The 55932-nt window shown below is 61.5% G+C and carries 51 protein-coding genes (1 of these 51 only partly in view); 23 read left to right on the forward strand and 28 right to left on the reverse strand.

The annotated features are described in order from the left end of the window. Positions 1 to 42 precede the first annotated feature (42 nt). Positions 43 to 660 (forward strand): HD domain-containing protein, encoded by a 618-nt coding sequence (locus CTATCC11996_RS15255; RefSeq protein ID WP_003077751.1) that lies wholly within the window; start codon positions 43 to 45, stop codon positions 658 to 660. A 6-nt stretch (positions 661 to 666) separates the two neighbouring features. Here CTATCC11996_RS15255 and CTATCC11996_RS15260 read toward each other — a convergent pair whose 3' ends face one another. Continuing rightward, a complete protein-coding gene (locus tag CTATCC11996_RS15260) occupies positions 667 to 1320 on the reverse strand; it encodes a flavin reductase family protein (protein ID WP_003077754.1) in 654 nt (217 codons plus the stop codon). Between the two features lie 321 nt (positions 1321 to 1641). Here CTATCC11996_RS15260 and CTATCC11996_RS15265 point away from each other — a divergent pair, with 321 nt between their 5' ends. Continuing rightward, positions 1642 to 2664, forward strand: coding sequence for an ABC transporter substrate-binding protein (locus CTATCC11996_RS15265; RefSeq protein WP_003077755.1), 1023 nt, complete (start codon positions 1642 to 1644; stop codon positions 2662 to 2664). A gap of 36 nt (positions 2665 to 2700) precedes the next feature. Here the strand turns inward: CTATCC11996_RS15265 and sbcB are convergent, their stop codons facing one another. Together sbcB and rtcR are read right to left on the reverse strand one after the other, a co-directional pair. Beyond that, positions 2701 to 4140, reverse strand: a complete 1440-nt coding sequence (gene sbcB, locus CTATCC11996_RS15270) for an exodeoxyribonuclease I (RefSeq protein WP_003077757.1) — start codon at positions 4138 to 4140, stop codon at positions 2701 to 2703. Positions 4141 to 4242: 102 nt separating this feature from the next. After that, positions 4243 to 5853 carry an RNA repair transcriptional activator RtcR gene (rtcR, locus tag CTATCC11996_RS15275; RefSeq protein WP_003077759.1) on the reverse strand — a complete coding sequence of 537 codons (1611 nt, stop codon included), beginning with the start codon at positions 5851 to 5853 and terminating at the stop codon, positions 4243 to 4245. Between the two features lie 202 nt (positions 5854 to 6055). On the opposite strand from rtcR, the gene CTATCC11996_RS15280 reads away from it, so the two are divergent. From CTATCC11996_RS15280 to CTATCC11996_RS15295, 5 genes are all read left to right on the forward strand, one after another. After that, the gene (locus CTATCC11996_RS15280; RefSeq protein ID WP_003077761.1) at positions 6056 to 7633 is read left to right on the forward strand and encodes a vWA domain-containing protein; all 1578 of its coding nucleotides are present in this window, start codon (positions 6056 to 6058) and stop codon (positions 7631 to 7633) included. A 699-nt stretch (positions 7634 to 8332) separates the two neighbouring features. Then, positions 8333 to 9559, forward strand: a complete 1227-nt coding sequence (locus CTATCC11996_RS15285) for an RtcB family protein (RefSeq protein ID WP_003077763.1) — start codon at positions 8333 to 8335, stop codon at positions 9557 to 9559. 50 nt (positions 9560 to 9609) lie between these two features. Continuing rightward, complete coding sequence (locus CTATCC11996_RS25720) at positions 9610 to 9780, forward strand: DNA polymerase beta superfamily protein (RefSeq protein ID WP_003077765.1); 171 nt, start codon at positions 9610 to 9612, stop codon at positions 9778 to 9780. A gap of 138 nt (positions 9781 to 9918) precedes the next feature. Beyond that, positions 9919 to 10875, forward strand: coding sequence for an AEC family transporter (locus tag CTATCC11996_RS15290; RefSeq protein WP_034349311.1), 957 nt, complete (start codon positions 9919 to 9921; stop codon positions 10873 to 10875). Between the two features lie 419 nt (positions 10876 to 11294). Then, positions 11295 to 13028 carry a methyl-accepting chemotaxis protein gene (locus tag CTATCC11996_RS15295; RefSeq protein ID WP_003077774.1) on the forward strand — a complete coding sequence of 578 codons (1734 nt, stop codon included), beginning with the start codon at positions 11295 to 11297 and terminating at the stop codon, positions 13026 to 13028. A gap of 422 nt (positions 13029 to 13450) precedes the next feature. Here CTATCC11996_RS15295 and CTATCC11996_RS15300 read toward each other — a convergent pair whose 3' ends face one another. Beyond that, positions 13451 to 14395 (reverse strand): GlxA family transcriptional regulator, encoded by a 945-nt coding sequence (locus tag CTATCC11996_RS15300; protein WP_003077776.1) that lies wholly within the window; start codon positions 14393 to 14395, stop codon positions 13451 to 13453. 116 nt (positions 14396 to 14511) lie between these two features. Between CTATCC11996_RS15300 and CTATCC11996_RS15305 the strand changes: the two genes are divergently transcribed. From CTATCC11996_RS15305 to CTATCC11996_RS15315, 3 genes are read left to right on the forward strand one after another with little or no spacing between them, the layout of a single operon-like run. Then, on the forward strand, positions 14512 to 15312 hold the full coding sequence (locus CTATCC11996_RS15305; RefSeq protein ID WP_003077779.1) for an SDR family NAD(P)-dependent oxidoreductase: 801 nt from the start codon (positions 14512 to 14514) through the stop codon (positions 15310 to 15312). A 21-nt stretch (positions 15313 to 15333) separates the two neighbouring features. Then, positions 15334 to 16467 (forward strand): thiolase family protein, encoded by a 1134-nt coding sequence (locus CTATCC11996_RS15310; RefSeq protein WP_003077783.1) that lies wholly within the window; start codon positions 15334 to 15336, stop codon positions 16465 to 16467. Positions 16468 to 16513: 46 nt separating this feature from the next. Then, on the forward strand, positions 16514 to 16930 hold the full coding sequence (locus CTATCC11996_RS15315; protein WP_003077786.1) for a PaaI family thioesterase: 417 nt from the start codon (positions 16514 to 16516) through the stop codon (positions 16928 to 16930). A gap of 399 nt (positions 16931 to 17329) precedes the next feature. On the opposite strand, the gene CTATCC11996_RS15320 is transcribed toward CTATCC11996_RS15315, so the two are convergent. Beyond that, on the reverse strand, positions 17330 to 18181 hold the full coding sequence (locus CTATCC11996_RS15320; protein ID WP_003077790.1) for an NAD-dependent protein deacetylase: 852 nt from the start codon (positions 18179 to 18181) through the stop codon (positions 17330 to 17332). After that, entirely contained in the window at positions 18181 to 19620 is a 1440-nt protein-coding gene (gene cls, locus CTATCC11996_RS15325) for a cardiolipin synthase (protein ID WP_034349315.1), read from the reverse strand. Before cls ends, CTATCC11996_RS15320 begins: the two co-directional genes overlap by 1 nt. A 167-nt stretch (positions 19621 to 19787) precedes the next feature. On the opposite strand from cls, the gene CTATCC11996_RS15330 reads away from it, so the two are divergent. The 4 genes from CTATCC11996_RS15330 (at position 19788) to CTATCC11996_RS15350 (ending at position 22382) form a co-directional block, all read left to right on the forward strand. Beyond that, complete coding sequence (locus tag CTATCC11996_RS15330; protein ID WP_003077796.1) at positions 19788 to 20084, forward strand: helix-turn-helix transcriptional regulator; 297 nt, start codon at positions 19788 to 19790, stop codon at positions 20082 to 20084. A gap of 87 nt (positions 20085 to 20171) precedes the next feature. After that, the gene (locus CTATCC11996_RS15335; protein ID WP_003077798.1) at positions 20172 to 20759 is read left to right on the forward strand and encodes a GAF domain-containing protein; all 588 of its coding nucleotides are present in this window, start codon (positions 20172 to 20174) and stop codon (positions 20757 to 20759) included. A 439-nt stretch (positions 20760 to 21198) separates the two neighbouring features. After that, positions 21199 to 21786 carry a chromate transporter gene (locus CTATCC11996_RS15345; protein WP_003077805.1) on the forward strand — a complete coding sequence of 196 codons (588 nt, stop codon included), beginning with the start codon at positions 21199 to 21201 and terminating at the stop codon, positions 21784 to 21786. Then, positions 21783 to 22382 carry a chromate transporter gene (locus CTATCC11996_RS15350; protein ID WP_003077807.1) on the forward strand — a complete coding sequence of 200 codons (600 nt, stop codon included), beginning with the start codon at positions 21783 to 21785 and terminating at the stop codon, positions 22380 to 22382. The genes CTATCC11996_RS15345 and CTATCC11996_RS15350 overlap by 4 nt, the downstream gene beginning before the upstream one ends. A 91-nt stretch (positions 22383 to 22473) precedes the next feature. Here the strand turns inward: CTATCC11996_RS15350 and CTATCC11996_RS15355 are convergent, their stop codons facing one another. Then, entirely contained in the window at positions 22474 to 23247 is a 774-nt protein-coding gene (locus tag CTATCC11996_RS15355) for an SIR2 family NAD-dependent protein deacylase (RefSeq protein WP_042437540.1), read from the reverse strand. A gap of 91 nt (positions 23248 to 23338) precedes the next feature. Here CTATCC11996_RS15355 and CTATCC11996_RS15360 point away from each other — a divergent pair, with 91 nt between their 5' ends. Beyond that, positions 23339 to 25279 (forward strand): hybrid sensor histidine kinase/response regulator, encoded by a 1941-nt coding sequence (locus CTATCC11996_RS15360; RefSeq protein ID WP_003077811.1) that lies wholly within the window; start codon positions 23339 to 23341, stop codon positions 25277 to 25279. An 85-nt stretch (positions 25280 to 25364) separates the two neighbouring features. Here CTATCC11996_RS15360 and rlmB read toward each other — a convergent pair whose 3' ends face one another. Continuing rightward, on the reverse strand, positions 25365 to 26135 hold the full coding sequence (gene rlmB / locus CTATCC11996_RS15365; protein ID WP_003077813.1) for a 23S rRNA (guanosine(2251)-2'-O)-methyltransferase RlmB: 771 nt from the start codon (positions 26133 to 26135) through the stop codon (positions 25365 to 25367). Between the two features lie 306 nt (positions 26136 to 26441). Between rlmB and sstT the strand changes: the two genes are divergently transcribed. Next, on the forward strand, positions 26442 to 27674 hold the full coding sequence (gene sstT / locus CTATCC11996_RS15370; protein WP_003077814.1) for a serine/threonine transporter SstT: 1233 nt from the start codon (positions 26442 to 26444) through the stop codon (positions 27672 to 27674). Between the two features lie 98 nt (positions 27675 to 27772). Here sstT and CTATCC11996_RS15375 read toward each other — a convergent pair whose 3' ends face one another. Next, entirely contained in the window at positions 27773 to 28453 is a 681-nt protein-coding gene (locus tag CTATCC11996_RS15375; protein WP_003077816.1) for an ABC transporter ATP-binding protein, read from the reverse strand. Between CTATCC11996_RS15375 and CTATCC11996_RS15380 the strand changes: the two genes are divergently transcribed. After that, the gene (locus CTATCC11996_RS15380) at positions 28452 to 29183 is read left to right on the forward strand and encodes an arylesterase (protein WP_003077818.1); all 732 of its coding nucleotides are present in this window, start codon (positions 28452 to 28454) and stop codon (positions 29181 to 29183) included. The genes CTATCC11996_RS15375 and CTATCC11996_RS15380 overlap by 2 nt on opposite strands. A 32-nt stretch (positions 29184 to 29215) precedes the next feature. Here the strand turns inward: CTATCC11996_RS15380 and CTATCC11996_RS15385 are convergent, their stop codons facing one another. From CTATCC11996_RS15385 to CTATCC11996_RS15405, 5 genes are all read right to left on the reverse strand, one after another. After that, positions 29216 to 29443, reverse strand: coding sequence for a hypothetical protein (locus CTATCC11996_RS15385; RefSeq protein WP_003077820.1), 228 nt, complete (start codon positions 29441 to 29443; stop codon positions 29216 to 29218). After that, positions 29440 to 30237 (reverse strand): DUF2189 domain-containing protein, encoded by a 798-nt coding sequence (locus CTATCC11996_RS15390; protein ID WP_003077822.1) that lies wholly within the window; start codon positions 30235 to 30237, stop codon positions 29440 to 29442. Before CTATCC11996_RS15390 ends, CTATCC11996_RS15385 begins: the two co-directional genes overlap by 4 nt. Before the next feature lie 223 nt (positions 30238 to 30460). After that, positions 30461 to 31684: a PLP-dependent transferase gene (locus CTATCC11996_RS15395; RefSeq protein ID WP_003077824.1), complete on the reverse strand. Its 1224-nt coding sequence runs from the start codon at positions 31682 to 31684 to the stop codon at positions 30461 to 30463. Between the two features lie 84 nt (positions 31685 to 31768). Continuing rightward, complete coding sequence (locus CTATCC11996_RS15400; protein ID WP_003077826.1) at positions 31769 to 32278, reverse strand: BON domain-containing protein; 510 nt, start codon at positions 32276 to 32278, stop codon at positions 31769 to 31771. A gap of 176 nt (positions 32279 to 32454) precedes the next feature. Further along, positions 32455 to 33720 (reverse strand): MFS transporter, encoded by a 1266-nt coding sequence (locus tag CTATCC11996_RS15405; RefSeq protein ID WP_003077828.1) that lies wholly within the window; start codon positions 33718 to 33720, stop codon positions 32455 to 32457. Between the two features lie 275 nt (positions 33721 to 33995). Between CTATCC11996_RS15405 and CTATCC11996_RS15410 the strand changes: the two genes are divergently transcribed. Beyond that, positions 33996 to 35027 (forward strand): patatin-like phospholipase family protein, encoded by a 1032-nt coding sequence (locus tag CTATCC11996_RS15410; RefSeq protein ID WP_003077831.1) that lies wholly within the window; start codon positions 33996 to 33998, stop codon positions 35025 to 35027. A 60-nt stretch (positions 35028 to 35087) separates the two neighbouring features. On the opposite strand, the gene CTATCC11996_RS15415 is transcribed toward CTATCC11996_RS15410, so the two are convergent. The 12 genes from CTATCC11996_RS15415 to CTATCC11996_RS15465 form a co-directional block, all read right to left on the reverse strand. Beyond that, a complete protein-coding gene (locus tag CTATCC11996_RS15415; protein WP_003077833.1) occupies positions 35088 to 36947 on the reverse strand; it encodes an acyl-CoA dehydrogenase in 1860 nt (619 codons plus the stop codon). Positions 36948 to 37085: 138 nt separating this feature from the next. Continuing rightward, positions 37086 to 38261: an acetyl-CoA C-acyltransferase gene (locus tag CTATCC11996_RS15420; protein ID WP_003069486.1), complete on the reverse strand. Its 1176-nt coding sequence runs from the start codon at positions 38259 to 38261 to the stop codon at positions 37086 to 37088. Positions 38262 to 38306: 45 nt separating this feature from the next. Beyond that, positions 38307 to 40406: a 3-hydroxyacyl-CoA dehydrogenase NAD-binding domain-containing protein gene (locus CTATCC11996_RS15425; RefSeq protein ID WP_003077835.1), complete on the reverse strand. Its 2100-nt coding sequence runs from the start codon at positions 40404 to 40406 to the stop codon at positions 38307 to 38309. Between the two features lie 241 nt (positions 40407 to 40647). After that, the gene (locus CTATCC11996_RS15430) at positions 40648 to 41343 is read right to left on the reverse strand and encodes an ABC transporter ATP-binding protein (RefSeq protein ID WP_003069489.1); all 696 of its coding nucleotides are present in this window, start codon (positions 41341 to 41343) and stop codon (positions 40648 to 40650) included. A gap of 1 nt (position 41344) precedes the next feature. Continuing rightward, positions 41345 to 42163, reverse strand: a complete 819-nt coding sequence (locus tag CTATCC11996_RS15435) for an ABC transporter ATP-binding protein (RefSeq protein ID WP_003077838.1) — start codon at positions 42161 to 42163, stop codon at positions 41345 to 41347. Positions 42164 to 42166: 3 nt separating this feature from the next. After that, entirely contained in the window at positions 42167 to 43507 is a 1341-nt protein-coding gene (locus CTATCC11996_RS15440; RefSeq protein WP_034349323.1) for a branched-chain amino acid ABC transporter permease, read from the reverse strand. Positions 43508 to 43510: 3 nt separating this feature from the next. Further along, complete coding sequence (locus CTATCC11996_RS15445; protein ID WP_003069495.1) at positions 43511 to 44464, reverse strand: branched-chain amino acid ABC transporter permease; 954 nt, start codon at positions 44462 to 44464, stop codon at positions 43511 to 43513. 113 nt (positions 44465 to 44577) lie between these two features. Next, positions 44578 to 45813 carry a branched-chain amino acid ABC transporter substrate-binding protein gene (locus CTATCC11996_RS15450; protein ID WP_034349325.1) on the reverse strand — a complete coding sequence of 412 codons (1236 nt, stop codon included), beginning with the start codon at positions 45811 to 45813 and terminating at the stop codon, positions 44578 to 44580. Positions 45814 to 46043: 230 nt separating this feature from the next. Continuing rightward, positions 46044 to 47279, reverse strand: a complete 1236-nt coding sequence (locus tag CTATCC11996_RS15455) for a branched-chain amino acid ABC transporter substrate-binding protein (protein ID WP_003053735.1) — start codon at positions 47277 to 47279, stop codon at positions 46044 to 46046. Positions 47280 to 47466: 187 nt separating this feature from the next. After that, positions 47467 to 48489, reverse strand: a complete 1023-nt coding sequence (locus CTATCC11996_RS15460; protein ID WP_003077845.1) for a DUF4123 domain-containing protein — start codon at positions 48487 to 48489, stop codon at positions 47467 to 47469. Further along, positions 48486 to 48734 (reverse strand): hypothetical protein, encoded by a 249-nt coding sequence (locus CTATCC11996_RS26330; protein ID WP_238532419.1) that lies wholly within the window; start codon positions 48732 to 48734, stop codon positions 48486 to 48488. Before CTATCC11996_RS26330 ends, CTATCC11996_RS15460 begins: the two co-directional genes overlap by 4 nt. Positions 48735 to 48824: 90 nt before the next feature. After that, positions 48825 to 50468: a 3-(methylthio)propionyl-CoA ligase gene (locus CTATCC11996_RS15465; protein WP_003077848.1), complete on the reverse strand. Its 1644-nt coding sequence runs from the start codon at positions 50466 to 50468 to the stop codon at positions 48825 to 48827. 228 nt (positions 50469 to 50696) lie between these two features. Here CTATCC11996_RS15465 and CTATCC11996_RS15470 point away from each other — a divergent pair, with 228 nt between their 5' ends. The 5 genes from CTATCC11996_RS15470 (at position 50697) to CTATCC11996_RS15490 (ending at position 54549) form a co-directional block, all read left to right on the forward strand. Then, entirely contained in the window at positions 50697 to 52208 is a 1512-nt protein-coding gene (locus CTATCC11996_RS15470; RefSeq protein WP_003077852.1) for a protein adenylyltransferase SelO, read from the forward strand. After that, on the forward strand, positions 52205 to 52621 hold the full coding sequence (gene msrB / locus CTATCC11996_RS15475) for a peptide-methionine (R)-S-oxide reductase MsrB (protein ID WP_003077854.1): 417 nt from the start codon (positions 52205 to 52207) through the stop codon (positions 52619 to 52621). The genes CTATCC11996_RS15470 and msrB overlap by 4 nt, the downstream gene beginning before the upstream one ends. A 216-nt stretch (positions 52622 to 52837) precedes the next feature. Further along, the gene (locus CTATCC11996_RS15480) at positions 52838 to 53407 is read left to right on the forward strand and encodes a septation protein A (RefSeq protein WP_034349351.1); all 570 of its coding nucleotides are present in this window, start codon (positions 52838 to 52840) and stop codon (positions 53405 to 53407) included. Further along, positions 53404 to 53670: a BolA family protein gene (locus tag CTATCC11996_RS15485; protein ID WP_003061279.1), complete on the forward strand. Its 267-nt coding sequence runs from the start codon at positions 53404 to 53406 to the stop codon at positions 53668 to 53670. Before CTATCC11996_RS15480 ends, CTATCC11996_RS15485 begins: the two co-directional genes overlap by 4 nt. Positions 53671 to 53757: 87 nt before the next feature. Beyond that, positions 53758 to 54549, forward strand: coding sequence for a peptidylprolyl isomerase (locus tag CTATCC11996_RS15490; RefSeq protein ID WP_003077856.1), 792 nt, complete (start codon positions 53758 to 53760; stop codon positions 54547 to 54549). A gap of 75 nt (positions 54550 to 54624) precedes the next feature. Here the strand turns inward: CTATCC11996_RS15490 and CTATCC11996_RS15495 are convergent, their stop codons facing one another. Next, positions 54625 to 55500 carry a hypothetical protein gene (locus CTATCC11996_RS15495; protein ID WP_003077857.1) on the reverse strand — a complete coding sequence of 292 codons (876 nt, stop codon included), beginning with the start codon at positions 55498 to 55500 and terminating at the stop codon, positions 54625 to 54627. Continuing rightward, positions 55497 to 55932 carry the 3' portion of a sigma-70 family RNA polymerase sigma factor gene (locus CTATCC11996_RS15500; protein ID WP_003077858.1) on the reverse strand. It continues 152 nt past the right edge of the window, so only the last 436 of its 588 coding nucleotides appear in the window; its start codon lies off the right edge, out of view — the gene reads right to left on this strand; its stop codon occupies positions 55497 to 55499. Before CTATCC11996_RS15500 ends, CTATCC11996_RS15495 begins: the two co-directional genes overlap by 4 nt.

Consider the following 55932-nt stretch of genomic DNA (forward strand, 5'->3'; position numbering starts at 1 on the left):
GAGAGAGAGAGAGAGAGAGAGAGAGAGAGAGAGAGCAAGGCCATGGACACTGCAGCTTCCCTGTTCCAAGCCTCCTGGCAACGCACATGGCAGGCCCTGGGCCTGAGCCCCCCCGCAGATCTGCTGCAATGCCTGCTCGCAGCCTGGGCCGAACCCCAGCGCCACTATCACACCCAACAGCATCTGGCCGAATGCCTGGGCCAACTCGACTGCGTCTGGGCACAGGCGCAGCGGCCCGGCGAAGTGGCTGTAGCACTCTGGTTTCACGATGCCGTCTACGACATCAAGGCCAGCGATAACGAGCTGCGCAGCGCCGACTGGGCGGCACAGGCACTGCAGGACAGTGGCGCGTCCGAGGCCTGCTGGCGCCGGGTGCATGAGCTGATCATGGCAACCTGCCACACCGCCACGCCCACGCAGGCCGATGCCAGGTTGCTGGTCGATATCGATCTGGCAATTCTGGGCGCCGACCCCGTACGCTTTGCCGAATACGACCGCCAGGTCGCCGCCGAATATGCCTGGGTGCCGCGTCTGGTCTATGGCTTCAAGCGCAAGCAGGTGCTGCGCGGCTTTCTGGACCAGGCCTTCATCTATGCCACGCCGCACTTTCGGCAAATGCTGGAGGCCAAGGCCCGCAGCAATCTGCAGCGGGTCACCTGAGCAGGCCTACATCTCGTCAATGATCGTGCTGGCCGTGGCGCTCAACGCGGGTGCCCGGCCCTCATCGGCTTCGACGGCAAAGCGGTCGCGGCAGTTGACGTAGAAGCTTGCCCCGAAACGCCCCACGGGGAAGAACTCCTGAAGACGCACCCGCCATTTCTCGGTGTCCACCAGCCCTTCGCGCACGGCCAGCCATTGGACGCGGCCGATAAAGACATAGCGGCCCTCGGTCTCCAGCGTCTCGTGCAACACGCATTCAAAGGCCACCGGCGCCTGGGCAATGCGCGGCGGCTGCACGCTCTGCGACGGGGTCGCTATCAAGCCTGTGTGCTGCAACTCGCTGTGCTCGGGCGGCAGGCTGTCGCCGCAGCGGTGCATGGCGGCGGCCATGGCCTCGTCGGTGATGTGCACCACGAACTCGCCCGTGCGCAGGATATTGGTGGCCGTGTCCTTCTGCGCCATATCCTGGCGCTTGTTGATGCTGAGCATGACCACCGGCGGGTCCTCGCCCATCATGTTGAACATGCTGAAAGGCGCCGCGTTCACCGTGCCATCGACTCCCAGCGTGGTCACGAGTGCGATCGGGCGCGGCACGATCAGGCTGGCCATCAGCTTGTAGCGGGCATAGGTGTCCAGTTGCGCAAAATCAATTTCGGTCATTGCAGTCTCTCCCGGCCCTTGCGGCCGCTCTCGCCCTGGCGGCGGATCTGTTATGGATTCGATAGCAGGCTGCGCAATCAGCAGCAGCCCTGAAGCTGCACAGGACTGCAATATTCATGCCGGACGCCTGCCAGTTGACCCGCGCTTGATCTGCGCACGGCCACGCACCATCGCTGGCGCCCCATGCACCAGAGCCGGACATGCAGGTCCGGCACGCACCGTCGCAGTGCCCTCTCCAGCGGTTCACGCTTTGTATACACATTGGCATCGATCTTGCGCACAGGCAGCAGTCCCTTCGCCATCGATAAACCAAGGAGTCATATGCGCAAACGAACCTTTCTTCAGGCCGCCACGGCCGCTGCTGCCCTGAGCTGGGGCGCTGCCCAGGCGGCAGACACGCCGCTCAAGTTCCAGCTGGACTGGCGCTTCGAAGGACCTGCAGCCCTGTTCGTCCACCCCGAGCAAAAAGGCTATTTCAAACAGGCCGGTCTGGATGTGAATGTGGAGGCTGCCAGCGGCGCAGGCGCCATCCAGCGCGTGGCCTCAGGCACCCATGATCTGGGCTTTGCCGACCTCGCCGCGCTGATGGAATTTCACGCCAACAACCCCGACGCGCCCATCAAGCCCGTGGCGATCATGGTGATCTACAACACCACACCGGCCTCGGTGATGGCACTCAGGAAGTCAGGCATCACCAAGGCCGCCGACCTGACGGGCAAGAAAATGGGAGCCCCCATCTTTGATGCCGGCCGCCGCACCTTCCCCATCTTCGCCCAGGCCAATGGCGTGGGCGAGGTGCAATGGAGCACCATGGAGCCGCAGCTGCGCGAAACCATGCTGGCGCGTGGCGACCTGGATGCCGTCACCGGCTATACCTTCACCAGCCTGCTCAATCTGGAGGCCCGCGGCATCAAGCGCGAGGATGTGGTGGTGCTGCCCTACGCCACGCACGGCGTTCAGCTCTACGGCAATGTGATCATCGCCAGCCCCAGGCTGATTGCGGAAAAGCCGGAAGCCGTGCGCGCCTTCCTCAAGGCCTTCGCGCGGGGTGCCAGGGAAGGCATTGCCAATCCCGAAGCCGCCATTGCGTCCATGAAAGCCAAGGATGGGCTGGTCAACGTGGCGCAGGAGGTCAAACGCCTGAAGCTGACGATCGAGACCGCAATCGACAGCAAGGGGGCGCGTGAAGAAGGCTTTGGCCAGCTGCGCACCGAGCGTCTGGCCAGAATGGCCGAGCAGGTCGCCAAGGCCTATGCCACCAAGAACCCGGTGCCGGCCAACGCCGTATGGAACGGCAGCTTCCTGCCCAGCGCAGCAGAGCTGGACATCCTGCCCAAACGCTAGACCTGCATTGAGTCAGCAAGCGCCACTGCCAAGGCCTCAGGCCTCGGGCACCATGGCGTCGGCATAGTCGTAGAGCTCGCCCAGAATCTCCTCGGCGCGCTCGTCGGCGGTTTCGGACAGGGTGTCGATCATGGCGAACATCTGCTCGGCCGTGCGTGCCCCACCCTGTCCTTCGATCAGGCAGGCAGCGCGGTGCTGCTCCCAGCGCTGCTGCTCGCCGGCATCTAGGGTCTGCGGGAAATTGCGCGCACGGTAGCGCCAGACCAGCTCGGTCAGGCGTGCGTCATCAAAGCCGGTCTTGTCCAGCGCCAGCTCCTGGGGCGAGAGGCGCTTGATGCGCTCCAGGCGGCGGCGGTCCTCGTTGCCTACAAAGCCGCCATACAGATCCTGGTCCGCGTCCAGCGGCTCACCCGCCTCGCGCGTGAAGACGGCCTTCCATTGCGCGCTCATGTCGGGCAGGTCGCGGGCAATCGCCGCATGCTGCATCGCCAGTTCCATGTCCACGCCCCATTTTTCGGCCATGGCCGGGCTCAGGGTCTTGAGGCTGCCCACCACCATGGGCGACTTGTTGACGTGGATGCTCTTGATGGGCAGACGGCTCACGCCTTCGGGCAGCTCTGCCTGACGCGTGAACAGACGCAGACGCAGGTCCTCGATGCTGATGCCCGAAAGCTCGCTCGGGTCGGCCGCCAGATCCCAGCAGATGACTTCGTTCTTGTTGGTGGGGTGGGTGGCCAACGGCCACATCACGGCCAGGCAGCCACGCGCGGGGCTGATCATGCCAGTCACATGCAGAAAGGGCCGCGCGTGCTCCTGCGTGGCTGGCAGGCCCATCTCACGAAGGGCGCCGTCCTTTTTATGCAGGCCAAAGGCAAAGTCAAAGAGGCGCGGCTGCTTTTCGCGGATCAGCCGGGCCAGGGCAATCGTGGCGCGCACATCGCTCAGCGCATCGTGGGCCTGCTCGTGCAGCAGGCCATTAGCGCGGGCCAGGTCCTCGAGTTTGAAGCTGGGCGTGCCGTCTTCCTTGGTCGGCCAGTGAATGCCATCGGGACGCAGCGCATAGACCATGCGCACCACGTCGAGCAAATCCCAGCGGCCGCAGCCGTTTTGCCACTCGCGCGCATAGGGGTCGGTGAGATTGCGCCAGAACATGAAGCGCGTGATCTCGTCGTCGAATCGAATCGTGTTGTAGCCCACGCCCACGGTACCGGCCTGGGCCAGCTCGGCCTCGATCAGCGCTGCAAACTCATGCTCGGCAACGCCTTGCTGCAGTGCACGCTGGGGCGTGATACCCGTGATCAGACAGGATTGCGGATCAGGCAGATAGTCATTGGCCGGCTGGCAGTACCACATCACGGGCTCGCCGATTTCGTTGAGCTGGTCATCCGTGCGTATGCCCGCAAACTGCGCGGGACGGTCATAGCGCGGCTGGGCGCCAAAGGTTTCGTAGTCGTGCCAGAAGAAGGTATGAGCCATGGGCCCGAAGTATGCCTGCGAACCGGCACAGCTTACGGCTCAGCCCCATCAACTTCAAGCCTTTTTGGCCCTTATCCTTTATGAATAAAGCGCAAGCAGCTATCAATATGATTGTTTGAGCTGCTCCCAATTCAAACCAAATTTGTGCAGAAATTTGCGCAGCCGGTCTGCATCGTTGACCACGGCTTTTTGCTGGCGCGACTGGTCAAACAGTTTGCGACCCGCATCGGACAGCGTGGTCGATGCGCGGCAGACTGCGATGACGGACTGCAGTTGCAAGCGGTCAAACAGATCGATCTGGGCGATGGCGTCTTCGGACAGATAGTCGCCCAGATCCACCTCAGCCTTGGGCAGGACATGGTTCTGCGCATGCTGCCACAACCAGTCCAGGCGCTTGATCTCGGCCTCCACCTGCCTGGTCGTAATGCGACCGCTGTCGGCCAGCGTGGCCAGCCGCGTGATGCTGGCCGCAAGGTCGCGGAAGTTGCCGCTCCAGGGAGCCTGGGCAGACTTGGCGAACTGCAGATACAGCGCCCTGGCCTCGGCGTTGAAGCGCACGGAGTTGCCGGTCTCGGCCACGGCGCGCAGCAGCAGGTGGTCGATATTGGGCTCCAGATCTTCGGGGCGCTGTGCCAGACCCGGCAAGGTATAGGACCAGAGATTGATACGCGCAAACAGGTCTTCGCGAAAGCGCCCCTCGGCCACATCGACGCGCAGGTCACGGTGAGTGCCAGCTATGAGCTGAAAGTCGCTGCTGACCTCCTTGTCGCTGCCCATGGGGAAAAAGCGCTTTTCCTCCACGGCCTTGAGCAGCATGGCCTGCTCGTCCAGACCGAGCTCGCCGATCTCGTCGAGAAACAGCACGCCTTCATGCGCCGTGCGCAGCAGGCCGGCACGGTCTGCCGCCGCCCCGGTGAACGCTCCCTTTCTGTGGCCGAACAAGGTGGAAGCCGCGCCGTCACCACGCAAGGTGGCGCAGTTGACCTCGACAAAATCGCCGGCCACCTGGTGGCGCGATTTCTTGAGCTCGAAGATGCGCCGCGCCAGATGCGACTTGCCCGCACCCGTGGGCCCTGTGAAAAGAATCGGTGCACGCGAGCGAATCGCCACGCGCTCTATCTCTTCAATCAGCTGGTTGAACTGCGGGTTGCGCGTGGCAATGCCGTTCTTGAGGAAGTCCAGCGCCTCGGTCTGGGCCAGATGGAAGCGCTGCGCCAGGGCTTCGTAGCGCGTGAGGTCCAGATCGATCAGGATCATGTTGCCCGGCGAGCCAGCCTGCTGCTTGCGCGGTGGCGAGGTCTGCAGCAGCACACCCGGTATCTGGCGCGACTCCACCATAAGGAACATGCAAATCTGCGCCACATGGGTGCCCGTGGTGATGTGTACCCAGTAATTCTCGCGCTCGGTATCAAAGCGGTAATTGCGCGCCCAGTCGTAAAGCGAGGCATACATCTCGCCAAAGTCCCAGGGGTCCTGGACATCGGATTCCACCAGATTGACCCGGGTTTCGGGCGAGACATTGGCAATGTCCTGCACCAGGGTCTGCGCCAGCTTGTCGTAGCGGCTGGAGTACAGCAGCTCCAGCCGGTCTATCACCTGGTCTTCGTGCTGCATCAGCGACACCGTAGGCCGCCACTTGCTCCAGCGCCCTGCTCCCTTCCCTGAATCGAGCTGCGTGCCCATGAAGCCAATCACCACATTCTTTTTTGACATATCTTTTTGGATAAATATCTATCTTTAATTCTAATAATCTTTCAATTCATTTTCCACCGCATCTGCCACCCAAAGCAATTGAAATGAAATTTATCCAATTAATTCAATAACTTGAAAATCAACCACTCCACCTTCGAGAAGTTGGCACACCACTTGCAATAACCAAAGCATCTGCAAGTTGAATGCAAACAGGAGAAGAAGAATGGTCAACACGCAATTGTTTCAAACCAGCCGCGGCGCACTGACTGCTGCCGCCAACACGGTCAATCAGGAAGGCGCCGCAGCCTATGCCTTCAGCCCCCGCCACCAGCTGGCCCAGATGGCCGTGACCGGCTGCCTGAGCCAGACTTTCTATGCCAGCGGTCAGGATCAGCTGGAGCAGCTGGGCAATCTGGTGCTGGAGGTGGACACGCGCTTTACCGCCCAGACGGCCGTCTATGCCCGCCAACGCGGCTATATGAAGGACATGCCAGCCACCCTGGCTGCCGCGCTGGCTGTCTGGGATACCGCGCTGCTGAACCAGGTGTTTGGCCGCGTGATCGACAACGGCAAGATGCTGCGCAACTTTGTGCAGATCGTGCGCAGCGGCGCCATGGGTCGCAAGTCCCTGGGCTCGGCACCCAAGAAGCTGGTGCAGAACTGGCTGCTCAATGCGAGCGAGAAGCAGTTGCTCAGCGCTGCCGTGGGCAAACAGCCATCGCTCGCCGACGTAGTGAAGATGGTGCACCCCAAGCCTCAGGAGGCCTGGCGTTCCGCATGGTTTGCCTGGTTGATCGGCAAGCCTTTTGATGAAGCGGAGCTGCCTCCCATCACCCAGGCCTTCGAGCGTTTCAAGCGCGATGCGGCCCAGGGCCTGGTGAGTGCCGAGCTGCCTGATGTTCCGTTTCAGATGCTGACCGCACTCGAGCTGAAAGCCCAGCAATGGGCGCAGATCGCCTGCAGCGGCTCATGGCAGATGGTGCGCCAGAACCTCAACACCTTTGCACGCCATGGCGTGTTCGAGATCAAGGGAATGGCGGCACTGATCGCCCGCAAGCTGGGAGATGCCGACGCCGTGGCCAAGGCCCGTGCCATGCCCTACCAACTGCTGTCGGCCTACCAGGCTGCCGGTGAGCAGGTACCGGCCCAGGTGCGCGATGCGCTGCAGGATGCCATGGTGCATGCCATTGCCAATGTGCCCTGCTTTGCAGGAGCGGTAGTGGTCTGCCCCGATGTATCGGGCTCCATGCACAGCCCTGTGACGGGTTATCGCACCGGAGCCACCACGGCGGTGCGCTGCATCGATGTGGCCGGCCTGATGGCCGCCGCCGTGCTGCGCAAGAACAGGACGGCCCGTGTGCTGCCCTTCGAGCAGAAGGTGGTGAAGCTGGAACTCAACGGCCGCGACTCGGTGATGACCAATGCGACCAAGCTGGCAAAGATCGGCGGCGGCGGTACCAACTGCAGTGCACCACTGAAGCAGCTGGCCGATGAAAAGGCAAGAGTGGATATGGTGATCATGGTCTCGGACAACGAGTCCTGGGTCGATGGTGTGCGCCGCGGTGCCACCGAAACCATGTTGCAGTGGGAGCGCATCAAGCAGCGCAACCCCGACGCCCGGCTGGTCTGCATAGACATCCAGCCCTATGGCACAACGCAGGCCATGGAGCGTGACGACATTCTGAATGTCGGCGGCTTCAGCGATGCGGTGTTCGATGTGGTGGCAAGTTTTGCCGAAGGCAGGCTTGGCGCCGAGCACTGGGTGGGCGAGATCGAGAAGATCGCTCTCCAGCCTCAGTGAGTTGAAGTGATCATCTGTTGCTGGCGAATGCTGGTGGGACTACATATCCAAACTGTCCCGTCTCACCAACCCCTTGTCGCCCGCAGCAGATGTCCTGAATGAAGTTGAACGGTTTGAATGACTGGCTGCGAATGCCGGTGGAACTACATGGGTGCCCGGATTGCAGGTTCGATTCCTGCCCGCCTCGTCGGATCGAAAGATCAACGAGCGGTAGCCAAAGGTACAGCGCGGGTTATGTTTCACCCAACCCTTGTCGCAGCAAGGCATTCATCACCATGGTTTGAGTTTGGCGCGAATGCCAGCAGGACTACATCTGGTTGCCGGGGTTCGATTCCCCAGCCGGGAAACCGGTCATGGCTATGTCTTGCTTCTCTGGTCGCGCCGCCTTTTTTGAACAGGACTTGCGCAAGCGTGAGTCCCATTGAATTTTCGGTTTGGCTGCCCTGCAGCGAATGCCGGTGGAACTACAGACTTTTAATCTCGTGGTCGCAGGTTCGAATCCTGCCAGCAGTTGCAAAGCTGTTGTAGCTCAGCCTGGTAGAGCACGATGTTTCACCAATCCTTGTCGCTGCAAGACCGCCATCAATGACATGAACAACAAGGAAACGACTTGCGCAAAACCGGTCCAGGCAAGACGACTACCTCAGCAGACAGTCCGTTGTTGCGCTCCTGTTTGCGTAGGTCCTGAAGGAAATCAAGATGTCCGAACACAATTACCAACTACTGGAAGTCGCTGGCGGCGTGCCCGTCAAGATGTGGACCAAGGGTGTGCCCGTGGAAACCGAGGCCCGGCAACAGCTGGCCAACGCCGCGCGTCTGCCCATTGTCTTCAAACATATTGCCGCCATGCCCGATGTGCACCTGGGCATTGGTGCCACCATCGGCTCGGTGATTCCCACCGTCAAGGCCATCATCCCCGCAGCCGTCGGCGTGGATATCGGCTGCGGCATGATGGCCGCCAAGACCACGCTTCGCGCCGAAGACCTGCCCGACAGCCTGGCCACGCTGCGCTCGGCCATCGAGAAAGCCGTGCCCCATGGGTCGGCACCCAAAAGCCGTGGCCGTGATCCTGGCGCCTGGGAGAACCCTCCCGATCTGGTGGACCAGAAATGGGCCACGCTGGTGGACGAGTTCGACGCGCTGTGCGAGCTGCACCCCCGCCTGGAAAAGACCAATAACCGCAAGCACCTGGGAACTCTGGGTAGCGGCAATCACTTCGTGGAAGTGTGCCTGGACGAACTGGGCTTTGTCTGGTTCATGCTGCACTCGGGCTCACGTGGCGTGGGCAATGCCATCGGCAACCATTTCATCGAGCTGGCCAAGAAGGATGCCGAGCTGCACCAGCGCAATCTGCCCGACCAGGACCTGGCCTACCTTGAAGAGGGTGCCCGCTATTTTGGCGACTATGTGCGCGCCGTGTCCTGGGCGCAGAAGTTCGCCATGAGCAACCGCGAAGTGATGATGGCCAACCTGATCGCCACCGTGCGCCAGGTGATTACCAAGCCTTTCGAGTCCCACGTGGAGGCCGTGAACTGCCACCACAACTATGTGCAAAAGGAACATCACTTTGGCGAGGATGTGTTCGTCACCCGCAAGGGCGCCGTGAGCGCCAAGCGCGGCGAGATGGGCATCATCCCCGGCAGCATGGGCGCGCGCAGCTATATCGTGCGCGGCCTGGGCAACCCCGAGAGCTTTGAAAGCTGCAGCCACGGCGCGGGCCGCGTAATGAGCCGTACCAAGGCCAAAAAGCTGTACTCAGTGGCTGACCAGATCAAGGCCACCGAAGGCGTGGAATGCCGCAAGGACGAAGGCGTGATCGACGAGATCCCCATGGCCTACAAGGACATCGACGCTGTCATGGCCGCCCAGAAGGACCTGGTGGAAGTGGTCCATACCCTCAAGCAGGTGATCTGCGTCAAGGGTTGAATGAAGCGGGAGCATGGACTCACGCCTCATTGCCAGAAAGGAGATCCATTGTGCAAACCATTGAGCACAAAGCCATTCCGGGTGCATTCCTTCTACTGGAGGTCATGCGCGCCATGCACTGCAAACAAAAGCACGACATGACGGCGCTGCTTGCCGGTGAATCGGGCAAGCGAAGCTGGGGCTTCACCTCGCCCAATAGCAACCAAGACTTGCTCATTTAGCAGGTTGTGCGATAGCGCACAGGTGAAGCAGATTCCGAAAACGCGTGTGCAGAGGCGTTAAGCTCAGCGCCCGAGAAGTGCATATGCTCAAGCCTGGAGCAAGGTGCAAGCAGCGATTCGGTTTTGTTGGAGAGTTGAATGAATGGTTCCGCAGTAGCGGCCCTACTACCGGTGATTGCGTTGATCGGTACAGGGTTTGGCTTGGCGCGTGTCGGACTGGTGCGACAGGCAGCAGTCAAGGACATGTCCAACCTTGTGTTCCTATTGCTGCTGCCTTCACTGCTGTTTCGCACCATGGCTCAGGTCCATATCGGCGAATTGGATTACCGACCGATTGGCGTGTATTTCCTATCGGCCATCATCGTATTCGTGACAACGATGCTGGTCTACGGCTTCAACACCCTGGCTGCGGCGCGCGGATTGGCCAGCATGTTCAGCAATGCAGCCATGATCGGCGTACCGCTCGTGGGCCTGGCCTTTGGCGAGCAGGGACTGGTGACGCTGTTCACCTTGATCTCGGTGCACGCCCTGGTATTGCTGACGGCCGCGACCATGGTGTTCGAGTTGGCATCCTCCCGTGAACAGCATGCTGACGGCACCCACAACAAACGGTCCATGGGGCGCACTGTCTGGCAGGCAGTGCGCAATAGCGTCATCCACCCGGTGCCTTTGCCGATTCTGGCTGGCTTGCTGTGGTCATTGACAGGCTGGCCTCTGCCCGAAGTGCTTGATACCTCACTCAAGATGCTGGGCTCGGCCATGGGTCCCATGGCGTTGCTGCTCGTCGGCATCACGCTGGCCTACACCAGGATCGGAGCTCACTGGCGAGCCGCGATGCGCATCACGCTGGTCAAGTCGCTGGTGCACCCACTTGTGTTTCTCGTCTGCGCCTGGACACTTCAACTGCGCGGCCCGGCCATGGGGGTGATGCTGATCTGCTCAGCCTTGCCCGTGGGTGCCAACGCACTGCTCTTCACCCAGCGCTACCGGGTTGCCGAGGATGAGGTGGTGGCCAGCATTGCCCTCTCCACACTGCTGGCCCTGGTGACCATGCCGCTGCTGCTGATGCTGCTGCACGTCCTGCATGGGACATAGTTCATCAAGGTCGTCCTTCGCGTATATCCACCCTCGATTCAATCGGAGCTCGGTCTTGCCTGCCGACGCATGGCACTGCGGCATTGGCTGAAACATTGCAGTGAACCGGCCATGAGCAGGCCAGCGAAAGTGGGAGCAGATCTCGACCTGTCCTGAAAAAAAGCTTGGCTTTGGCGTCCAGGCAGCTACTCCCAAGTGCAGGACGGGATGACGCAGATCAGTAGACAGGGAACAACGCTCATCCAGTTCGGCAAGGAGGAAGAAGACAAGGACTTGGGCGCTGTCGCTCAGAAGCCGCAATCACTCATAAAAAAAAAGGTGCCCCTGAAATCCGCACAAAGTTACACTTTGAATACATGAACACAAATTGACACGAGCTCTCAAACCGAAAACATTGGCTGCTAAAGGAGGCGCGCGAAATGGATCGTTTGAAAATTTCCACTCGGCTGACTTTCTCGTTCATGACATTGATGGTGCTGATACTAGTGCTGGGAGGGGTGGCACTTTGGGGGTCGTCGACTCAGCGCTCAGCCCTCACCGACATCACCCAGAAGCAAATCCCGATCATTCGCACGCTGAACACCATCACGGATGGTGCCAATGAACAGGCGATTCAATTCCGCAACCTAGCGATCTTTTCCACGGAGACGCTCCAGGCCTCGGCACGTGCCATGATTCAGAAGACCCGCACGGAGCTGGCTGGAGAAATGGATTCGCTGAGCAAGCACACTCACTCCGGCCTGGGGCAATCGCTGCTGGAGGATCTGAAGCAGCGGCGCGTGGCCTTCCTCAAATCCGGTGATGAATTCCTTGCACTGCTCGATCAGGGCCAAAGAGATGAAGCGCTGAAATTGCTGGAAACCCAACTACGCCCCAACCAGCTCGAATATCAGCGGGTTATCCGCAGCATGCTGGATCACCAGACCCAAAGCTCCGACGTGGCCAGCCAGAAGGCTGAAGCTGCTGCCGACAATCTGTTCCAGGAAGTGTTGGCGGCAGGGGCAATCGCCATTCTTCTAGCGGTAACCCTTGCCATCACGATTACTCGCTCCATCACACGCCCCCTGTCCCTGGCCATGGCAGCAGCCGACCGTGTGGCCAGAGGTGATCTCAGCGGCCAGATCACGGTGAAATCTCAGGATGAGACCGGTCAACTGTTGAGTGCGCTGCAACGTATGCAACATAGCCTCGTGAGCACGGTGTCGGCGGTGCGCGGCAATGCTCAGGGAGTTGCGTCGGGCAGCGCTCAGATCGCCATGGGCAATAACGACCTATCCAGCCGCACGGAAGAGCAAGCAAGTGCTCTTGAACAAACTGCTGCATCCATGGAGCAGTTGAGTGCGACGGTCAAACAAAATGCCGACAACGCACGCCAGGCCAATCAGATGGCTGTGAATGCATCCTCTGTTGCCACACAGGGCGGCGAAGTGGTCGCAGAGGTAGTGGAGACCATGAAGAGCATCAATGAAAGCAGCCACAGGATTTCCGACATCATCGGTGTCATTGATGGCATCGCTTTCCAGACCAATATTCTGGCTTTGAACGCCGCCGTCGAAGCTGCCCGCGCCGGTGAGCAAGGGCGGGGCTTTGCAGTGGTTGCAAGCGAAGTACGGGCTCTGGCTGGACGCTCAGCCGATGCAGCCAAGGAGATCAAGCAGCTCATTACCACCAGCGTCCAGCGCGTGGAGCAGGGCTCCATGCTCGTGGACAAAGCCGGCGAGACCATGACCGATGTGGTCACGGCCATTCGGCGCGTCACCGATATCATGGGTGAAATCAGCGCTGCCAGCCACGAGCAAAGCTCGGGGATGGCCCAGATTGGGGAAGCCGTTACCCAAATGGATCAAACCACGCAGCAAAACGCAGCATTGGTCGAGGAAATGGCCGCCGCAGCCAGCAGCTTGCACAACCAAGCACAGTCGCTGGTCGAAGCAGTGGCAGTCTTCAAGTTGTCAGAGCACCAACAAAATACCTCTGCTGCAATGCAGGCAGCGTCGGTCAACCCATCAAGACCAGCGACAGTGGCAAAGGTATCGGAGTCGCCACCAAAGACCCTCGTGGCCACCAAGTCCCCTGTGCTGCGTCGACCAGTTGCCATTGCTGGAACACAGCAGGCTACGGATAAGAATGGCGATGACTGGGAAACTTTTTGAGGAAGCTTCCGAGCAGATCCAGTGAACAAAGGCGGTGAGGCGTCAAGCCTGCCGCCTTTTTAACTGATCGGTGTCGTTGCATAACTGCGTGCTTTGCAGCAGATATGCGTAGACGATGAGCAACTCCACGCACCAGGACCTGCTGCCAGTGGCTCCTTGGGAGCATTACAACGGCCAGCCCTGCGTGATGAGTCATCACCTCTGACAGCAACTCTGTTCTTATTCGAGACGATGATGGATCGGGATTCTGGGGGAGCTGCCTCCCCGCGCTAGAGCAGACATCCAAGTACTCGCATATCCCCGCCGTCTGCGGCGGTACTTCGCAGTTCACAGATTGTCATCATGGCCAGTTGGCTCGGGGCCCGGCTGGTCGCCCCACGCAAGGTGCAAGTTACGCGTTTCACGGAACGTGTACAGATGTTTTACAGTTCCACCCGAGCTTCGCGCCGTACAGCCTGTGGCGGCATGCCGAAGCCGCGCAGGAAGGCTTCGCGCATATGGCGCCGGTCACGAAAACCCGTCTCCCGAGCAATCACCTCCAGCGGATGCCGACTGCCCTCAATCATCAGCCGCGCGGCTTCAAGCCGAAGGCCCTCCACGGCTTTGGCGGGGGACTGGCCCGTCTCGGCCGTGAACACCCGGCTGAACTGGCGTGGACTCAAGCTGGCAGCCTCGGCCAGCTCTTCCACACTCAGTGCTTGAGAAAGGTTGCGCCGTGCATGCTCCAACGCCTGCTGGATACGGTCTGACTTGGGTGCCAGCTTGAGCATCTCCGAGTGCTGTGACTGTCCGCCCGAGCGGCGCTGGTGCATGACCAAGCGATGTGCAACCGACCGTGCAACCTTCGCGCCCAGGTCTTTTTCCACCAGCGCTAACGCCAGGTCGATCTCCGCTGTCATACCGGCAGAGGTCCAGATCGGTCCGTCGGCGATGTAGATGCGGTCGGCCTCAATCTGCGCCTGTGGGTGGCGCTGCTGCAAGGCCTCGGCCCAATACCAGTGCGTGGTGGCGCGGCGTCCGTCAAGCAGGCCCGCGTCGCCCAGCAGGAAAGCGCCCGTGCACAGACCGGCCACGCGCCGCGCGGATACCGCCACCTTGCTCAGCAACCGGATCAGTTCCGGTGCCGGAGCGAAGTCCCTTGGAGTGAGGTTGCCCGCAACCAGCCAGGTGTCTGCCCTGCTGTGTAAGGTGAGGGGCTTTGCCTGCAATGCAAGCCCGGCCGAGGCTCGGGCCGTACCACTCATCGCATAGGTTTCCACCTCATAGAAGGGCTTCTCCACCATCAGGTTGGCGAGTTCGAACACGGCCTGGGTGGCCAGCGCCATGACTTGGAAGCCTTCCGGCAGCATGTAACCGATGCGGTGCATAAGGAACGTCCTTTCCAATGTCCTTTTTCATGACTATATACGTCATTTACGACAAACCCCGCACATCGCACCATTGAGGCCATGGACAACATCCATCAACCTCAAGGAGTTTCACCATGGCACAAACCCATCTCGGTACAGCTCTCATTACCGGGGCGTCCAGCGGCATCGGTGCGCTATATGCAGAAAAGCTCGCTCAGCGTGGCTATGACCTGATCCTGGTCGCCCGCAACCGCGAACAGCTGAACGTGCTGGCGAGCAGCATCAGCACTCGCACCGGCCGTGCGGTAGAAGTCCTGCCGACCGACCTGAACAACCGCGCTGAACTGGCGCGCGTGGAAGAGCAATTGCGCACGGACGCCAGCATCACCTTGCTGGTCAACAACGCGGGCATGGGCACACATACGCCCCTGCTGCACAGCGACGTTGAAAAGATGACCCGCATGGTCGATCTGAATGCCACGGTACCTATGCGGCTGGCCTATGCGGCGGCTCCCGGCTTCGTGGCTCGCGGACGTGGAGCGATCATCAACATTGCTTCCGTCGTCGCCATCTCCCCAGAGACCCTGAATGGCGTCTATGGCGCCAGCAAGGCTTTTGTGCTGGCCTTCAGTCAGTCGCTTCAGCATGAGTTGACCGACAAAGGTGTTCGGGTACAGGCAGTGCTGCCCGGTGCTACGGCCACGGACTTCTGGGCCATCGGCGGATTGCCGGTAGAGAACCTGGATGCAAGCATCGTGATGAGCGCCGAAGACCTCGTCGATGCCGCATTGCTGGGGTTTGAGCGTGGAGAAAAGGTATCCATTCCCTCGCTGCATGCTGGCGAGAAGTGGGATGCCTATGAGAGCGCACGCCGAGCTATGGCCGGCCAGTTGTCCAGCAACATCGTCGCCCAGCGCTACGCCGCTGCGCACTGACTATCGCAAGGAGCCCATGTCATGAAAGCCGTTATTGCAGCTTATGCGCGCTCGCCGTTTCACTTCGCCCGCAAAGGCCGCTTGGCCGAAATGCGGCCGGACACGCTGGCAGCCCAGGTCGTACAGGGTTTGTTGAAGCGCTCGGACCTCGATTCTGCACTCCTGGAGGACGTGATCCTCGGCTGTGCCTACCCCGAGGCCTCGCAAGGCAACAATCTGGCGCGCATCGTCGGTCTGCTGGCCGGCCTGCCCGAAACCGTGGGAGGCATGACCGTGAACCGGTTTTGCGGCTCGTCGATGCAGGCCGTGCATATTGCCGCAGCACAGATCGAGGCCGGCATGGGCGACGCCTTCCTCTGCGTGGGTGTCGAATCCATGACGATGGTTCCGCAGGGCGGCTTCAACTTCTCGCCGAACCCCCAGTTGCAGGCAAATACCGACGCCTATATTTCAATGGGCGAAACAGCGGAAAACGTCGCGCAGAGATGGGGAGTGAGCCGCGCCGACCAGGAGTTGCTGGCACTGCAATCCCATCTGAAAGCCGCCGCTGCTCGCGACCAGGGTCTGCTGATCGATGAAATCCTGCCTATTCTTTTACCGGATGGAGAGCTGCTGGATGCAGACGGCTGCATACGCCCCGCCACCACACTGGAGGCACTGGCCGGGCTCAAGCCTGCCTTCAAGCCTGATGGCGTGGTCACGGCGGGCACATCGTCGCCGTTGACCGATGGCGCTGCTGCTGTGCTGGTCACCCGTGACGATTTTGCCGAACGCCATGGTCTGCAGGCACTGGCGCGCATCCGCAGCTTCGCGACCGTGGGAGTGGACCCGGCGATCATGGGCATAGGTCCGATACCTGCCGCACGCAAGGCGCTGGCCCGTGCAGGTCTCACTGTGGCCGATCTGGATGTGGTTGAGATCAACGAAGCTTTTTCGTCGCAGGCGCTGGCCTGCATCCGAGACCTCGGCCTGGACATGGCAACCGTGAATATCGACGGCGGCGGGCTGGCCATCGGTCATCCACTTGGCGCCACTGGTGCGCGTATCACAGGTAAGGCAGCTGCCTTGCTTGCACGACAGCAGGGACGATATGCCCTGGCCACTCAATGCATCGGCGGTGGGCAAGGTATTGCTACGGTGCTGGAGAGACCGTGAGCTCATATCGACAGAGACCAAGACTTCAACCCCACTCAAGGAAACCATGATGCTTCGTAGCACCGAAACCCTGGAAAGTCTGTTTGAACGCCAGCGCGGCACACTGCCCGATACCTTTGGCGCGCGGCCGCTGACACTTGCCGAAGGCCGCATGACCATGGAGCTGACTATTGAGCCGTGGATGATGGCACCCAACGGCTTTCTACATGCCGCCACTCAGGTGATGCTGGCCGACACCTGCGCCGGCTATGCGACGCTGGCGCATCTACCGGAGGGCGCGAAAGGTTTCACGACACTGGAGCTGAAATCTAACTTCCTTGGAACTGCGAAGCAAGGAGTCTTGCACGTGGAGGCTGTGGCCGAACATCTGGGCAGGACAACGCAGGTGTGGTCGGCCACCTTGTTCGATGACAAGGGACGTAAGCTATCGCTATTTCGTTGCTCGCAGATCGTTCTCTGGTGACTGGGCCCTTGCCGCGCTTGAGTCAGCAGCCTAAAAACATCCGACAGAAATCGATGGTTCCCAGGGTGCTGACGGAGCGCAGCACGTAGGCCTGGCTTTCGCTGTGACCTGCGATCCGCACGAACTGCCAACCTCTGTGCGGAGGTCAGCCGAGTCGACACCCAAGGTACTTCCCCGAGTACGCAGGAACCGGAATACCTGCGCCGCACATTCCGACGGCCCGAGCTCCGCCAGGAGTTTCACGCTGGAGCTTCGGCCGCATGAACCGCACCTATGCAGGCCACGAGCCGCTCAAGGGCGGCACACAAAATCCCTTGGCACTCCCCGCCGGTGCGCGCTCGGGGAGTATGCGGACTGTTTGCACCGCCCTGCCCTCATCGATTGCGCAAAGGCAGTGAGCTAGCTTGCCTCGATCAGGCCCATCAAGACCTGACCCACATCGGCCTCCACCTTGAAAGCCAGCAGTGCATCCGCCCTTGTCACACCTTGATTGATGGCCACGATGGACTTGCCCTGCTCATGCGCTGCCAGCGCAAAGCGGTAACCCGAATACACCATCAATGAAGAGCCGGCGATCAGCACGGCGTCGGCCCTGGCCACGGCAGCCATGCAGGTCTGCACGCGTTCACGCGGCACGGTCTCGCCAAAGAACACCACATCGGGCTTGATCAGGCCCGTTCCACAATGTGGGCAGGCCGGCACGACAAAACGACTGAAGTCCTGGTTTTCCAGATCGGCGTCGCCATCAGGCGCCGGTGCAGCATACAGCTGGGCCCAGGCCGGGTTCAGTGCCAACAGCCGCTGCTGCAGGTCGGCGCGGGAAGAGCGCTTGTCGCAGTCCATGCAGCGCACGGTGTCGATGCGCCCGTGCAGGTCCACGATGTTCAGGCTTCCGGCCGCATCATGCAGGCCATCGACGTTCTGGGTGATCAGCAGCTCCATTCTGCCTTGCTGCTCCAGTCTCGCCAGCGCCTGGTGGGCGGAACCGGGGCGCGCCTGGCCCATCACGCGCCAGCCCAGCATGGAACGCGCCCAGTAGCGCTGACGCACCAGCACATCGCCAATGAAGGCCTGATAGGTCACGGGCTGGGGGCGCTTCCACTGTCCGTTGCGGTCACGATAGTCGGGAATGCCGACTTCGGTACTGCAGCCGGCGCCGCCAATGACCACCACGCGCGGGTGCGCATGCAGCCAGTCCTGCAGGCGCCACAGCGCCAGAGCGTCCACACAATGGTTCACGGCTTCACTCATTACAGCAGCGGTGATGTCAATCGGGCCACGGAGCCGACCAGCCGTCGTCGCAGTCCTTTTTCGCTGCGATACTGCACCATTCGAGCCTGACCCAGGTCGGCCTCGAACTGGGCAGCGATGGCCTGATTCAGCTCCGGCCCATAGCCGATCACACAGACCTCGTAGTTGAGGAAAAAGCTGCGATAGTCAAAATTGGCCGTGCCGATCATGGCCATATTGTCATCGACCACCAAGGTCTTGGAGTGCAGCATGCTGGCTGCATATTCATAGATATGCACGCCACAGCGAATCAGCTCGTCAAAATAGGAGCGCGCAGCGGCCGTCACCAATAACGAATCAGACTTCTTCGGCACCAGAATGCGGACCTCCACACCGCGCAATGCAGCATTGGTGAGAGCCGTCAGCGCACCTTCGGTCGGCACAAAGTAAGGCGTGGTAAGCAAGATGCGCTGCTGGGCCGCGTTGATGGCCGCCAGATAGGCGCGGTAGATGGCGTCCAGCTGGTCGTCAGGCCCCGAGGTCACAACCTGCATGGGGATGGGGCCGTCTTCGCAATCGGGCAGCAGATCATCAAGATCGTCGGGCAGCCGGTGCGGATCGCCGCTGCGGGTGTAGGCCCAGTCCTCGAGAAACACTGTCTGCAGCCAGTTGACGACGGCGCCTTCGACCCTGACATGCACATCGTGATAGGCATCGTCACAAATGCGCTCGTTCTCTTCATCGGTGACGTTCACGCCCCCCGTAAAGCCCACTTTTCCATCGCAGACCAGAATCTTGCGGTGGGTGCGGAAGTTGATCACGGGTCGCAGTCGACGCCCTATCTTGGCGTCGTGAAAGCGCAGCACCTCCGCCCCGGCCTGCTGTAGCGGCTCCAGAAACTTTCGCCCCAGCTTCTTGGAGCCCAGAGCATCCACCAGCAAACGCACCTGCACGCCTGCACGTGCTTTCTCGATCAGCAAATCACGCAAGGCCGTGCCAGTCTGATCGGGCTCGTAGATGTAGTACTCCAGATGCACATGGTGGCGTGCTGCACTCACGGCCTCGGCAATCGCATCAAAGGTCGCGGCGCCCCCCACAAGCAACTGCATGGAGGTGGCCGTGCTTACCGGGAAATCGCTGGTCATGCCAACCAGCCGCGCCACCTGACGCAGGCGTTCCTGCCGGGCCGGAATGCGTTCCCTGAGCTTTTGCATGCTGTTGCGCACACGCGAACGCTTGCGCGAGCGCAGCCGCTTGATACGCTGGCGTTTCATGCGTTGCGGACCGAAGTAGTAATAGACCAGCAGGCCCACCACAGGTAGTGCTGCCATGGACAACAGCCAGCTCAGCGTGGCAATCGGCTGGCTGCGCTGCAGCAGAATCCAGATGCCTACCACGACGACATACAGCGACCAGCCCACGGACAGCCAGAGCTTGACGCTCTCGTGGCTCAGCTGCATTGCTATCCAGTCCAATTGCGCACTCCTGTTGTTCGATGAACCATCACCACCATGCCCTCGCAGTATGGCAGCGGCATGGCAGACTGCGGCGGTCCGCCTGGCCGGGGAAACACCCTCCAGCAGGCGCCATGCTTTTGTACCGCGCTACAAAGAGTATATTGATACGCATGATTTCCGAACTCATCACGACTCTGGCCCAGGCCCGCAAGGCCGCCCGCATCACCCAGGCCGATCTGGCCGAACGTGCCGGTCTGTCGCGCATGGCCGTACAACGCACTGAAACCGGCGATGTCGACCCGCGCTTTTCCACTTTGCAGGAAATGGCCCGTGTGCTGAATATGGAGCTGATCGCCGTGCCGGCCGAGCTGCACGCCCAGGTGCAGGCACTGATTCAGCCCCAGACCGACCAGACGGGTGCAGCCGGCAGCATCGCCAGTCCGGTGACCAGCCAGGATTCACCTTGAAGTCTTACGTATTGTTAACTTGAGAGCCCTGTTTGCTCGGCCACAATGGCCCGAGGTTTTTTTGCGCGACATTCAGAGGTTTGAGAGATGGCGATTCACAACTGGGATTACGCACCGGAGGCACTGGAGGTACAGGTCAGCGAATTGTTGCTGGCCACGGCAGATCGAAGCGACGAACTGGTCGATGAAAACGTGCGTCTGGTCCTGCAGGAGCTGCGCCAGCACCTCAATATGGAGGTGATTTTTGTCTCCGAGATCCGCAACGGCCAACGTATGTTCCAGCATGTCGATACGGCCCCCGGCAAGGAATTGATTGCTACTGGCGGCGGCGGCCCTCTGGAAGAGTCGTTTTGCCAGTGCGTGCTCGACGGCGTTCTGCCCGGTCTGGTCCATGACGCTGCCACCCACCCGGCCTTTTCCAAGCTGCCGGCAACTCCTTTTCGCGTAGGTGCACATCTGAGCACCCCTATCGTGCTGGCCAGCGGCAAGGTCTACGGCACGCTGTGCTGCTTCAGTCAGGCCGCCGATGAAAGCCTGACAGCCAAGGACCTGCAAAAACTCGAATGCGTGGCCAGGATCACGGCCAGGCGAATCGATATCAAGCAGGCCCAGCAACTGCAGCCGGCCGAAGAAAAGCGCACGCCTTTCGGCCCGGCTTATCCCGGAAAGCGCTGAAAACCGGCCCTCCGGGAGGAATCCAGCTCAGCTCGCGGCCACGCGGACTTGGCGCTGCTCACCCGCGTGGGACGGCTGCCGATGACCACGCCCAGCCCCACCTTCCAGTCCACCTTGGTCGCGTCGGCGCTATCTGTATGGCGTCATCGGGCCCGCTGATGGCCGTGACTGCTTTCATGAACAGCACCGGCTCAGCCACCTGGACCACGTACAGGGCAGCCTGCGCCTGGAGGCCGATGCCGACGACGCTGATCTGGAGCAGATCCTGGGCGACCTTTGACCTGTGCCAGGCGTCGCGCCCCGGCAACGGGAGCCATCAAAGTGATCGATACACCCTTCTCTACTGAAGATGGCTCGAGTCCATTTGCAGAGAAGCACCCGGATTAGCATTCACAGCTGACTCCGATCACTCTCTCCCTGAGGCCTTGAGACCCGCCCGATGAGCTCACCCGCCCCGCCGTCCTTGCCGCAAGCCGAGCGGCCACGCCCACGCCATCTGCGTGAACTGTTCTGGTCACTGACCTTTCTGGCCTTGCAGGGTTTTGGCGGCGTGCTGGCCGTGGTGCAGCGCGAACTGGTCGAAAAGCGCCAATGGCTGAGCAATGAGGAGTTCATGGAGGACTGGGCTGTGGCGCAGATCATGCCCGGGCCCAATGTGGTGAATCTTTCCATCATGCTGGGCGAGCGCTACTTCGGCTGGCGCGGTGCCATCGTGGGGCTGTGCGGCATGCTGACGTTTCCCATGCTGGTGGTCATCAGCCTCACCCTGGTCTACACCCAGTTCGCGACCAACCCGGCCGTGGCCGGAGCCCTGCGCGGCATGGGCGCCGTGGCGGCAGGGCTGGTGGCGGGCATGGGCCTGAAGCTGGCCGGCACGCTGCGCAAGCACCCGCTGGGCAAGTGGTATTGCGCAGGGCTGGCCATCGCCGCCTTTGTTCTGGTGGCCGTGCTGCGCCTGCCCCTGTTCTGGGCCTTGCTGCTGGTGGGCGCAACAGGCTGCGTGCTGACCTACCGGAGGCTGGCATGAGCCCGCTGGTGATCGATCTGCAGACCGTGGACTGGCTGCATCTTTTTGCCTATTTCCTGACGCTGTCGCTGATGGCCGTCGGTGGAGCCATCACCGCCGCGCCCGACATGCACCGCTATCTGGTCGACGGCAACCACTGGCTGTCGGAAACCCAGTTCACCAGCTCCATCGCCATTGCCCAGGCCGCCCCCGGCCCCAATGTGCTGTTCATCGCCCTGCTGGGCTGGAACGTGGGACTGAATGCGGGTGGTGGCACCGGCCCTGCGGCCTGGGGTCTGGGAGCACTGGGTGTTGCCGTATGCATGGTGGGCATTTTGCTGCCCAGCTCGCTGCTGACCTGGCAGGCCTCGCGCTGGGGTCAGCGCAACCGGGACAAACGCGGCGTGCGCGCCTTCAAGCAAGGCATGGCTCCGCTGGTGATCGGTCTGCTGCTGGCGACAGGCTGGCTGCTGGGCAGCGCCAGCGGCAATCCTGGCAAGGACTGGAAGCTATGGCTGCTGAGCCTTGCATGCACATTGCTGGTATGGCGCACACGCATTCATCTGCTGTGGCTGCTGGCTGCCGGTGCGGCGCTGGGTGCGCTGGGCTGGGTGTAAAGCAGTACCGCCAAGCTCCGGGTTCGGCAGATCAGGCATCAACTGCCAAAGCAGTCTCTTTCCTGAGGCCGCTGTTGGCTCCAATGCCTGCCTACTCGGGACTATCCAGCAGCAAGGGCAGCACCTGCGCCGACGGCATGGCGATCACCTGGTCCGCCACCGAGTCCAGCTCGCTCGCATGTGGGTTGATGACAACCACTCGCGCCTGGTTGCGCCGTGCGATCTTGGCCAGACCTGCTGCCGGGTAGACTGCGCCCGACGTGCCGATCACCAGCATCAGCTGACATTGCTCTGCCGCCTGCTCTGCCCTGGCCCAGGTCTGGCTGGGCAGAGACTCGCCAAACCACACGACGGCCGGCCGCAGAACATTGCCGCAGGCGGCGCAATGAGGCGGCTCCCCCGGGACAGCCTGCTCCAGGTCGCAGGACGCACAACGGCGATTCAACCAGCGATTCCTGCTCAGCTCTCCATGCAGGCTCAGCACATCTTCACTGCCCGCCTGCTGGTGCAGGCCATCCACATTCTGCGTGATAAGTGTCATTCGACCGGGATGCAGCCTTGCCCAGCGCGCCAGTGCCAGGTGCCCCTCATTGGGAGCCACCTTGGCAACCAGCGCACGCCGGTGCTCGTACCAGCGCCAGACATGAGCCGGATCGCGGCGGTACCCCGCCTCGCTGGCCATCTCCTCAGGCTTGAACTGGGACCAATACCCGTTTGCATCCTCCCTGAAAGTGGGCACTCCCGACTCGGCGCTGACACCGGCCCCGGTAAGCACGGCCAGTCGCTGCGCCTCTCCCAGCCAGCGACGCACGCAGGCAATCGCCCCCGAGGACGCCGAAGAATTGTCAATAAGTGCTTGAACCAAGGCTATAACCTCAAAAATCGAGTTGCAACGTGGAATACTTGAATTCCTCTGCGGAGCTTCTTCTTTGCCTGATATTGCACCACACCAGCATATGAACGAATCGGGCCAATTGTTCGCACTTCAGCAAGCCATGACGCCTGCAGCATTGGCATGGGGTCTTGTTGATGTCCAGACATTGGAACTGCGCTTTGCCAATCGGGCATTGCAGCGCCTTCTGCAACCCAGCCATCAGGCCCACGGCATACCCGAGCGCGAGATTCTGGAAACAGCCAGGCTCGCGATCAGGCAGTGCATGGAAACAGGCCTGGAGGCGACTGCAAGCTTGCCCGACCACCCCGGACTCTGGCATTTTTCACCGATTCACGGCGCTGGCACGACAGAAGCGGTGCAATGCTATGTATTGCCGACCGAATCCTCGTTTCGTGAACCTGATGACGAACTCGGGCTGGGACATGTCAACCGCTTTGAGGCCTTTCTGGATCACCTGCCCTACCAGATCTGGATTGCAACACCCCACGGAGAAGTGACCTGGCTCAACCGGGCCCTGCATGAATACGCCTACCGGGAAGTACAACTCTTAAGCCTGCGCGAAGGCATCTGGATTGATATCGTGCATCCCGACGATCTGGCGACCGTCAACACCGGGCTGTCACGCGCCCTGATCACCGAAAAATCGACAGGATACCGGCTGCGCATCAAGCGCCATGACGGCCAGTACCACTGGTTTTTTTCGTCGCTGTCTCCCGTCAAGAATGCGCAGGGCAGGATTCTCTACTGGGTCGGCGCGAACCTGGGCATAGACAGCGTCCGGCAATCCGAGAATCAGCTGCGCGACCAGATCACCACACTGAGCCACCAGCTGAGGCTCAAGCAGCAGGCGCTGGATCAGGCCGAAACCTACCTCGCCCAGGCCCAGAAGATGGGCATGGTGAACCAGCTGTCTGCCGGTGTCGCACATGACATGAAGAACCTGCTTTTCATCACCGGCCTGCATGCCGGCATGCTGGAAAAGCAGCTGGGTGAGCCCGAGCAGCTCGAGCATGTGGATGTGATACTCAACACCATTCAGAAAGCAGGCAGCCTGGCATCGCATCTGACAGGGTTCAGCAGCCGCAAATCCATGCAGCTGGCTGCCGCCGACCCCCGTGCACTGGTGCAAGACCTGGAGCCGCTGCTGAGCAAGGCCGTCGGCCAGAACGCTGAACTGCAGCTGCATATGGCGTCCAGCATCTGGCCCATCAGCGTGGACAAGCTGTATTTCGAGAACTCGCTGATCAATCTCTGCATCAATGCGCGTGATGCCACCGAAGAGCAAGGCCAGATCACGCTGACAGCGGAGAACGTGCTGCTCAAGCGTGCCAGCCATGCGGGCGACTACGTGATGATCAGCGTGGCCGACAACGGCATGGGCATGAGCGAGGAGATCAAGGCCCGCATCTTCGACATGTTCTTCACCACCAAGCCCGAAGGCAAGGGCGCGGGCCTGGGCCTGCCCATGGTCAAGAACTTCATGGACCACGTCCAGGGCCTGATCGAGGTGGAAAGCACTCCAGGCCTGGGCACCATCGTGAGCCTGTACTTTCCGCGCGCACAACCGGTCGTCCCGCAGATCCCGCAAGCCTCGGCCCCTGCGGGCCGGCAGGAAACGATTTTGCTCATCGAGCCCGATCTGGCCACGCGCAATGCCATGGCCCAGGTGCTCTACGGACTTGGTTATCAGGTCGTGACCGCATATTTGCCCGAAGTCGCGCTGCGCTATATCAACAGCGGCATGAAGGTGGATCTCATCATTGCCGCCGATGAGTTTTCCGGTGCCTTGAGCATCGCAAAAATGCAGGAAAAGCTGGCCCGGGAGCATGTTCTCATTCCGCTCATCCTCATGACAAGCAGCGAAGAGGCCGAAGTGCCACATGCTCAGGAATGCCGCTATGTGGTGCTGAGCAAGCCCATGGATATTGGCGAGCTGGCACGCACCGTACAGCGCATGCTGCATCCGGACTTCACGACGCCAGCCGATCTGCCGGCCGTCTGAGAACGGTTCGGACGCACGCAAAAAAAGGCGCCACTGCTCTCGCAGTCGCGCCTTGCTTTCGCTTTCAGCGGCTGGACCAGCCGGCTCAGGCCTTGATCGCCACGGCCGCTGCCAGACGCTGGCGCAACGCCTCATACAGGCATACGCCGCTGGCGACCGACACGTTCAGGCTTTCCACCGCGCCCTGCATGGGGATGCTGACCAGCGCATCGCAGGTCTTGCGGGTCAGCTGGCGCATGCCATCGCCCTCGGCCCCCAGCACCAGCGCTGTCGGGCCGGTCAGATCCATCTGGTAGAGATGCTTGTCGGCATCGCCGCTGGTACCGATGATCCAGATGCCGCGCTCCTTGAGTTCCTTGAGCGTGCGCGCCAGATTGGTGACCATGAAGTAGGGCACGGTCTCGGCCGCACCGCTGGCCACCTTGGCCACAGTGGCGTTGATGCCGGCCGCGTGATCCTTGGGAGCGATCACGGCATGCACGCCGGCGCCGTCTGCTACACGCAGGCAGGCGCCCAGATTGTGAGGGTCGGTCACGCCGTCGAGCACCAGCAGCAGCGGGGCCTTCACGCCTTCATCTTCCAGGTCGTCGAGCAGCTCGTCGAGCGTGCGCGTGTCCTTGACTTCTTCCACGCGTGCAGCCACGCCTTGATGGCCGTGAGAGCCAGCCAGCTTGGCAATGCGCAGGGCATCGGCCTCGATCAGACGCACCCCGGCTTCCTTGGCGCGCTCCAGAAACTGGCGCATGCGCGCATCGCGACGCGAAGCCTCGAAATAGACTTCGATGATGGACTGAGGGGCGGTCTTCAGACGCACGCCTACGGCGTGAAAGCCGAAAAGAACTTTGGGGGACGACATGGGGCCACATTATCCCGGCGTTTGCGGCAGACCTGGGGCTCGCAGGGCCATGTCTGGGCTGGCAGCTGAGGTTTTTCATTGCCGCTACACTGCGCCCCCAACGGACGGGCCCCCATTCATCAGGCAGAACCGGCATGGCTTTTGCCGAGTGCAAGTCTTTACATGAAGCCGCGCAGCCGTCCAGAACGACTGGCAGCAGGCTTGCCCTGCAGCTCCCCCGGCATTCGCGTACAAGATCTCCTCATGCCCGGCATGACGAGATTGGCGCGCGTGCATCCTCTTCCAATCCCTTAACAAATACCCTGCATGCTCAAAGCCTTGCTCGATTGGTTCAACCGCACCAGCCTGGTGCTGCAGATTGTGATTGCCCTGGTTCTGGGCGGCCTGGTGGCCTGGCTGTGGCCGGCTGCCGCCCAGCCCGCATCCTTGCTGGGCAGTCTGTTCATTGCCGCCCTCAAGGCAGTGGCCCCGGTGCTGGTCCTGCTGCTGGTCATGGCAGCCATCAGCAGCCACCGCCCGGGCCAGGAAACGCAGATCAAGCCCGTGCTCTGGCTGTACGTCATCGGCACGCTGGCAGCGGCCTGCGTGGCCGTGGCAGCCAGCGCGCTCTTTCCCTCGGTGATTCACTTTCGTGAAGCGCCCAAAGTCCAGAGCGTGCCCGGCGAGATCAGCCAGGTGCTGAGCACCGTCGTCCAAAGCCTGTTCGACAACCCCGTCAATGCATTGCTGAACGCCAACTACATCGGCATTCTGGCCTGGGCTATCGCGCTGGGCATTGCACTGCGCCACGCCACGCCCACCACCCGCACCATGGTGGAGGACTTTGGCCATGCCATCACTCGCGTGATTCAAGGCGTGATTCGCCTGGCCCCCTTCGGCATCTTCGGCCTGGTCGTCGCCACCTTCTCCTCCGGCGGGCTCGATGCACTCAAGGACTACGCCCATCTGCTGGCCGTACTGGTCGGCTGTATGGTGTTTGTGGCATTGGTGATCAACCCAGTCATTGTCTGGACACAGACTCGCCGCAATCCCTACCCGCTGGTGCTGACCTGCCTGCGCGAAAGCGCAGTGACCGCCTTCTTCACGCGCAGCTCGGGAGCCAATATTCCCGTCAATCTGGCCCTGGCTCAGAAGCTCCGGCTCGACGAGAACACCTACAGCATCTCCATCCCTCTGGGCGCCACCATCAATATGGCCGGCGCGGCCGTCACCATCAGCGTGCTGACGCTGGCCGCCGCCCATACGCTCAATATCCCGGTGGACATCCCCACGGCCATATTGCTGTGCGTGGTCTCTGCGGTCTGTGCCTGCGGCGCCTCGGGCGTACCCGGTGGCTCGCTGCTGCTGATTCCGCTGGCATGCAGCCTGTTCAACATCCCCAACGATGTGGCAATGCAGGTGGTGGGTGTCGGCTATGTGATTGGCGTGATCCAGGACTCGACCGAGACAGCCCTCAATTCCTCGACCGACGTGCTGTTTACGGCAGCCGCCTGCCGCGCGGCAGAGCGCAGGGCCGGGCTGGAAGTCGCGCGCATCTGAGGCTTGAGCTCAGAGACTACTGATTTAATAGCTACAAGCGTTTATTTGATGAGCGCCAAAACCCCAAAAGGCCTGTGTTCACACAGGCCTTTTTGTTTTCAGACAGAGCGCCCGGCTTCTATGGTGATGCTGCGATCGCATTGCGCCGCAATCTCGCGGTCATGCGTCACCAGAATCAGGGTCGTGCCGCGCTCGCGGTTGAGTGCAAACATCAGCTCCATGATGGTCTGGCCCGTGGCGAAGTCCAGGCTCCCAGTGGGCTCGTCGGCCAGCAGCACGGCCGGCTCCACCACAAAAGCACGCGCCAGGGCCACGCGCTGCTGCTCGCCGCCCGACATCAGCCTGGGATAGTGATTGAGACGCTGACCCAGGCCCACACGCTCCAGCATCTGCGCGGCGCGCGCCCTCGCATCGCGCTGCCCCGCCAGCTCCAGCGGCAGCATGACGTTTTCCAGAGCCGTGAGATTGCCCAGCAACTGAAAGCTCTGGAAGACAAAGCCCATCTTCTGTGCCCGCACCGCCGCCCGGTCGTCCTCGCTGAGTGCAAACAGATCCTGGCCCAGCAAGCGGACCGTGCCGCGGCTGGGGGTATCGAGACCAGCCAGAATCGACAGCAAAGTGCTCTTACCCGAGCCTGAGGCCCCCACAATGGCAACGGTTTCGCCGGCCGTGAAACTCAGATTGATATCCCGCAAAATATCCAGCACGCCTGTGGAATCGCTCACCGATTTGGACAGTTGCTCAACGGCAATCAAAGGAATGGCAAGAGTTGTGGACATGAATCAATTGGATAGCAAAAACGTCAAGAGTCGCAGCCAGCACTTTGCGCTGCAGCGCCGTCACTGTATCGCTGTTGCTCTGACGCTCGCCATTTCAGGGGCTTGCGGCGCGGCAGCAGCCTCATCGCCTGCCAGGAACACGGAGCCGGCCAAGGCCGCTGCCAGCGCGAAACCCGGCCCGGTGCTGGTGCTTGGCGATTCCCTGAGCGCAGAATACGGCCTGACACGCGGCAAGGGCTGGGTGCAGTTGCTGCAGCAGCGCATGAATGACGAAAAAAATCCGCGCAAGGTGGTCAATGCCAGCATCAGCGGCGAGACCACGGCCGGCGGCAGAGCGCGCCTGGCGTCGCTGCTCAGGCAGCATGAGCCGGGCATCTTGATTCTGGAGCTGGGCGGCAACGACGCATTGCGCGGCCTGGCGCTGCAAAGCACACAGCAGAATCTGGAAGTCATGATCAAGGCCGCCAGGGAGGCCGGGGCCCAGGTGCTGCTGGTGGGCATGCAGGTACCGCCCAACTATGGAGCGGCCTATACCGAGCAGTTTGCCGATATGTTCAGGAGCATTGCCGGCGCGCAAAAGCTGCCGCTGGTGCCGTTTCTGCTGTCGGGCATCGGCGATGCGGCGGATGCCGAGCGATGGTTTCAGAGCGACCGCATTCACCCCAATGCCCAGGCCCAACCCCAGATGCTGGCCAATGTCTGGCCCAAGCTCAGGCCCCTGCTGAAGTAAGCGACGGCCGCGCGGCCTCAGTCGCCGCCACCTCAGCCATCACCGCCAGAGTCCCCGCCGTCCGAGCTGCAAGCACTCTCGTTGCTGCCCGAGCCGCAAAAATAGCTGTCGTTGAAGACGTCGCGGCCGTCTTCGCGGCTGCTCGCCGAAGTCCAGGTCAGCTGCGAATCGGTGCTGTGGCCCGAGGCGCCTGGCTGGGGCGTAAAGACTTTTTTCAACCAGTTCCAGAACTCCATGACATCCCCCTCATTGCGCCTCAAGCAGGCTCCTCCTTGCTTTCGGCGCGGACGCTGGCTTTATAGGCATGCCAGCTGGCGCAACCCAGCAGCGGCCCGATGACGATCAGACCTGCACTGTAAAAGAGCAGCGAGACCGAGATCAACACGGTGATGATCAGCCCCCACAGCAGCATCACACCCGTGTTGGCCCCCACCACGCGCATGCTGGTGATGCAGGCCGTCAAGGCATCGGTATCCAGATCGAGAATGGCGGGCAGTGAAACCACCATGCTGGCAAACACCAAGGCGGCAAATATCCCGCCAACTGCGGTGTAGCCCAGCAGGAACGCCCAGTTCTCGGGCCGCAGCAGAGTCTGCAGCAGGGTTGCCGTACTGGGCATGCCTGTGTCGAACGAGATGGCGAACACCACCATGGCAGCGCGCCCCCAGAGCATCTCCAGCACCATCAGCACCATGACCAGCATGCCCATGCTGGCCAGATGCTTGTCCCAGCAGGTCAAGGACTGCGACAGCAGCACGGGCTTGCCCTGCTCCAGCTGCTTGCTGACGTAGTACAGGCCCATGGCCAGGAAGGGGCCGACCAGCAGACAGCCGCTGGCCATGGACATCAGATATTCGGGGCTTGAGCGAAACACCCAGGCCATCAGACGCGCCATGCCCCAGAAACACAGGCCGTAGAACAGCGCAATCATGGGTGCGCGCCGCACATCGCCAAGGCCGAGCAGCAGCCATTGCCAGGGCTCTCTCCAGCGCAGTTGCAGAATCTGCAGATTACCGGACTCGGCCTTGACCTCGGAAACAGGGGAAGCTTGCATGCGAGACCCTCCTTGTCGCCCATGCCGCGCCTCGGTGGCGGCAACTGACAGGAACAAGTTACCCGCTCAACCCTGAATCTGCATTGCGGAAAGCCCGCATGTCAGCCCTCGCATTTTCACTATAAAAACAAGAGCTTATAGCGCCTATCAAATATTGATTTCAGACAATAATGATAATGAAATCGTTTATTCACAGGCGCTTAAAGCTCCTAATTAAATAGCATCAACCAAAGGCCTTGAGCAGCGCCTGGGCCAGATCAGCCTGCAAATCGGCCGTATCTTCGAGGCCGATGGCAAAGCGCACCACGGTCCCCGCCTTGATATGCGGTGTGGCACGGCTGCGCATCTCGGGCAGCTCGTAGGGCACGACCAGGCTCACAGGCCCGCCCCAGCTGTAGCCCAGCTTGAACAGGCGCAGGTTGTCGCAGAAGCGATCCACGGCCGCCTGATCGAAGCGCTCGTCGATGACCACACTGAACAGACCGGCAGCCACGCCATCCTGGCCCTGGCCTTGTGCGCACAGCTGCTTCCAGCAAGCATGGCCAGGGGCGTCAGGCATGGCGGGGTGCAAGACCTGCGCCACAGCACTCTGGGTGGCCAGCCACTGCGCCAGCTGGCGTGCCGAGCGATCCTGTGCGTGATAGCGCAGGCCGATGCTGGGCAGGCTGCGCAGCACGGCCTCTGCGTCGTTGCCGCTCACGCCCAGACCCAGGCGCATGTGCGCGAGCTTGATGCGCATATGCAGGGGCTGGTTGCGCGTGATGATGCTGCCCATCAGCACATCGCCGCCGCCGCTGGGGTACTTGGTCAGGGCATGGGCCGTGACATCGACGCCCAGGCTGCCGTCGCCCAGCAGGTCGAAGGGGCGAAAAGCCAGGCCCGCGCCCCAGGTGTTGTCCAGCACCATGGTCACCCCCCTGGCCCGGCACAGGCGCACCTGCTCGACGAGATTCGGGAACTCCATGGTTACCGAGCCCGGAGCCTCCAGCCATACCAGCTTGGTGGCCGGCGTGATCTTGGCCGCCAGATCCTCGACGCTCATGGGGTCGTAGTACTGATGGCGAATGCCGAAATGGGCCAGCTCGCCCTCGGTCAGCGTCTTGTTGGGACCGTATGCGTTATCGGGCACCAGCACCTCGTCACCCGTCCTGAGCAGCGCCAGCGACACCGTAGCAATCGCGGCCAGGCCGCTGGGCACCAGCAGACATTGCAGACCGCCCTCCAGCGAGGCCAGACGCTCTTCCAGGGCGTAGGTCGTGGGCGTGCCATGCAGGCCGTAGGTGTAGCTGCTCTTGTCCAGCCAGCGGCGTTCGCGCATCGCCTGCACGTTCTCGAAGTACACGGTCGAGGCCTTGTGCACGGCCGGCTGCGGGCCTTCGAAGTCCGTGGGTGGCTTGTAGGGATGGTGGATCAGATGGGTGGAAAGCTTGTGGTCGGCTTGGGTCATGCCCTGATCTTAGTGCCATGCAGCCACAAAAAAGCCAGAGGGCTTGCGCGCTCTGGCTTCATGCGAGATGCAGGCTGAAAGGTCTCAGCCTGCCTTCACGGTCAGATTGTTGTTGACCGAGGTCACGCCCTTGGCTGCCTTGGCGATATCGCCGGCCTGGGTCTTGACAGCTTCGCTGGGCACGGTGCCGGTCAAGGTCACTGCGCCGCCCTTGGTGTCCACATTGATCTGCAGAGCGCTGATTTCCGGGGCCTTGATCAAATCGGTCTTGACGGCAGCGGTGATGCCAGCGTCATCGAGGGCAGCACCCGCCTTGGCAGCGCCTTCCTCCATCTTGTTGCCAGCCTTTTCCATGGCGGCACCAGTAGCCTCACCAGCCTTTGCCAATGCATCGGCAGCTGCATCGCCGGCCTTGGCCGTACCTTCTTCAATCTTGCTGCCTGCATTTTCCGCAGCCTTCTCGGTCTGGGAAATGGCGGAATCGAGCTTCTGGCCAGCGGTCTTGTTGTCGTCGGACTTGCCGCAGGCAGCCAAGCCAAAGGCCAAGGCGGTAATGGCCAGAACTTGAGCGGAACGCTTGAACATAGTGGTCATATCGATTTCTCCCTTAATGCTTGCAAAAACATGACGGTCAACTGTAACCAGCCACCATTTTGGCCCGGATACGAACTTTTCCCGCATCCCTGTAGGACAAATTTGTCCGAATTTGTGACATTTGATTAATAAATGTTTTCTTCTGTGATTTACAGAAACTCTATGCAAGCCATGCACTAATCCGCAACCCCTTGCATGCGCGGATGGCGCGCAAATGCCAAGCCCAGCAGGGTAGCCAACAGCATGACAAAGCAGGCAAACAGGCTCACGGCCAGCTTCACGCTCCAGTGGTCGGCAATCCAGCCCACTGCCATCATGGACAGCATGGAGCCCAGCAAACCGATGGTCTGATAGGTAGACAACATGCCCGCCCGGTTATCGGGCCTGGCAAGACGGCCCACCATGGTCATGCCGGCCAGCATGCACAAGCCATGTCCCAGTGCCGTCAAGCAAACGCCCAAGATGAACAGCAGCGTTGATTGCAGTTGCAGATTCAGCAACAGCATGCCGTTGCTCAGCACCAGCAGCGCCATGCCGGCAAAACCGCAGCGGTGCAGCGGCAGGCTGGCAGCCACCAGCTGAATGCCCGCAGAGACGAGCAAAATCACCGCAATGGCCGTACCACTGACCATAGGGCCGCTCCAGGGAATCATCTGCTGCAGAAACAGCGGCGCCATGGAGGCATACAGCCCGAATACGCCGAACGCCACGAACGGATAGCCGCAGGTCAGTGCAAAAGCCAGGGAATCCTCGCGCACAGGCCAGGTCAGCCGCGGCAGACAGTCCCGCCAGTGCAGACGTTCGGGGGCCTGTCCCAGTTGGCCCGCATCCCGCTGCACCGACTCCGGCAGCTTGAGCATGACAACGCCCGCCACACCGATGCAGCCCAGCACCAGCGGCACCAGATAGGCCGTCGTCAAGGGCTGAGGCAGCCACTGCCCCGCCATGCCACCGATCAAGGGCCCCAGACCAAAGCCCAGCACATTGAGAAAGCTGGCCACCATGGCCACGCGCCGAGGCTGCAGACCGGTACTTCCGCTGGCAGCCAGCAGTGTCAGCCCCGTGGTGGCGCTGATGGTGATGAGGCTTGACGACACCCCCACCATGAAGCGCCCGACGATCAGGCTTGGCAGATTCCAGGCCAGCATGGAGATCAGGGTGCCCGCCAGCGTCAGACACAGGAAACACAGCATCACGCGCTGAAAGCCGATGCGGTCGGGCAGGCGCCCCAGAAACAGCAGGGCGCACAGCCCGCCGCACATATAAAGCACATAGATCAGCGAGATATCGCTGGGCCGCAACTGCCAGGCCTGCTGATAGAGCGCATAAAGCGGACTGATCAGCGCCGCCCCCAGCACTCCCACTACCAGGCCGAAACCCACCCACCAGACCGAGGCCTGTGCCGTTGTGGCGCCGGCCTGCCATGTATTGCTTTGCGACATTTGCTGCCTCTTGATCGGGCCGGGCCTGCGACAGGGTCAGAGCGCTCAGGCGTTCGTCCTGTCGCGCCGTCAGAGCGGGCCAGCCACCTGCGTGTGATGAGAACATTGTCTGCACAGCCGCATCGGCACGCATAGGCCAAACAAAGGATACATGCCCCTAACTATTTGCTGCCAAGCACAGGAGGCTATGCTTTTTGACGATCAAAACCAGTACGTCAACGCATCAAACACCCGTCGCTATACTTTGCGCCCTAATGACAGCAGGATTTCCCGGCATGCGCCTGAACGTTTTTTTGCGCCCCTTGGTCTGTTTGAGTCTGCTTGGCCTTGCCGCCTGCGGCAGCAATCCCCCCAGCCCCGCAGCGACACCCGAGCCGCCCACCGCAACCACATCAGCCCCCCCGATCAAGATCGGCCTGGCGCTGGGCGGCGGTGCGGCCAAGGGCTTTGCCCATATCGGCGTCATCAAGATGCTCGAGGCCAATGGCCTCACGCCCTCGTTCGTGGCCGGCACCAGCGCCGGCAGCGTGGTGGGTGCGCTCTATGCAAGCGGCATGAACGCCTTCGAGCTGCAGGAAAAAGCCGTGGCGCTGGACGAAGCCAAGATCCGCGACCTGCAGCTGTCCGCTGGCGGTCTGGTACTGGGGCAGAAGCTTGAGGACTATGTGAATGAACAAGTCCACCGCAAGCCGCTGGAGCAGATGACCAAGCCCTTTGTCGCCATCTCCACGCGCCTGGAAGACGGTGAACGCACGGTGTTTGCACGTGGCAATGTGGGCCAGGCCGTGCGCGCCTCCAGCAGCGTGCCGGGCGTGTTCCAGCCCGTCACCATCGGCAAGTACCACTATGTGGACGGCGGCATTGTCAGCCCCGTGCCGGTCGATGCCGTGCGCAATCTGGGGGCCGACATCGTGATTGCCGTGGACATCTCCAACAAGGCCAGCGGCAAGACCCCGGCCAATATGCTGGGCGCGCTCAATCAGTCGATTGCCATCATGGGCCAGAAGCTGGGTCAGGCCGAGCTGGCGCGAGCCGACATCATCATTCGTCCCAAGGTGCTGGACATCGGCCCGGCCGACTTCGCGCAGCGCAGCCATGCGATTGTGGAAGGCGAGAAGGCCGCCACTGCACTGATGCCGCAGATTCGCGAACGCATCGCCCAGCTGCGCGCCGAACGCGCCAAGGCCACTCAGGTAGCGCAGCAAAAGGCCGCCGAAGCCAGCTATCAGGACTGCCTGAAGCAGCGCTCCAGCCTTCAAAAGCTGTCCGGCATGGTGGGCATGAGCGGCAACTGCGAAAAGCCCTGAGCTGAACCTGCCCCATGAAAAAGGCCCGCTGACGCGGGCCTTTTTGCAACGCTGTGAGGCTCAGAACGCCTCTTCCTCCATCGCTGCGCAGGTCATGTCGCGCGCCTTGACCACCTGCAGCCAGGCGCCGATGCGCGGCAACTCGTAATGGAAGAAGTAGCGCTGCGCCGCCATGCTGCCGCGATGAGCTGCAATGGCAAGATCCTTGTCCATGGCCAGTACGGCCAGCGCGACATCCAGCCAGATCCAGGCCAGCACCAGGTGACCGAAGGCCTGCATATAGGGCACGGCATTGGCCAGTGCATCCTGCGGATTGCCCGTGGCCCAGGCCGCCTTGGTGGTTGATCCAACATCGGCCAGCGCACGCGCCAGCTGGTTGGCATAGGTGCCCAGCTTCTCATGCTGCATGGCTCGCTGGATGGTGACGTTGATGCGTGCCGCCAGCAGCTGCAGCCCCTTGCCGCCGTCCATGACCACCTTGCGGCCCAGCAGATCCATGGCCTGGATGCCATGCGTGCCCTCGTGAATCATGTTCAGGCGGTTGTCTCGCCAGTACTGCTCGACCGCGAAGTCGCGCGTATAGCCGTAGCCACCATGGATCTGGATGGCCAGCGAATTGGCTTCCAGGCAGAACTCGCTGGGCCAGCTCTTGGCCACCGGCGTCAGCACCTCCAGCAGCAGCCTGGCTTCTGCCGCCTCCTGGCTCTGGCCGGTGTACTGCTCGTCCACCAGTCTCGCGCACAGCAGGTTCAGGGCCAGCGCGCCTTCGCAATAGGCCTTCTGCGCCAGCAGCATGCGCTTGACGTCGGCATGCTCGATGATGCGCGACTGCGGCCGGCTCGCATCCTTGCCGCCCTCGCCTATGGGCCTGCCCTGTGGGCGGCTTTGCGCATATTCGAGACTTGCGTGATAGCCGGCCATGCCCAGCATGGAGGCCGCCATGCCGATGGAGATGCGCGCCTCGTTCATCATGTGGAACATGCACTTCAGGCCCTCGCCGGGCTTGCCGACCAGGTAGCCGATCGCACCCGCGCCGCGGCCGTCCAGACCGCCGCCATGCTGGCCGCGCACCGGGTATTTGCCTTCGCCAAAATTGAGCAAGGTATTGGTCGTTCCGCGCCAGCCCAGCTTGTGGTTGAGGCCTGCCAGGGCCACATCGTTGCGCTCGCCGGTCAGCCGCCCTTCGGCATCGACCAGCTTCTTGGGCACGATGAACAGCGAAATGCCCTTCACGCCGGCAATGGTCTTGCCATCGGCGCCGGGAATCTTGGCCAGCACCAGATGCACGATGTTCTCGGTCATTTCGTGGTCGCCCGAGCTGATCCACATCTTGTTGCCCTTGAGGCGATAGCGCGGCCCCAGAGCATCGCTCTCGTACTCGACGCCATCGGGCTCGGCGCGCGTGGCGATATCCGACAGCGAGGAGCCCGCCTGCGGCTCGGACAAGGCCATGGTGCCGGCCCAGCGGCCGTTGAACTCATTGGCGGCAAAGACTTTTTTCTGCCGCTCGGTGCCATGGGCCATGATGGCGTTGGCATTGCCCGAGGTCAGCATGTTCGAGCCAATGCTGATCGAGGCCGCTGCAAAAAAACAGTTGGCCGCCGCCTCCACCGTGTAGGGCAGCTGCATGCCGCCCATCTCGTAGTCCTGGGCCGCGCTGAGCATGCCCGATTCGGCATAGGCCTCGCGGGCTTCGTAGGTGCATTGGGGCAGGATGACTTTTTCGCCGTCGAACTGCGGCTCCTGCAAGTCCACCGTGCGGTTGAAGGGCGCGTATTTCTCGCGCGCGATGCGCTCGCAGGTATCCATCACCGCATCAAAGGTATCACGCGAATGATCGGCAAAGCGTGAGCGGCTGGTCAGGCCTTCGGCCTGCAGCCAGTCGTAGAGCAGAAAGTCAATGGTGGAACGCAGGCGCATAGATTACCCATCAAAACATGCTTCATCGCTTATGGATAAAGCGATAAGAGCTATCAATTTCATATATCCAGAGGAGAAAAAAGCCGCCTCCAGCCCCTACCCCAAGGTGGCCAGAAGGCGGCTTGGCCAAAGCCCCACTTACAGCACTTCAAACACGCCCGCCGCGCCCATGCCGCCGCCGATGCACATGGTCACGCAGACACGCTTGGCGCCGCGGCGCTTGCCTTCGATCAGTGCATGCCCCGTCAGGCGCTGACCCGAGACACCATAGGGGTGGCCCACGGCAATCGCGCCGCCGTTGACGTTGAGCCTGTCGGCCGGAATGCCCAGCTTGTCGCGGCAGTAGATGACCTGCACGGCAAAGGCTTCGTTGAGCTCCCACAGGTCGATATCGTTGATCGACAGACCCAGCTTCTTGAGCACCTTGGGAATGGCGTAGATGGGGCCGATGCCCATCTCGTCAGGCTCGCAGCCAGCCACAGCAAAGCCCAGGAAACGGCCCAGGGGCTTGAGGCCCTTGCGCGAAGCGTATTCCTCGCTGACCACGGCGCAGGCGCCGGCGCCGTCGGAGAACTGGCTCGCATTGCCGGCCGTGATCACCCCGCCGGGCAGCGCGCTGCGCAGACCGCTGATGCCTTCCTTGGTCGTGCCTTCGCGAATGCCCTCATCCTTGCTGACGGTCACCTCCTTGGTGATCAGGCCGCGCACCTTGTCGGCCACGCCCATGACGGTCTTCATGGGAGCAATTTCCGCTTCGAACAGGCCGGCCGCCTGTGCCGCAGCCGCTTTCTGCTGGCTGGAGGCGCCGTACTCATCCTGTGCGTCGCGACTGATGTTGTAGCGCTTGGCCACCTGTTCGGCAGTCTGCAGCATGCTCCAGTAGATCTCGGGCTTCATGGCCGTCAGCTCGGGATCGAAGGCCATGTGAGGGTTCAGATGGGGCTGCACGCAGGAGATGCTCTCCAGACCGCCCGCCACCAGCACATCGTTCTCGCCCGCGATGATGCGCTGGGCAGCCAGCGCAATCGCCTGCAGGCCCGAGGAGCAGAAGCGGTTGATGGTCAGACCTGATGTGGTGACCGGCAGACCTGCACGCATGGCAATCAGACGGGCGACGTTGCCGCCGGTCGTGCCTTCGGGCAGGGACATGCCCATGATCACGTCCTCGACCTCGGCACCCTCAATGCCGGCGCGCTCCACTGCGGCCTTGACGGCGTGGGCCCCCAGGGTGGGACCGTAAGTCATGTTGAAAGCGCCCTTCCAGCTCTTGGCCAGCGGAGTGCGCGCGGTAGAAACAATCACTGCGGATGTCATGTTCTGTCCTTTGATTCTGGGTGTTTCGTGGCAAATCGTCCGCGCCTAGCTGAACTGCTTGCCTTCGGCGGCCAGCTTGGCCAGCAGCGGTGCGGGCTGCCAGAACTTGGCATCGTCGTTGGGGTTCTGGGCAAAACGCCCCATGGCCTGAACCACGTTGAACAGGCCAACCTCGCCCGCATAGTGCATGGGGCCGCCGCGCCACAGCGGAAAGCCGTAGCCGGTCAGATACACCATGTCGATGTCGCCGGACTTGCTGGCAATGCCGTCCTCCAGAATGTGCGCGCCTTCGTTGACCAGCGCATAGACCAGGCGCTGCACGATTTCCTCGTCGGAGATCTTGCGCGGCGTGATACCCAGGCTCTTGCGGTGCTCGTCGATCATCTTCGCCACCACCTCCGAAGGGATGGCATCGCGCTTGCCAGGCACATAGTCATACCAGCCCGCACCGGTCTTCTGGCCAAAGCGGCCCAGCTCGCACAGACGGTCCGCACTGGCGCTGTACTTCATATCGGGTTTTTCGACATAACGGCGCTTGCGAATCGCCCAACCGATGTCGTTGCCCGCCAGATCGCCCATGCGGAACGGGCCCATGGCAAAGCCGAACTTCTCGATGGCCTTGTCCACCTGCTGTGGCGATGCACCTTCGTCCAGCAGGAAGCCGGCCTGGCGCGAGTACTGCTCGATCATGCGGTTGCCAATGAAGCCGTCGCAGACGCCGGAGACCACGGCCGTCTTCTTGATCTTCTTGCCCACCTTCATCACCGTGGCCAGCACATCCTTGGCCGTGGCCTTGCCGCGCACCACTTCCAGCAGCTTCATCACATTGGCGGGACTGAAGAAATGCATGCCCACCACGTCCTGTGGACGCTTGGTGAAGGCGGCGATCTTGTCCACATCCAGGGTCGAAGTGTTGGATGCCAGAATCGCGCCGGGCTTTGCCACTTCATCGAGCTGCTTGAAGACCTGCTCCTTCACGCCCAGCTCCTCGAACACGGCCTCGATGATGAGGTCGGCATTCTTCAGGTCGCCATAGTTGAGCGTGGTGGACAGCAGGCCCATGCGCTGCTCGTACTTCTGCTCGGAGAGCTTGCCCTTCTTGACCTGAGCCTCGTAGTTCTTGCGGATGGTCGCCACGCCGCGATCCAGGGCTTCCTGCTTGGTCTCCAGAATCGTGACGGGAATGCCCGCATTCAGGAAATTCATGGAAATGCCGCCGCCCATGGTGCCGGCGCCGATCACGCCCACGGTGCGGATCTCGCGCACCGGTGTATCACCGGGCACGTCTGGGATCTTGGAGGCGGCACGCTCGGCCATGAACAGATGGCGCAGCGAACGCGACTCGGGCGTCATCATCAGCTGCATGAAGGCTTCGCGCTCGGCCACCATGCCGTCATCGAACTTCTTGGTCGTGGCGTTTTTGACGGCTTCCAGGCAGCGCAGGGGCGCAGGGAAGTTCTTGGACATGCCCTGCACCATGGTGGCGGCAAACTCGAAATAGGCCTCGCCCTGGGGATGCTTGCAGGACAGGTCGCGCACACGCGGCAGCGGGCGGACATCGGCAACCTCCAGCGCCAAGGCCTTGGCCTCGGCCAGCAGCGTCTCGGCCGATGCAGACATCTTGTTGAACAGCTTCTGGCCGGGCAGCATGGCAAGCATTTCGCTCATCACAGTCTCGCCGCTGACGATCATGTTGAGAGCGGCTTCCACACCCAGTACACGCGGCAGGCGCTGGGTGCCGCCGGCGCCTGGCAGCAGGCCCAGCTTGACCTCTGGCAGTGCCACGGCCGTGCCAGGGGCGGCAATGCGGTAATGACAGCCCAGCGCCAGCTCCAGCCCGCCCCCCATGCAGACGCTGTGAATCGCAGCAATCACGGGCTTGGTCGACAGGTCCAACTGCTGGATGACCGAGATCAGATGCGGCTCGCGGTAGGCATCTTCCTTGCCGAACTCGGTGATATCGGCTCCGCCCGAGAAGGCCTTGCCAGCGCCGGTAATGACGATGGCCTTGACGGCATCATCCGCCAGAGCCTGGCGCAAACCTTCGACCACACCTCGTCTGGTGGCCAGACCCAGGCCGTTGACCGGCGGGTTGTTCAAGGTAATGACGGCGATGGCTCCGTCCACTTTGTATTCAGCAGTCATGCTGTTGTCCCCTGTTCAATAAATAGAAAAGAACGGTCGTGCGTTTTTATTTTCCGAATTTTGCTGCGTTGCGCAACTGATGCTTGTCCTGAGCGAGACAGCTCACACAATGAGCACACCTCATGTCAAAGACATCAAGCAAGGGCCTGGGCGGCCCCACCGCCCCGCAGCAAGGATGTCGTCCCCCTCCCGCAAAGCGAGAGAGGGGGAAGCGGCAAAGCCGCTCAAGGGGTGTGTCAGCTCACACCTCCAGCCACTCCTTGCGAACCTTTTCGTTCGCTCTGAGGGTCTCAGGAGTGCCGTCAAACACGATATGTCCATGGCCCATGACCAGGGCCCGATCCGAGATATTCATGGCGATGGTGAGCTTTTGCTCGATCAGCAGCACGGACACGCCGCGATCCTTGATCTTCTTGAGGTATTCGCCCACCAGCTCCACGATCTTGGGTGCCAGCCCTTCCGTGGGTTCGTCGATGATGATGAGATCCGGGTCGCCCATCAGCGTGCGACAGAGTGTGAGCATCTGCTGCTCGCCGCCCGACATCACGCCGGCCTCGGTGTGCTGACGCTCCTTGAGGCGGGGAAACATGGCATACATATCGTCAAAACCCCAGCGACTGCCTTTGCCCTTGCCTTTCTGCCCCAGCATCAGGTTCTGATGTACGGTCAGATTGGGGAACACATCGCGGCTCTCCGGCACATAGCCAATACCCAGATGGGCCACCTCATAGGCTTTCTTGCCATGCAGGTTCTTGCCTTTCCAGTCCAGCGCCCCCTCCCAGTGCACCAGTCCCATGATGGCCTTGGCTGTGGTGGAGCGGCCCGAGCCGTTACGCCCCAGCAAGGCCACGATCTCGCCGGCATGGACCTCGAAGTCCACGCCATGCAGCACATGGCTTTTGCCGTAGTAGGCATGCAAATCGTTGATCTTCAGCATCTCAATGCGCTCCTGCCTGTTGGTCTGCGACGGAAGATCCCAGATATGCTTCTTGCACTCTGGCGTTGGCACGCACGGCTTCGGGCGTGTCATAGGCAATGACCTCGCCGTAGACCACCACGGCAATCTTGTCCGCCAGCCCGAAGACCACGCCCATGTCGTGCTCCACGGTCAGCAGCGTCTTGCCTTCGGTAACCTTCTTGATCAGCTGGATGAAATGCGCGGTTTCGCTGTTGCTCATGCCGGCCGTGGGCTCGTCCAGCAAGATGACGCTGGCACCGCCGCCGATGGTGATGCCGATCTCCAGCGCTCGCTGCTCGGCATAGGTCAGGTTCACCGCCAGCGTGTCGCGCTTGCGGTGCAGTCCGATCATCTCCATCAGCTCGTTGGCGCGTTCGTTGGCGTCATGCAGATTGGAGAGAAAGCGCCAGAAGCTATAGCGATAGCCCAGGCTCCAGAGCACGCTGCAGCGCAGGTTTTCAAACACCGAAAGCTTGGGAAAGATGTTCGTGATCTGGAAGCTGCGCGACAGCCCCATGCGGTTGATCTCGAACGGCTTTTTGCCGTTGATGCGCTGGCCGTGCAGCAACACCTCGCCGCTGCTGGGCTCGAAGCGACCGCTGATCAGATTGAACAGCGTGCTCTTGCCGGCACCGTTGGGGCCGATGATGGCGATACGTTCGCCGGCATTGACCGCCAGGTTGGCGCCGCGAATGATCTCGGTCTTGCCGAAGCTCTTGCGCAGATCGCGCAGCTCCAGTGCATGGCCTGACTGCTGCACCGCTTGCGCAGCCGGTTGATGGATGGCGATGCTGGACATGGTTCAGCCCTCCCCTTTCTTGATGCTTTCTTCAATCGCTTCCTGTATGCGACCCCAGCGACGGGCCGTCAGTCGGCGCACGCCCTCCAGCAGGCCCAGGCCCACCACGAGCACCACAATCGCCACGGTCCAGGTGGCAGCAGCACCGGTGTCCAGCTCAGCTCCCATGAATGGCACCTTGGGGCCCAGAGCCGCATTGAGCTGCATGTGATAGATCATCTCGATCAGCGACGCGGCACCGACCACGGTCACGATGCCGGCCGCCAGAATGCCCAGATAGGGCATGAGCAGGCGCTTGAAATGGCCGAACTTGGCTACGCGCAGATTCATCATGATCAGGCTGGCCACCCCACCGGGGGCATACATGACCATGAGCAGGAACACCAGGCCCAGGTACAGCAGCCAGGCCTTGGTCAGCTCGGACAGCAGCACCGATGCCAGCACCAGCAGCACGGCACCGATGATGGGGCCGAAGAAGAAAGTGGCGCCGCCGAGGAAGGTGAACAGCAGATAGCCGCCCGAGCGCACCACGCTGACGCTGTCCATGGCCGTGATGATCTCGAAGTTGATGGCCGTCAAGCCGCCACCGATGCCCGCAAAAAAGCCCGCGATGATGAAGGCGAAGTAGCGCACGCGCTGGGTGTTGTAGCCCACGAATTCCACGCGCTCCGGGTTGTCGCGCACGGCGTTCAGCATGCGCCCCAGCGGCGTGCCGGTGAAGGCAAACATGGCAGCAGTGCAGACAAAGCAATACACGGCAATCAGGTAGTACACCTGCAGGCCCGAGCCGAAATCCAGCCCGAAGAACTTGCTGTAGACCCGGTCCGTGGTGATGCCGCCCTCGCCTCCGAAGAACTCGGGAAACATCAGCGCCATGGACGCCACCAGCTCTCCCAGTCCCATGGTGATCATGGCAAAGGTGGTACCCGATTTCTTGGTCGTCACATAGCCGAAGAGCGCCGCGAAGAACATGCCCGCCAGGCCGCCTACGATGGGAATCAGCACCAGCGGAATGGCCATCTCGCCAGCAGCGGCCTTGTTCATGGCATGAATGGCCAGGAACGATCCGAGGCCGGTGTAGACCGCATGCCCGAAGCTCAGCATGCCGCCCTGCCCCAGCAGGATGTTGTAGGACAGGCAGATGATGATCAGATAGCCGATCTGGCTGAGCATGGTCAGCGCCAGCGAGCTGGTGAAGATCAGCGGTGCCACGATCAGCGCCAGCGCAAACAGGCCCCAGATCAGAATTCGCCCTATGTTCAAGGGCTTGAAGCGGTAATGCGCCTGAGCCCGAGCTTTGTCGGCAGCAGAAGAATTCATGGATGTTTTTGCAATCGAAGACATGGCTCAATCCCCTCTGGTACCCAGCAAGCCCTTGGGGCGGAAGATCAGAATCAGCACCAGGAACAGGTAAGGCAGGATGGGCGCAACCTGCGACAGCGTCAGCCGCAGCACGGGCCAGCCGAAGGTGGATTCATTGACCTGATGCCCCATGGAGGCGAACAGGCCGGCCAGCGACCAGTCCAGCGCCACGGCAAAGGTCTGCACCACGCCGATCAGCAGCGAAGCCACGAAAGCCCCCGCCAGCGAGCCCATGCCGCCCACCACCACCACCACGAAAATGATGGAGCCCACGGAGGCCGCCATGGCGGGCTCGGTCACATAGGTGTTGCCGCCAATCACGCCGGCCAGACCGGCCAGCGCGCAGCCGCCGCCAAACACCAGCATGAACACGCGCGGCACGTTGTGGCCCAGCGCCTCCACCATTTCCGGGTTCTTGAGCGCGGCCTGAATCACCAGGCCGATGCGCGTGCGCGTCAGCAGCAGCCAGACGGCCACCAGCATCAGCAGCGCCACCAGCATCACAAAGGAACGCGACTTGGGGAATTGTGTGCCATACAAGGTAAACAGCGGCCCCTGCAGCGCCGATGGCAGCGCATAAGGCACTGTGCCGCGCCCCCAGACGAGCTGCACCACTTCCAGAATCAGATAGGACAGGCCAAAAGTCACCAGCAGCTCAGGCACATGGCCGTATTTGTGCACACGGCGCAGGCTGTAGCGCTCGAACAGCGCTCCCAGCACGCCCACCAGCACCGGGCTGAAAAAGAGCGCGGGCCAGAACCCGATGATGCCGCTGAGCGTGTACGCGAAATACGCGCCCAGCATGTAGAAGCTGGTGTGGGCGAAATTCAGCACGCCCATCATGCTGAAGATCAGCGTCAGGCCTGAGCTGAGCATGAAAAGCAACAGCCCGTAGCTCACTCCGTTGAGCATCGATATGGTGAAAAATTCAGGCGTCATCGACTTGCCTTGTTCTCATTAGCAAAAAGACCGCTGCAGCACTGCACCTGTTATGCGCTCTTGTGGGTGCGGATGCTGCAGCACGAGGGAGAGTGAGAATATGCGAGCCTGACTCAGGACGGACGCTTCATCTGGCAGCTGGTGGGCGTGCTGGCCACATAGGGCTCGTAGTACTTCACGGGGGCGAAGGTGTAGCCGGTGTTTTCCGCGTCATAGGGGAACTTGCCGCCGGCCTTCTGCCACTTCGAGATGTACAGGCCCTGCTGCAGCTGGTGGTCACTCTTGCGCATCTCGACATCGCCGTTGAAGCTTTTGAGCTTCATGCCCTCAAGCACCGCCGCAACCTTGACCGGGTCGGTGGATCCCGTCTTGACAAAGGCCGCATCCAGCAAGGCGAACACATGGTAGATCGAGCTTTGCGTCAGGTCATCATTGAACTTCTTCTTGAAGCTGTCCATGCTGGCCTGAATCGGCGCGCCCATGTTGTAGTGCCCGTAGGTCACGGTATAGACCTTGCCGTCGGAGGCCGCGCCCATGGCTGTGGGAGCGCCGGCGCCAAACGCGTAATAGGTATAGAACTTGACGTTGTTCAGGCCCGCGTCGTTGGCAGCCTTGAGCAGCAGCGACAGATCCGCGCCCCAGTTGCCGGTGATCACGGTATCGGCTCCCGACTGCTTGATCTTGGCCACATAGGGCGCGAAGTCGCGCACCTGGGCCAGCGGAGAAAAGTCATCGCCCACGATCTGCACATCGGGACGCTTTCTCTTGAGCAGGTCCTTGGCGAACTTGGACACCTGCTGACCATGCCCGTAGTTCTGGTTGATCAGATAGACCTTCTTGACCTCGGCATCGTCCTTCATGAAGGTGGTCAGCGCCTCCATCTTCATGGAGGTATCGGCATCAAGGCGGAAATGCCAGTAGCTGCACTTGCTGTTGGTCAGGTCGGGATCCACGGCCGCGTAGTTGAGATAGAGCAGCTCCTTGCCCTTGTTGCGCGCATTGTGCTTTTCCAGCGCATCCATGATCGCCAGCGCCGGGCCCGAGCCATTGCCCTGCGTCACATAGCGCACGCCCTGATCCATGGCCGAGCGCAGCGCGGCCGTGGTCTCCTGCGGGCTGAGCTTGTTGTCCAGCGCCACGATCTCGAACTTCACGCCCGAGGCATTTTTCTTGTTGAACTCTTCCGCCAGCAGTTGAAAGGTCTTGAGCTGATTCGTTCCAACGGCAGCCATCAGACCCGACAAGGGATCAATCCAGGCGACCTTGACGGTTTCGCCCTTCTGAGCCCAGGCTCCACCTGCACTCACTGCCATGGCCGAGACGGCCACTGCTCGCATAACCCATTTCATACTTGTCTCCTTTCACCATTTTTGCTAGCGACTGACGCCAATCTACCGGCCGGTAGACTTTTTCCCGCTGGGGAAAGCCTTAGGAACTATCACGCATGCGACTTGCCGGGCCGATTCGCGGCAGTTGGCGACACTTGCGCGACAGCTGCTCGCACTTGCAGACGAATGAAACCCGGGAATAAAAAAGGACGCCACCAGGGCGCCCCGAAATCCGCTTCTCTCGCATCGCCTCAGGAGGGACGCTTCATCTGGCAGCTGGTGGGAGTGCTTGCCACATAGGGCTCGAAGTACTTCACGGGTGCAAAGGTATAGCCCGTGTTCTCGGAGTCCATGGGGTATTTGCCGCCGGCCTTCTCCCATCGCGCGATGTACAGGCCCTGCTGCAGCTGGTGATCGCTCTTGCGCATCTCGACCTCGCCGTTGTAGTTCTGGAACTTCATGCCCTCCATGGTCGCGGCGACCTTGACCGGGTCGGTGGTCTTGGCTTTTGCAAAAGCCTGGTCGAGCATGTTCAGGCCCGTGTACACGGTGCCGGTGTACATATCCTCGTTGACCTTGGCCTTGAAGCCCTTGACGATCTTGTCCATAGCGCCGGGCATGTTGAGGTGGCCGTAGCCCACCATATAGACCTTGCCTGCCGCCGCCGCACCCATGGCCGTGGGAGCACCCGTGGCAATGGCGTAATAGGTGTAGAACTTGACGTTGTTCAGGCCTGCATCATTGGCGGCCTTGATGAGCAGCGCCAGATCCGAGCCCCAGTTGCCCGTGATCACCGTGTCTGCGCCCGACTGCTTGATCTTGGCCACATAGGGCGCGAAGTCGCGCACCTGGGCCAGCGGCGAGAAATCATCACCCACGACTTCCACATCGGGGCGCTTGCGCTTGAGCATCTCCTTGGCGTACTTGGACACCTGCTGGCCATGCGAGTAGTTCTGGTTGATCAGATAGACCTTCTTGATCTCAGGCACGTCCTTCATATATGTGGTCAAGGCCTCCATCTTCATGGAAGTATCGGCATCGAGGCGGAAATGCCAGTAGCTGCACTTGCTGTTGGTCAGGTCAGGGTCCACGGCCGCATAGTTGAGGAACACGACCTCCTTGCCCTTGTTGCGCGCATTGTGCTTTTCCAGTGCATCCATGATGGCCAGCGCCGGGCCCGAGCCATTGCCCTGGAACACATAGCGCACGCCCTGGTCCATGGCCGAGCGCAACGCGGCCGTGGTCTCCTGCGGGCTGAGCTTGTTGTCGATGCCGATGATCTCGAACTTCACCCCCGAAGCATTGCCCTTGTTGAGTTCCTCTGCCACATACTGCAGGCTTTTGAGCTGGTTGGATCCCAGCGCTGCCATCAGGCCCGAGAGCGGGTCAATCCAGGCGACCTTGACGGTCTCACCCTTCTGGGCCATCGCACTCCCCGCGCACGCCAGGATCACCGATGCTGTCAAAGCCTTGATTGCAAACTTCATAGAGCGTCTCCGTTGGTGTTTATGAGCGACGCCCAGACTAAAGGGCAAGCCAGCGCCTGCGGCTTGGGGGTTGCCCTAGCGCATATCACATTGGTGACTGCAGGGTTTACCTCAGGCCACAACTTCAAAAACCATAGCTGGTGTCTCCCACACATAAAGGGCCAGAGGCACTTCTGACTTCGACAGTCTAGAGCGGTAACAGGCTTTCCGTCAGCGGCAAGCCGCTGGAGCTGCTCAGCACCTGAGGCTCGGGCAACTCCCTGCCATCCAGAAGCGGACCTATCTCGCGCATCAGCTGGTCAAAGCTCAGCCTGCCGGCCTTGACCCTTGCCAGCAGCTCGACCACTCCGGGCAACTGATCAAAGCGTGCACCCGCAATCAGCGCCAGGCACAGATAGTTGAGCAGGTCACGTGTGCCCGATAGCCCCTGGCGGTGTGCAAACACCAGTTGCTGACGCACAAACCAGTGCATGGCCAGTGGTGGCAATCTGTCGCGCAGATGGGTCTGATTCAGATTGAGGTAGTAGATCAGCAGATCGGGCACATTGCCCTTTACCAGCGCATCGACCTGAGCGGTGCCGAGCTGCAGCGGCAGGGGCGCCGCAGGCCCGGCAAAATCAGCCACTGCATATTCATGCAACCGGCCTGATCGACTCCAGCACCACCAGCGTGCGACCGGCCCCAGCAAGGCCCGGCACTGCGCGGGCTGCAGCACGGGATCGATGCCGGATTGCGTGTCCGGATCGCTCTGCCCCAGCAAGGCCGCCAGCACGGCCGGATCCCAGAAGGCAAGATAGCTGCCGTCGCCGTCAGGCAGTCTTGGATCCATGGCCAGGCGCAGATGAGCCAGCAGCGCCGGCATCTCGCACTCGCTTGCCAGCAGGCTGGCGCAGGGACTGGCCTGCACCACATCGAGCACGGCATCGAGAAGATCCTGCTGCGGCATTTTCAAGGCCTGAGCACTGCTGCCAAGGTGCACCAGCCAGGGGCTGAGCTTGCCCTCCTTGCTCGCGCGCGTGAAGGCAAACAAGGCCTCGGCACCGCTTTGCGGCACCTGCGCCAACAAGTCACGGTTCTGTGCCGCATCCAGCAACAGATACAGCTGCAAGGGCTTGCCCGCTGGCTTGCTGGTCGAATTGAGCTGCGACCAGCGCAGAGGCCAGCTCTTGCGTGCAGGTCTTGCTTGCGGCCAGAGCGGCCCGGCGCTCATGGCAACTCCTTGTTCACAAAGGCCGAGCGCTGCTGCGCCCGACGTGCCAGGCACTCCAGACACACATTGCGCGGTGCAGCCTGGGCGACAGCCTCTGGCCCACAGGCTGCTGCAGGAAGACTCCATGCTCCCAGCCCGCCTAGCAAGGCGGCTGCGAGAAGCTGGCGTCGCGGCAAGTCGTGGGCGGGACCGCCATCCGATAGCGAGGGTGGCGAGCAATCGCAAAAACCAGGAGCTGAAGGCATGGATGTCAACCAATGGCGCCAGAAAAGGCACAGGCAAAAAAAGCCATCATCTCACGATGATGGCTTGGCTCCAGCCGGGCCGGGGGGCGATCAGGCTGCCGAGGGCAGCTTGTAGTCCTTGAGTTCCTCGCGCAGACGGGTCTTGAGCATCTTGCCCGTGGCGCCGATCGGAATAGCCTCCACAAACACCACATCATCAGGAATCTGCCACTTGGCCGTCTTGCCCTCGTAGAACTTCAACAGCTCCTCACGCGTGATTTCCGCGCCTGGCTTCTTGACCACGGCCACGATGGGGCGCTCGTCCCACTTGGGATGCGGCATGCCTATGCAGGCAGCCATGGCCACGGCCGGGTTGGCCATGGCGATGTTTTCAATATCGATGGAGCTGATCCATTCGCCGCCGGACTTGATCACATCCTTGCTGCGGTCGGTGATCTGCATATAGCCGTCGGGGTCTATCGTCGCCACATCCCCCGTCGGGAACCAACCGTGGCCGTCAGCACCACGTACCAGGGGGTTGCCGCTGCCTTTGTAGTAGCTGTCGATGATCCAGGGGCCGCGCACCAGCAGGTCGCCATAGCTCTTGCCATCCCAGGGCTGCTCGTCGCCGGCGTCGTTGACGATCTTCATCTCCACACCATAGATCGCGCGCCCCTGCTTCTGCCGGATCTTCATCTGCTCTTCCCTGGGCAGTTCCAGATGCTTGTTCTTGAGCGTGCACAGCGTGCCCAGCGGACTCATCTCCGTCATGCCCCAGGCGTGCAGCACCTCCACACCGTAGTCGTCCTGGAAGGCCGTGATCATGGCCGGCGGGCAGGCGGAGCCGCCGATCACCGTGCGATTGAGCTTGGAAAAACGCAGGCCACCCGGCTTCATATAGCCGAGCAGCATCTGCCAGACGGTGGGCACGCCAGCTGCAAAGGTCACGCCTTCCGACTCGATGAGTTCGTAGACCGACTTGCCGTCGAGCGCCGGGCCCGGGAAGACCATCTTGCAGCCCGTGAGCGCCGCCGAATAGGGCAAGCCCCAGGCATTGACGTGGAACATGGGGACCACGGGCAGCACCGAATCACGGGCCGACAGGCACATCACATCGGGCAGCGCTGCGGCATAGGCGTGCAGCGTGCTGGAGCGGTGGCTGTAGAGCACGGCCTTGGGGTTACCCGTAGTGCCGCTGGTGTAGCACATGCTGGATGCAGTGTTCTCGTCAAACTGCGGCCAGCGGTATTGATCGGACTGACCCGCAATCCAGCTCTCGTAGCTGACCAGGCCTGGAATGCCGCTGTCTGCCGGCAGCCGGTCTGCATCGCACAGCACCACCCATTGCTGCACCTGCGGGCATTTGGCATGCACGGCCTGAATGATGGGTAAAAAGGTCAGGTCAAAGCACAGCACCTTGTCTTCGGCGTGGTTGACAATCCAGGCGACCTGCTCGGGGTGCAGGCGCGGGTTGACGGTGTGCAGCACCCTGCCCGAGCCGCTGACGCCAAAATACATCTCCATGTGGCGATAGCCATTCCAGGCCAGGCTGGCCACTCTGTCGCCCTGGGCCAGGCCCATGGCATCGAGCTTGTTGGCAAGCTGACGCGAGCGCGCCGCCAGATCCTTGTAGGTGTAGCGGTGGATATCCCCCTCGACACGGCGGGAGACTATCTCTCCATCGGCATGGTTGCGTGCGGCAAACTCGATCAGGGAAGAAATCAACAGCGGCTGGCTTTGCATCAGACCCAACATTGGCAGTCTCCTGGATATCGTTGTGAAGATCGGGAAGCATCCTAGCGCGGGCTTCCAGGCCGTCATCTGAGGACTGTCACCAATGCGTAACCTTGGCGACCTTTGTCTGCATCCTCCCTCTGAACGATGTGCGCGCACTCAGGGAAAAACCTAGGCCGCTCTTCAACCGAAACCAACTCAACAACCCTGCAAGCCCTGTCCCTGACGCCGCTCAAGCACAATGCCTGCATGAGCGAATCCCCTGCCCCGCAATGGCGCAAGCCCGGCCGCTTCGAAGCCCTGGGCCCGGCTTTTTTCACCTATCTCCACCCCACGCCCGTATCGGAGCCGCACTGGATTGCTGCCAGCGTCAGCACGGCCCGCTGGATGGGCCTGAACCCCCAATGGCTGCACAGCGCCGAAGCGCTGCAAATCCTCAGCGGCAATGCCGTCTCCGACCATGGCAACAGCGGCAGCAAGCCGCTGGCCACGGTCTATAGCGGTCACCAGTTCGGCGTCTGGGCCGGCCAACTCGGCGACGGCCGTGCCATCCTGCTGGGCGAGACGGAGCAGGGCTTTGAAGTCCAGCTCAAGGGCGCAGGCCGCACCCCCTATTCACGCATGGGCGACGGCCGGGCCGTGCTGCGCTCGTCGATTCGCGAATTTCTCTGCAGCGAAGCCATGACAGCCCTGGGCATTCCCACCACGCGCGCGCTGGCGCTGACGGGCTCGCCCCTGCCCGTGGCGCGCGAGACCATGGAAACTGCCGCCGTCGTGACCCGTGTGGCCGAGAGCTTCATCCGCTTCGGCCATTTCGAGCATTTCGCCGCACGCGACATGCAGGCCGAACTTAAAGCCCTGGCCGACATGGTCATAGACCAGCATTACCCGGAATGTCGCACGGCCGCTGCACTGAACGGCAATCCCTATGCCAACTTTCTGCAGGCGGTGAGCGAGCGCACGGCCAGATTGCTGGCCCAGTGGCAAGGCGTGGGCTTTTGCCATGGTGTGATGAATACCGACAATATGAGCATTCTGGGGTTGACCATAGACTACGGCCCCTTCCAGTTTCTCGACGTCTTCGACCCCGGCCATATCTGCAACCACAGTGACAGCCAGGGCCGCTATGCCTTCAACCGCCAGCCCCAGGTCGCCTACTGGAACCTCTATTGCCTGGGTCAGGCCCTGCTGCCGCTGATCGGCGACGAAGAGCTGACGATCGCCGCGCTGGAGTCGTACAAGACCGTCTTTCCTGCAGCCTATGCACGCCAGATGCTGGCCAAGCTGGGCCTGCCCGAGAACGAAGCCGGCACGCCCGCCACTGAAGGCCGCTTTGCCCTGCTGGTCAACCCTCTGCTGCAGATCCTGGCCGACAGCAAGGTGGACTACACCATCTTCTTTACCCGCCTGACCGCTGCCGTTGCACAGGGGCAGCAAAGGAAAATCGACTTTGAGCCGCTGCGTGACATCATTCTTGACCGGGCCAGCTTCGATGCCTGGTCGCTCACTTATTCAGAGCAGCTAGCACAAATGGACAAAGCACAGACCGTCGATTTGATGCAAAAATCCAATCCGCGCTTTGTGCTGCGCAACCATCTGGGCGAGACGGTGATTCGCGCCGCCCAGGCCGGTGACTTCGCCCCGGTACAGCAGATGCTGGCCGTGCTGCAGACGCCTTACGACCCGCACCCGGACCACGCTGACTGGGCCGGCTTCCCGCCCGACTGGGCTTCCTCGATTGAAATCAGCTGTTCATCATGAGCTTTCCCATCCAGAAATCCGACCAAGAATGGCAAGCCCTGTTGCAGGACAAGGGAGCTGAAGCCGCGGCCTTCCAGGTCACGCGCCACGCAGCCACCGAGCGGCCTTTCAGCGGCAAATACGAGCAGTTCTGGGCTGACGGCAGCTACCACTGCGTCTGCTGCGGCAACAAACTGTTCGACTCGCATACCAAGTTTGACGCCGGCTGCGGCTGGCCCAGCTTCGACCAGGCCGTGCCCGGCGCCATCACCAATATCGTGGACCGCAGCCACGGCATGGTGCGCACCGAGACGGTGTGCAGCAACTGCGGAGCCCATCTGGGCCATGTCTTTCCCGATGGCCCCACCGATACCGGCCTGCGCTACTGCATGAACTCGGCCTCGCTGGATTTCCACAAGGAACCGCAAAAATAAGAGCTGGCAAGGCTGGTGCAGCAAGGGCCTGCGGCTTCCGACTTGGCCCGCCGCCCTGACCTTTAGCATCAGCTTTGATAGCTGAATCCGTCCGGCGTACAAGGCTTTGCCCATGGTAAGGCCCGGGCTTTGGTGCATGATGCGACTTTGCTCGCAGCACCGGGAACCTTGCCGCTGCTGCGCAGTCTGAATTTCAGAACGACTACCATTTCGCGCATGAAGCTGCTGATTGATTTCTTCCCCATCATCCTGTTTTTCGTGGCCTTCAAGGTCTGGGGCATTTACACCGCCACAGCGGTGGCCATTGTCGCAACCGTGGCGCAGATCGCCTATCTGCGCTTCAAGACCGGCAAGATCGAACCCATGCAATGGATGAGCCTCGGCGTCATCGTGCTGTTCGGCGGTGCCACGCTGCTGGCCCATGACGACAACTTCATCAAATGGAAGCCCACGGTGCTGTACTGGCTCATGGGCGGCGCGCTGCTGATCGGCCAGCTGGTGTTCAAGAAGAACCTGCTGCGCTCCGTCATGGGCGCGCAACTTCAACTGCCCGACGCCATCTGGCTCAAGCTCAACTGGGCCTGGACCGCATTCTTCGCCGCCATGGGCGGACTCAACATCTGGGTAGCCTACAACTTCGACACCGATGCCTGGGTCAACTTCAAGCTGTTTGGCGGTATGGGACTGATGGTGGTGTTTGTGATTGCACAAGCCATCTACATGAGCCGCTACCTGCCCCAGGACGGCGTGCCCAGCACGGCCGAAACCAAGGACAAGCAGCCATGAGCGTGACGATCAGCGCCCAGGCCATGGACGCCGCCCTGCGCCAGCGTCTGGCCCCGACCCGGCTCGAAGTCATCGACGAGAGCTATCAGCATGCCGGTCATGCCGGTGCCAACGACAGCGGTGTGGGCACGCATTTCCGCGTGCGCATCGCTGGTCCGGCCTTTGATGGAAAAACCCGCGTGGCACGCCACCGCCTTGTGTATGATGCGCTGCAAGACTTCATTGACCAGGGTGTTCATGCCATCGCCATTGAAGTACTTTGAGAACGCACTGTTCTGACCACAGGCTCCTTGACGGGAGCCTGTTGCGTATGGACTGAACTTCACTTACTTTTCTCAATCACAACTCGAATGAGCATGAAACAAAAGCAACTGGCCCGCATCGTGGCCGCCGCTATTCTGGGCGCAGCCGCCCTGTCCGCCTCGGCCCAGAATGTGGCCATCGTCAATGGCAAGGCCGTTCCCATGGCCCGCGTCAACGCCCTGAAGGCCCAGATCGAAGCCAGCGGCCAGCCCGTGGCCCCCGAAATGGACAAGATGATCAAGGACGAGGTCATCGCGCGTGAAGTCTTCATGCAGGAAGCCAACCGCCGCGGTCTGGCAGCTTCCGAGGCCTACAAGCAACAGATGGACATGGCCCGCCAGACCGTGCTGATCCGTGCGCTGTTCGAAGACTTCCAGAAGAAGAACCCCGTGACCGATACCGAAGCCAAGGCCGAATACGACAAGTTCGTTGAGGCCAATGGTGGCAAGGAATACAAGGCCAGCCACATCCTGGTGGAATCCGAGGACCGCGCCAAGGCCATCATCGCCGAAGTGAAGGCCGGCAAGAAGTTTGAGGACATCGCCAAGAAGGAATCCAAGGACCCCGGATCGGGCGCCCGCGGCGGCGACCTGGACTGGGCCAACCCCAACAACTACGTGCCCGAGTTCACCGAAGCACTGATCAAGCTCAAGAAGGGCGAAATGACCGACGCCCCCGTCAAGAGCCAGTTTGGCTGGCACATCATCCGCATGGATGACGAGCGTCAGGCTGAAATGCCCAAGTTCGAGGACGTCAAGCCACAGATTACTCAGCAGCTGCAACAGCAAAAGCTGCAGCAATTCCAGGATCAGCTGCGCAAAAGCGCAAAAATCCAGTAACATGATCTAACGTCAGTACCAAAAAGTACTGGCCAGACCATCACCCAAGCCCGCGTCAAGCGGGCTTTTTTTGTCTCATCGCTGCGGTGCTGCTACATCTTCCGCAGCATCTTGAGCAGACTCAGACTTGACTGGCGGCAATTGTTCGGGCTTTCGCGGACGGCAATGCGGGGATTTGCGTGCCGTGCCCGAGCCCTTATCCGCCCCCTCTGTTGCGACTTGCCGACGGGCCTCTTCTTCGGTCTGCAAGGGGCACAGCGGCAATTGCGCAGACAGACGAGAGTTTTGTGGTGCCACCGCATCGGCCGCCGGTGCAACAGGCTGCGCAGCGTCCGAACTCCGGGAAAGCGCCCGGGCTGACGGTGCTCTGCTTGCTGCCGCTGCCGCGCTGGAGGCTGGCGCAGCCTCGGATTGCGGCGCAGTGGCCGACGCCTGCACATCCTGGGTATGCGGCGCCTGCTGCGCCTTTGCTGGAGTCCGGCTCTGCCTGGATTTCTCAGCCGGCGAAACCGAACCGGCTGCACTGGCATCTGCGGCCACCGGAGCAGAAGCGATTGCAGGCGCCGGTGCAGACGCCTGTGCAGACGCCTGTGCAGCCGGGTCTATATCCGCAGGCTGGGCAGGCTCGGCCACGACTTCGGAGCTGGAGCCGGATCCGGCGTCCGGCCCGCTCCACCAGGCACCATGCTGCAGCATCAGCCAGCCCACCAGACCGACAGCCGCCAGCCCGCCCAGCGCATGACGCAGCCAGAAGCGGTCGTTGGCTGCAGGTTTGTCCGTCAGTTCCCGGGGCTGCTGCCCCATACCTGCCGCACGCAGGCGTGCGCGCTCAAGAATGGCGGCGCTGCTTTGTGCACTGGGGCCACGGTCCTCTGCCACGGCCTCGTGGTAGAGCTCGCGCAGCGCATCGGGCGTGTCGTCGCAGGACGGGGTTTCGGGGTGCATATTCATGCCAGTTCCTCCAGCGCGGCGCGAAGTTTGGCACGCGCATAGCGCAAGCGGCTCTTAGCCGTTTCCTCGGCAACGCCGGTGGTCTGGGCAATTTCGGCCAGTGTCAGATCAGCCTCGACCTGCAGCACAAAGCACTCGCGCTGCTCGGCCGGGAGCCGGGCCAGCGCAGCCAGAATGGCCTGGGCCATGAGTTGACGATCGAGCTGCTGCTCGGGCTCGAAGCCCGAGGCCGCAAACAGGCTTTCGGCCAGCCGCATGGACTCTGGCGTGTCTGCCGAAAGGCTGATGCCCGGCCGCTGCCTGCGCCAATGGTCGACCAGCCGGTGATGTGCCATGGTGAACAGCCAGGTCGTGAACCTGCTGCGCACCTCATAGCGGCAGGCACTGTCCACCACGGCAAACCAGAGGTCTTGCGCCAGATCGTCGGCCAGC

It is taken from the genome of Comamonas testosteroni ATCC 11996, assembly GCF_000241525.1.
Lineage (GTDB): Bacteria > Pseudomonadota > Gammaproteobacteria > Burkholderiales > Burkholderiaceae_C > Comamonas > Comamonas testosteroni.

What these genes read in the sequence shown, in the direction of transcription:
- CTATCC11996_RS15255 (WP_003077751.1), top strand. Translation starts at nt 43, where the DNA reads ATGGACACTGCAGCTTCCCTGTTCCAAGCCTCCTGGCAACGCACATGG.
- CTATCC11996_RS15260 (WP_003077754.1), bottom strand. Translation starts at nt 1,320, where the DNA reads ATGACCGAAATTGATTTTGCGCAACTGGACACCTATGCCCGCTACAAG.
- CTATCC11996_RS15265 (WP_003077755.1), top strand. Translation starts at nt 1,642, where the DNA reads ATGCGCAAACGAACCTTTCTTCAGGCCGCCACGGCCGCTGCTGCCCTG.
- sbcB (WP_003077757.1), bottom strand. Translation starts at nt 4,140, where the DNA reads ATGGCTCATACCTTCTTCTGGCACGACTACGAAACCTTTGGCGCCCAG.
- rtcR (WP_003077759.1), bottom strand. Translation starts at nt 5,853, where the DNA reads ATGTCAAAAAAGAATGTGGTGATTGGCTTCATGGGCACGCAGCTCGAT.
- CTATCC11996_RS15280 (WP_003077761.1), top strand. Translation starts at nt 6,056, where the DNA reads ATGGTCAACACGCAATTGTTTCAAACCAGCCGCGGCGCACTGACTGCT.
- CTATCC11996_RS15285 (WP_003077763.1), top strand. Translation starts at nt 8,333, where the DNA reads ATGTCCGAACACAATTACCAACTACTGGAAGTCGCTGGCGGCGTGCCC.
- CTATCC11996_RS15290 (WP_034349311.1), top strand. Translation starts at nt 9,919, where the DNA reads ATGAATGGTTCCGCAGTAGCGGCCCTACTACCGGTGATTGCGTTGATC.
- CTATCC11996_RS15295 (WP_003077774.1), top strand. Translation starts at nt 11,295, where the DNA reads ATGGATCGTTTGAAAATTTCCACTCGGCTGACTTTCTCGTTCATGACA.
- CTATCC11996_RS15300 (WP_003077776.1), bottom strand. Translation starts at nt 14,395, where the DNA reads ATGCACCGCATCGGTTACATGCTGCCGGAAGGCTTCCAAGTCATGGCG.
- CTATCC11996_RS15305 (WP_003077779.1), top strand. Translation starts at nt 14,512, where the DNA reads ATGGCACAAACCCATCTCGGTACAGCTCTCATTACCGGGGCGTCCAGC.
- CTATCC11996_RS15310 (WP_003077783.1), top strand. Translation starts at nt 15,334, where the DNA reads ATGAAAGCCGTTATTGCAGCTTATGCGCGCTCGCCGTTTCACTTCGCC.
- CTATCC11996_RS15315 (WP_003077786.1), top strand. Translation starts at nt 16,514, where the DNA reads ATGATGCTTCGTAGCACCGAAACCCTGGAAAGTCTGTTTGAACGCCAG.
- CTATCC11996_RS15320 (WP_003077790.1), bottom strand. Translation starts at nt 18,181, where the DNA reads ATGAGTGAAGCCGTGAACCATTGTGTGGACGCTCTGGCGCTGTGGCGC.
- cls (WP_034349315.1), bottom strand. Translation starts at nt 19,620, where the DNA reads ATGCAGCTGAGCCACGAGAGCGTCAAGCTCTGGCTGTCCGTGGGCTGG.
- CTATCC11996_RS15330 (WP_003077796.1), top strand. Translation starts at nt 19,788, where the DNA reads ATGATTTCCGAACTCATCACGACTCTGGCCCAGGCCCGCAAGGCCGCC.
- CTATCC11996_RS15335 (WP_003077798.1), top strand. Translation starts at nt 20,172, where the DNA reads ATGGCGATTCACAACTGGGATTACGCACCGGAGGCACTGGAGGTACAG.
- CTATCC11996_RS15345 (WP_003077805.1), top strand. Translation starts at nt 21,199, where the DNA reads ATGAGCTCACCCGCCCCGCCGTCCTTGCCGCAAGCCGAGCGGCCACGC.
- CTATCC11996_RS15350 (WP_003077807.1), top strand. Translation starts at nt 21,783, where the DNA reads ATGAGCCCGCTGGTGATCGATCTGCAGACCGTGGACTGGCTGCATCTT.
- CTATCC11996_RS15360 (WP_003077811.1), top strand. Translation starts at nt 23,339, where the DNA reads ATGAACGAATCGGGCCAATTGTTCGCACTTCAGCAAGCCATGACGCCT.
- rlmB (WP_003077813.1), bottom strand. Translation starts at nt 26,135, where the DNA reads ATGTCGTCCCCCAAAGTTCTTTTCGGCTTTCACGCCGTAGGCGTGCGT.
- sstT (WP_003077814.1), top strand. Translation starts at nt 26,442, where the DNA reads ATGCTCAAAGCCTTGCTCGATTGGTTCAACCGCACCAGCCTGGTGCTG.
- CTATCC11996_RS15380 (WP_003077818.1), top strand. Translation starts at nt 28,452, where the DNA reads ATGAATCAATTGGATAGCAAAAACGTCAAGAGTCGCAGCCAGCACTTT.
- CTATCC11996_RS15375 (WP_003077816.1), bottom strand. Translation starts at nt 28,453, where the DNA reads ATGTCCACAACTCTTGCCATTCCTTTGATTGCCGTTGAGCAACTGTCC.
- CTATCC11996_RS15390 (WP_003077822.1), bottom strand. Translation starts at nt 30,237, where the DNA reads ATGCAAGCTTCCCCTGTTTCCGAGGTCAAGGCCGAGTCCGGTAATCTG.
- CTATCC11996_RS15395 (WP_003077824.1), bottom strand. Translation starts at nt 31,684, where the DNA reads ATGACCCAAGCCGACCACAAGCTTTCCACCCATCTGATCCACCATCCC.
- CTATCC11996_RS15400 (WP_003077826.1), bottom strand. Translation starts at nt 32,278, where the DNA reads ATGACCACTATGTTCAAGCGTTCCGCTCAAGTTCTGGCCATTACCGCC.
- CTATCC11996_RS15405 (WP_003077828.1), bottom strand. Translation starts at nt 33,720, where the DNA reads ATGTCGCAAAGCAATACATGGCAGGCCGGCGCCACAACGGCACAGGCC.
- CTATCC11996_RS15410 (WP_003077831.1), top strand. Translation starts at nt 33,996, where the DNA reads ATGCGCCTGAACGTTTTTTTGCGCCCCTTGGTCTGTTTGAGTCTGCTT.
- CTATCC11996_RS15415 (WP_003077833.1), bottom strand. Translation starts at nt 36,947, where the DNA reads ATGCGCCTGCGTTCCACCATTGACTTTCTGCTCTACGACTGGCTGCAG.
- CTATCC11996_RS15420 (WP_003069486.1), bottom strand. Translation starts at nt 38,261, where the DNA reads ATGACATCCGCAGTGATTGTTTCTACCGCGCGCACTCCGCTGGCCAAG.
- CTATCC11996_RS15425 (WP_003077835.1), bottom strand. Translation starts at nt 40,406, where the DNA reads ATGACTGCTGAATACAAAGTGGACGGAGCCATCGCCGTCATTACCTTG.
- CTATCC11996_RS15430 (WP_003069489.1), bottom strand. Translation starts at nt 41,343, where the DNA reads ATGCTGAAGATCAACGATTTGCATGCCTACTACGGCAAAAGCCATGTG.
- CTATCC11996_RS15435 (WP_003077838.1), bottom strand. Translation starts at nt 42,163, where the DNA reads ATGTCCAGCATCGCCATCCATCAACCGGCTGCGCAAGCGGTGCAGCAG.
- CTATCC11996_RS15440 (WP_034349323.1), bottom strand. Translation starts at nt 43,507, where the DNA reads ATGTCTTCGATTGCAAAAACATCCATGAATTCTTCTGCTGCCGACAAA.
- CTATCC11996_RS15445 (WP_003069495.1), bottom strand. Translation starts at nt 44,464, where the DNA reads ATGACGCCTGAATTTTTCACCATATCGATGCTCAACGGAGTGAGCTAC.
- CTATCC11996_RS15450 (WP_034349325.1), bottom strand. Translation starts at nt 45,813, where the DNA reads ATGAAATGGGTTATGCGAGCAGTGGCCGTCTCGGCCATGGCAGTGAGT.
- CTATCC11996_RS15455 (WP_003053735.1), bottom strand. Translation starts at nt 47,279, where the DNA reads ATGAAGTTTGCAATCAAGGCTTTGACAGCATCGGTGATCCTGGCGTGC.
- CTATCC11996_RS15460 (WP_003077845.1), bottom strand. Translation starts at nt 48,489, where the DNA reads ATGAGCGCCGGGCCGCTCTGGCCGCAAGCAAGACCTGCACGCAAGAGC.
- CTATCC11996_RS26330 (WP_238532419.1), bottom strand. Translation starts at nt 48,734, where the DNA reads ATGCCTTCAGCTCCTGGTTTTTGCGATTGCTCGCCACCCTCGCTATCG.
- CTATCC11996_RS15465 (WP_003077848.1), bottom strand. Translation starts at nt 50,468, where the DNA reads ATGTTGGGTCTGATGCAAAGCCAGCCGCTGTTGATTTCTTCCCTGATC.
- CTATCC11996_RS15470 (WP_003077852.1), top strand. Translation starts at nt 50,697, where the DNA reads ATGAGCGAATCCCCTGCCCCGCAATGGCGCAAGCCCGGCCGCTTCGAA.
- msrB (WP_003077854.1), top strand. Translation starts at nt 52,205, where the DNA reads ATGAGCTTTCCCATCCAGAAATCCGACCAAGAATGGCAAGCCCTGTTG.
- CTATCC11996_RS15480 (WP_034349351.1), top strand. Translation starts at nt 52,838, where the DNA reads ATGAAGCTGCTGATTGATTTCTTCCCCATCATCCTGTTTTTCGTGGCC.
- CTATCC11996_RS15485 (WP_003061279.1), top strand. Translation starts at nt 53,404, where the DNA reads ATGAGCGTGACGATCAGCGCCCAGGCCATGGACGCCGCCCTGCGCCAG.
- CTATCC11996_RS15490 (WP_003077856.1), top strand. Translation starts at nt 53,758, where the DNA reads ATGAGCATGAAACAAAAGCAACTGGCCCGCATCGTGGCCGCCGCTATT.
- CTATCC11996_RS15495 (WP_003077857.1), bottom strand. Translation starts at nt 55,500, where the DNA reads ATGAATATGCACCCCGAAACCCCGTCCTGCGACGACACGCCCGATGCG.